This is a genomic window from Buchnera aphidicola (Mindarus keteleerifoliae), from assembly GCF_039392895.1.
Classification (GTDB): domain Bacteria; phylum Pseudomonadota; class Gammaproteobacteria; order Enterobacterales; family Enterobacteriaceae; genus Buchnera_A; species Buchnera_A aphidicola_A.
Genome location: NZ_CP135027.1, coordinates 346,030 through 403,700 on the forward strand (window position 1 = coordinate 346,030; position 57,671 = coordinate 403,700).

The 57,671-nt window shown below is 23.3% G+C and carries 49 protein-coding genes and 6 tRNA genes (1 of these 55 running past the window's edge); 31 read left to right on the forward strand and 24 right to left on the reverse strand.

Annotated elements, in window-relative coordinates; translation table 11 throughout:
• Positions 1 to 236, reverse strand: partial view of a transcription elongation factor GreA gene (greA, locus tag RJT62_RS01560; protein ID WP_343153337.1) — the 5' portion only. 244 nt of this gene lie to the left of the window's left edge; only the first 236 of its 480 coding nucleotides appear in the window; the start codon lies at positions 234 to 236; its stop codon lies beyond the left edge, outside the window.
• Positions 237 to 593: 357 nt separating this feature from the next.
• Between greA and RJT62_RS01565 the strand changes: the two genes are divergently transcribed.
• From RJT62_RS01565 to cgtA, 4 genes are all read left to right on the forward strand, one after another.
• Positions 594 to 845, forward strand: coding sequence for a BolA/IbaG family iron-sulfur metabolism protein (locus RJT62_RS01565; RefSeq protein ID WP_343153339.1), 252 nt, complete (start codon positions 594 to 596; stop codon positions 843 to 845).
• A gap of 1,476 nt (positions 846 to 2,321) precedes the next feature.
• Positions 2,322 to 2,660 carry a 50S ribosomal protein L21 gene (rplU, locus tag RJT62_RS01570; protein ID WP_343153341.1) on the forward strand — a complete coding sequence of 113 codons (339 nt, stop codon included), beginning with the start codon at positions 2,322 to 2,324 and terminating at the stop codon, positions 2,658 to 2,660.
• Positions 2,650 to 2,904: a 50S ribosomal protein L27 gene (rpmA, locus tag RJT62_RS01575; RefSeq protein WP_343153342.1), complete on the forward strand. Its 255-nt coding sequence runs from the start codon at positions 2,650 to 2,652 to the stop codon at positions 2,902 to 2,904. The genes rplU and rpmA overlap by 11 nt, the downstream gene beginning before the upstream one ends.
• 163 nt (positions 2,905 to 3,067) lie before the next feature.
• Complete coding sequence (gene cgtA, locus RJT62_RS01580) at positions 3,068 to 4,087, forward strand: Obg family GTPase CgtA (RefSeq protein ID WP_343153344.1); 1,020 nt, start codon at positions 3,068 to 3,070, stop codon at positions 4,085 to 4,087.
• 93 nt (positions 4,088 to 4,180) lie between these two features.
• Here the strand turns inward: cgtA and rpsI are convergent, their stop codons facing one another.
• Together rpsI and rplM are read right to left on the reverse strand one after the other, a co-directional pair.
• Complete coding sequence (gene rpsI, locus RJT62_RS01585; protein WP_343153345.1) at positions 4,181 to 4,576, reverse strand: 30S ribosomal protein S9; 396 nt, start codon at positions 4,574 to 4,576, stop codon at positions 4,181 to 4,183.
• 13 nt (positions 4,577 to 4,589) lie between these two features.
• Entirely contained in the window at positions 4,590 to 5,018 is a 429-nt protein-coding gene (rplM, locus tag RJT62_RS01590) for a 50S ribosomal protein L13 (protein WP_343153347.1), read from the reverse strand.
• A 298-nt stretch (positions 5,019 to 5,316) separates the two neighbouring features.
• Here rplM and RJT62_RS01595 point away from each other — a divergent pair, with 298 nt between their 5' ends.
• The 6 genes from RJT62_RS01595 to rplS all read left to right on the forward strand — a co-directional run bounded on the left by RJT62_RS01595 (position 5,317) and on the right by rplS (position 9,982).
• The gene (locus RJT62_RS01595; protein WP_343153349.1) at positions 5,317 to 6,450 is read left to right on the forward strand and encodes a prephenate dehydratase domain-containing protein; all 1,134 of its coding nucleotides are present in this window, start codon (positions 5,317 to 5,319) and stop codon (positions 6,448 to 6,450) included.
• A gap of 128 nt (positions 6,451 to 6,578) precedes the next feature.
• On the forward strand, positions 6,579 to 7,928 hold the full coding sequence (gene ffh / locus RJT62_RS01600) for a signal recognition particle protein (RefSeq protein ID WP_343153350.1): 1,350 nt from the start codon (positions 6,579 to 6,581) through the stop codon (positions 7,926 to 7,928).
• A 102-nt stretch (positions 7,929 to 8,030) separates the two neighbouring features.
• Positions 8,031 to 8,273 carry a 30S ribosomal protein S16 gene (gene rpsP / locus RJT62_RS01605; RefSeq protein ID WP_343153352.1) on the forward strand — a complete coding sequence of 81 codons (243 nt, stop codon included), beginning with the start codon at positions 8,031 to 8,033 and terminating at the stop codon, positions 8,271 to 8,273.
• 14 nt (positions 8,274 to 8,287) lie between these two features.
• The gene (rimM, locus tag RJT62_RS01610) at positions 8,288 to 8,815 is read left to right on the forward strand and encodes a ribosome maturation factor RimM (RefSeq protein ID WP_343153354.1); all 528 of its coding nucleotides are present in this window, start codon (positions 8,288 to 8,290) and stop codon (positions 8,813 to 8,815) included.
• A gap of 20 nt (positions 8,816 to 8,835) precedes the next feature.
• Positions 8,836 to 9,582, forward strand: coding sequence for a tRNA (guanosine(37)-N1)-methyltransferase TrmD (trmD, locus tag RJT62_RS01615; RefSeq protein WP_343153963.1), 747 nt, complete (start codon positions 8,836 to 8,838; stop codon positions 9,580 to 9,582).
• Between the two features lie 52 nt (positions 9,583 to 9,634).
• Positions 9,635 to 9,982, forward strand: a complete 348-nt coding sequence (gene rplS / locus RJT62_RS01620; RefSeq protein ID WP_343153356.1) for a 50S ribosomal protein L19 — start codon at positions 9,635 to 9,637, stop codon at positions 9,980 to 9,982.
• A 99-nt stretch (positions 9,983 to 10,081) separates the two neighbouring features.
• Here rplS and tldD read toward each other — a convergent pair whose 3' ends face one another.
• Positions 10,082 to 11,527 carry a metalloprotease TldD gene (tldD, locus tag RJT62_RS01625; RefSeq protein ID WP_343153358.1) on the reverse strand — a complete coding sequence of 482 codons (1,446 nt, stop codon included), beginning with the start codon at positions 11,525 to 11,527 and terminating at the stop codon, positions 10,082 to 10,084.
• A 271-nt stretch (positions 11,528 to 11,798) separates the two neighbouring features.
• Between tldD and aroQ the strand changes: the two genes are divergently transcribed.
• Positions 11,799 to 12,260 (forward strand): type II 3-dehydroquinate dehydratase, encoded by a 462-nt coding sequence (aroQ, locus tag RJT62_RS01630; RefSeq protein WP_343153360.1) that lies wholly within the window; start codon positions 11,799 to 11,801, stop codon positions 12,258 to 12,260.
• A 63-nt stretch (positions 12,261 to 12,323) separates the two neighbouring features.
• On the opposite strand, the gene rluD is transcribed toward aroQ, so the two are convergent.
• Positions 12,324 to 13,241, reverse strand: coding sequence for a 23S rRNA pseudouridine(1911/1915/1917) synthase RluD (gene rluD / locus RJT62_RS01635; protein WP_343153362.1), 918 nt, complete (start codon positions 13,239 to 13,241; stop codon positions 12,324 to 12,326).
• A 228-nt stretch (positions 13,242 to 13,469) separates the two neighbouring features.
• Between rluD and alaS the strand changes: the two genes are divergently transcribed.
• The 6 genes from alaS to RJT62_RS01665 all read left to right on the forward strand — a co-directional run bounded on the left by alaS (position 13,470) and on the right by RJT62_RS01665 (position 19,376).
• A complete protein-coding gene (gene alaS, locus RJT62_RS01640; RefSeq protein ID WP_343153364.1) occupies positions 13,470 to 16,100 on the forward strand; it encodes an alanine--tRNA ligase in 2,631 nt (876 codons plus the stop codon).
• 216 nt (positions 16,101 to 16,316) lie between these two features.
• Entirely contained in the window at positions 16,317 to 16,502 is a 186-nt protein-coding gene (gene csrA / locus RJT62_RS01645) for a carbon storage regulator CsrA (RefSeq protein WP_343153366.1), read from the forward strand.
• 163 nt (positions 16,503 to 16,665) lie between these two features.
• Positions 16,666 to 16,755: transfer RNA gene (locus tag RJT62_RS01650), tRNA-Ser, on the forward strand.
• 23 nt (positions 16,756 to 16,778) lie between these two features.
• Positions 16,779 to 16,852, forward strand: a tRNA-Arg gene (locus RJT62_RS01655).
• A 74-nt stretch (positions 16,853 to 16,926) separates the two neighbouring features.
• Positions 16,927 to 18,489 (forward strand): glutamate--cysteine ligase, encoded by a 1,563-nt coding sequence (gshA, locus tag RJT62_RS01660; protein WP_343153368.1) that lies wholly within the window; start codon positions 16,927 to 16,929, stop codon positions 18,487 to 18,489.
• 185 nt (positions 18,490 to 18,674) lie between these two features.
• Entirely contained in the window at positions 18,675 to 19,376 is a 702-nt protein-coding gene (locus RJT62_RS01665) for a 16S rRNA (uracil(1498)-N(3))-methyltransferase (RefSeq protein WP_343153964.1), read from the forward strand.
• Positions 19,377 to 19,385: 9 nt separating this feature from the next.
• Here RJT62_RS01665 and RJT62_RS01670 read toward each other — a convergent pair whose 3' ends face one another.
• The 7 genes from RJT62_RS01670 to RJT62_RS01700 all read right to left on the reverse strand — a co-directional run bounded on the left by RJT62_RS01670 (position 19,386) and on the right by RJT62_RS01700 (position 21,222).
• Positions 19,386 to 19,529, reverse strand: a complete 144-nt coding sequence (locus tag RJT62_RS01670; RefSeq protein ID WP_343153370.1) for a hypothetical protein — start codon at positions 19,527 to 19,529, stop codon at positions 19,386 to 19,388.
• Positions 19,502 to 19,972, reverse strand: a complete 471-nt coding sequence (locus tag RJT62_RS01675; protein WP_343153372.1) for a 5-formyltetrahydrofolate cyclo-ligase — start codon at positions 19,970 to 19,972, stop codon at positions 19,502 to 19,504. The genes RJT62_RS01670 and RJT62_RS01675 overlap by 28 nt, the downstream gene beginning before the upstream one ends.
• Before the next feature lie 109 nt (positions 19,973 to 20,081).
• The gene (gene rpiA / locus RJT62_RS01680; protein ID WP_343153374.1) at positions 20,082 to 20,750 is read right to left on the reverse strand and encodes a ribose-5-phosphate isomerase RpiA; all 669 of its coding nucleotides are present in this window, start codon (positions 20,748 to 20,750) and stop codon (positions 20,082 to 20,084) included.
• 57 nt (positions 20,751 to 20,807) lie between these two features.
• Positions 20,808 to 20,879 (reverse strand) — tRNA-Gln (locus tag RJT62_RS01685).
• Between the two features lie 50 nt (positions 20,880 to 20,929).
• A tRNA-Gln gene (locus RJT62_RS01690) sits at positions 20,930 to 21,001 on the reverse strand.
• 22 nt (positions 21,002 to 21,023) lie between these two features.
• A tRNA-Leu gene (locus RJT62_RS01695) sits at positions 21,024 to 21,105 on the reverse strand.
• Positions 21,106 to 21,147: 42 nt separating this feature from the next.
• Positions 21,148 to 21,222, reverse strand: a tRNA-Met gene (locus tag RJT62_RS01700).
• Between the two features lie 181 nt (positions 21,223 to 21,403).
• Here RJT62_RS01700 and RJT62_RS01705 point away from each other — a divergent pair.
• The 4 genes from RJT62_RS01705 (at position 21,404) to queE (ending at position 26,941) form a co-directional block, all read left to right on the forward strand.
• Positions 21,404 to 23,050 carry a glutamine--tRNA ligase/YqeY domain fusion protein gene (locus RJT62_RS01705; RefSeq protein WP_428994285.1) on the forward strand — a complete coding sequence of 549 codons (1,647 nt, stop codon included), beginning with the start codon at positions 21,404 to 21,406 and terminating at the stop codon, positions 23,048 to 23,050.
• Positions 23,051 to 23,202: 152 nt separating this feature from the next.
• Complete coding sequence (locus tag RJT62_RS01710) at positions 23,203 to 24,846, forward strand: CTP synthase (RefSeq protein ID WP_343153376.1); 1,644 nt, start codon at positions 23,203 to 23,205, stop codon at positions 24,844 to 24,846.
• 25 nt (positions 24,847 to 24,871) lie between these two features.
• Positions 24,872 to 26,137 (forward strand): phosphopyruvate hydratase, encoded by a 1,266-nt coding sequence (gene eno / locus RJT62_RS01715; RefSeq protein ID WP_343153377.1) that lies wholly within the window; start codon positions 24,872 to 24,874, stop codon positions 26,135 to 26,137.
• Between the two features lie 135 nt (positions 26,138 to 26,272).
• Positions 26,273 to 26,941: a 7-carboxy-7-deazaguanine synthase QueE gene (queE, locus tag RJT62_RS01720; RefSeq protein ID WP_343153379.1), complete on the forward strand. Its 669-nt coding sequence runs from the start codon at positions 26,273 to 26,275 to the stop codon at positions 26,939 to 26,941.
• A 6-nt stretch (positions 26,942 to 26,947) separates the two neighbouring features.
• On the opposite strand, the gene RJT62_RS01725 is transcribed toward queE, so the two are convergent.
• From RJT62_RS01725 to mutS, 9 genes are all read right to left on the reverse strand, one after another.
• Positions 26,948 to 27,307 (reverse strand): 6-pyruvoyl trahydropterin synthase family protein, encoded by a 360-nt coding sequence (locus RJT62_RS01725; RefSeq protein ID WP_343153380.1) that lies wholly within the window; start codon positions 27,305 to 27,307, stop codon positions 26,948 to 26,950.
• 438 nt (positions 27,308 to 27,745) lie between these two features.
• Positions 27,746 to 28,351, reverse strand: a complete 606-nt coding sequence (gene cysC, locus RJT62_RS01730; RefSeq protein WP_343153382.1) for an adenylyl-sulfate kinase — start codon at positions 28,349 to 28,351, stop codon at positions 27,746 to 27,748.
• Between the two features lie 27 nt (positions 28,352 to 28,378).
• Positions 28,379 to 29,806 (reverse strand): sulfate adenylyltransferase subunit CysN, encoded by a 1,428-nt coding sequence (cysN, locus tag RJT62_RS01735; protein WP_343153384.1) that lies wholly within the window; start codon positions 29,804 to 29,806, stop codon positions 28,379 to 28,381.
• A 12-nt stretch (positions 29,807 to 29,818) separates the two neighbouring features.
• Entirely contained in the window at positions 29,819 to 30,727 is a 909-nt protein-coding gene (cysD, locus tag RJT62_RS01740) for a sulfate adenylyltransferase subunit CysD (protein ID WP_343153387.1), read from the reverse strand.
• Between the two features lie 39 nt (positions 30,728 to 30,766).
• Entirely contained in the window at positions 30,767 to 32,167 is a 1,401-nt protein-coding gene (gene cysG / locus RJT62_RS01745) for a siroheme synthase CysG (protein ID WP_343153388.1), read from the reverse strand.
• A 95-nt stretch (positions 32,168 to 32,262) separates the two neighbouring features.
• On the reverse strand, positions 32,263 to 33,000 hold the full coding sequence (locus tag RJT62_RS01750) for a phosphoadenylyl-sulfate reductase (RefSeq protein WP_343153390.1): 738 nt from the start codon (positions 32,998 to 33,000) through the stop codon (positions 32,263 to 32,265).
• Between the two features lie 17 nt (positions 33,001 to 33,017).
• Positions 33,018 to 34,730, reverse strand: coding sequence for an assimilatory sulfite reductase (NADPH) hemoprotein subunit (cysI, locus tag RJT62_RS01755; RefSeq protein ID WP_343153393.1), 1,713 nt, complete (start codon positions 34,728 to 34,730; stop codon positions 33,018 to 33,020).
• Positions 34,730 to 36,538 carry an assimilatory sulfite reductase (NADPH) flavoprotein subunit gene (locus RJT62_RS01760; protein ID WP_343153395.1) on the reverse strand — a complete coding sequence of 603 codons (1,809 nt, stop codon included), beginning with the start codon at positions 36,536 to 36,538 and terminating at the stop codon, positions 34,730 to 34,732. Before RJT62_RS01760 ends, cysI begins: the two co-directional genes overlap by 1 nt.
• Positions 36,539 to 36,673: 135 nt before the next feature.
• Positions 36,674 to 39,187: a DNA mismatch repair protein MutS gene (mutS, locus tag RJT62_RS01765; RefSeq protein WP_428994290.1), complete on the reverse strand. Its 2,514-nt coding sequence runs from the start codon at positions 39,185 to 39,187 to the stop codon at positions 36,674 to 36,676.
• 397 nt (positions 39,188 to 39,584) lie between these two features.
• On the opposite strand from mutS, the gene polA reads away from it, so the two are divergent.
• Positions 39,585 to 42,296: a DNA polymerase I gene (gene polA, locus RJT62_RS01770; protein ID WP_343153400.1), complete on the forward strand. Its 2,712-nt coding sequence runs from the start codon at positions 39,585 to 39,587 to the stop codon at positions 42,294 to 42,296.
• Positions 42,297 to 42,348: 52 nt separating this feature from the next.
• Here polA and yihA read toward each other — a convergent pair whose 3' ends face one another.
• Positions 42,349 to 42,942 carry a ribosome biogenesis GTP-binding protein YihA/YsxC gene (gene yihA / locus RJT62_RS01775; RefSeq protein ID WP_343153402.1) on the reverse strand — a complete coding sequence of 198 codons (594 nt, stop codon included), beginning with the start codon at positions 42,940 to 42,942 and terminating at the stop codon, positions 42,349 to 42,351.
• 398 nt (positions 42,943 to 43,340) lie between these two features.
• On the opposite strand from yihA, the gene typA reads away from it, so the two are divergent.
• Positions 43,341 to 45,155 carry a translational GTPase TypA gene (gene typA, locus RJT62_RS01780; RefSeq protein WP_343153404.1) on the forward strand — a complete coding sequence of 605 codons (1,815 nt, stop codon included), beginning with the start codon at positions 43,341 to 43,343 and terminating at the stop codon, positions 45,153 to 45,155.
• An 8-nt stretch (positions 45,156 to 45,163) separates the two neighbouring features.
• On the opposite strand, the gene gmk is transcribed toward typA, so the two are convergent.
• Positions 45,164 to 45,787, reverse strand: coding sequence for a guanylate kinase (gene gmk, locus RJT62_RS01785; protein WP_343153406.1), 624 nt, complete (start codon positions 45,785 to 45,787; stop codon positions 45,164 to 45,166).
• A gap of 98 nt (positions 45,788 to 45,885) precedes the next feature.
• Positions 45,886 to 46,866 carry a tRNA-modifying protein YgfZ gene (gene ygfZ / locus RJT62_RS01790; RefSeq protein WP_343153408.1) on the reverse strand — a complete coding sequence of 327 codons (981 nt, stop codon included), beginning with the start codon at positions 46,864 to 46,866 and terminating at the stop codon, positions 45,886 to 45,888.
• Between the two features lie 139 nt (positions 46,867 to 47,005).
• Between ygfZ and prfB the strand changes: the two genes are divergently transcribed.
• From prfB to leuS, 8 genes are all read left to right on the forward strand, one after another.
• Positions 47,006 to 48,101 (forward strand): peptide chain release factor 2 gene (gene prfB / locus RJT62_RS01795; protein WP_343153410.1). Its coding sequence is split into 2 segments (ribosomal slippage): positions 47,006 to 47,062 and positions 47,064 to 48,101, totalling 1,095 coding nucleotides; the frame shifts between segments, so codons are not numbered across the junction.
• An 8-nt stretch (positions 48,102 to 48,109) separates the two neighbouring features.
• Complete coding sequence (gene lysS, locus RJT62_RS01800; RefSeq protein WP_343153412.1) at positions 48,110 to 49,636, forward strand: lysine--tRNA ligase; 1,527 nt, start codon at positions 48,110 to 48,112, stop codon at positions 49,634 to 49,636.
• A gap of 69 nt (positions 49,637 to 49,705) precedes the next feature.
• Positions 49,706 to 50,953, forward strand: a complete 1,248-nt coding sequence (gene lysA, locus RJT62_RS01805) for a diaminopimelate decarboxylase (protein ID WP_343153414.1) — start codon at positions 49,706 to 49,708, stop codon at positions 50,951 to 50,953.
• A 193-nt stretch (positions 50,954 to 51,146) separates the two neighbouring features.
• A complete protein-coding gene (thyA, locus tag RJT62_RS01810) occupies positions 51,147 to 51,941 on the forward strand; it encodes a thymidylate synthase (RefSeq protein ID WP_343153415.1) in 795 nt (264 codons plus the stop codon).
• 120 nt (positions 51,942 to 52,061) lie between these two features.
• Complete coding sequence (gene miaB, locus RJT62_RS01815) at positions 52,062 to 53,399, forward strand: tRNA (N6-isopentenyl adenosine(37)-C2)-methylthiotransferase MiaB (protein ID WP_343153417.1); 1,338 nt, start codon at positions 52,062 to 52,064, stop codon at positions 53,397 to 53,399.
• A gap of 216 nt (positions 53,400 to 53,615) precedes the next feature.
• A complete protein-coding gene (gene ybeY, locus RJT62_RS01820; RefSeq protein WP_343153966.1) occupies positions 53,616 to 53,912 on the forward strand; it encodes an rRNA maturation RNase YbeY in 297 nt (98 codons plus the stop codon).
• A gap of 48 nt (positions 53,913 to 53,960) precedes the next feature.
• A complete protein-coding gene (gene corC / locus RJT62_RS01825; RefSeq protein ID WP_343153419.1) occupies positions 53,961 to 54,836 on the forward strand; it encodes a CNNM family magnesium/cobalt transport protein CorC in 876 nt (291 codons plus the stop codon).
• Positions 54,837 to 54,952: 116 nt separating this feature from the next.
• Positions 54,953 to 57,499 carry a leucine--tRNA ligase gene (leuS, locus tag RJT62_RS01830; protein ID WP_343153421.1) on the forward strand — a complete coding sequence of 849 codons (2,547 nt, stop codon included), beginning with the start codon at positions 54,953 to 54,955 and terminating at the stop codon, positions 57,497 to 57,499.
• Positions 57,500 to 57,671: the final 172 nt, after the last annotated feature.

Below are 57,671 nucleotides of genomic sequence, written 5' to 3' on the forward strand. Positions count from 1 at the left end.
GTTACATCGATTATTTGAGCAATAGATAATTTAGTTTCAATATCTTGAATTCTTCCTTCACAAAATCCCTGTTCTTCTCTAGCTGCATGATATTCAGCATTTTCTTTTAAGTCACCATGTTCTCTAGCATTAGCTATAGAAGCAATGATTTGAGGACGTTTTACTTTTTTTAATTTTTCAAGTTCTTTTTTAAGTTTTTCAACACCTGTTAAAGTCATTGGAACATGCGTTATCATATAAATACCTCACAGTAATTTGTGATAGGACTGTATCTCCTATGTAACACTTTATGAATATAAAAATTATATATTTAATCAAATAAAAAAATTCTTTTTTTTAAAGAAATCTAAAAAATAAATAAATTTCAAAAAACCAGTTGTTTTAAATAATAATATACCAAAGATTTTATTTATAAAGATCTATTTATCTAATTTTTATTTATTATATTTATAATGTAAAACATACATTTTAATAATTTTTTTAAAAATTATTCTTAAAAAATCAAAATTAATTAAATAAAAAATTATTATTAAGCAAAGAAAATTGAACTTATTTATTGTATAATGAAGTAAATATTAAACAACCGAATTAACATGATGAAAAAAACAATAAAATCATTATTATTAAAAGAAAAATTTTTAGAAAAAGTTTATATAAAAGGAGATAATTATCACTTAAAAATAATAGCAATTAGTAAAAAATTTATTACAATGGAAGAAAAGAACAAACAACAAATTATCTATTCTCCTTTAACTAAATTGATTACAAGCAATAAAATACATGCTCTTACAATTGAAACATATACTCCAAAAGAATGGGAAATTTACAAAAAAAAAACAAATTAATTTAAAAAATATCTTTTAAAATAAAAAAACTTCGCATATTAAGACATGAAAAATTTAATGGAAAAGTTAAAATTTCTGGAGCTAAAAATTTTAAATTATCTGTAGTATTTTTATCTTTCAGTTAAACATCTAATAAAAATTAAAAATCTGCTAAAAATAAAAGATATAAAAATAGCAATTAGATTATTAATCAAATTAAGTTCTTAAATTGAATTTAAAAATTTTATATACTTTAATACTAGTTCTATAACCAATATAAAAATACCTTATAATTTAAGAATTTCTATTAGAAGATTCAATATAGACAAAAAAACTTTTATTAATTCATTTTAAAAATACTAAAATTTTTTTCCAGGAGGATATAAAATTAAAAAAAACTCATAGATTTTTATTCAATTACATTAAAAAAATGAAAGTTTTCATTACAATTAAAATATGAATATATTTTAGAAAAAATATCTAAAAAATTTATAGAAAATAAAATTACTTTAAAAAAAACAGTATCAAAACTACTGGTGTCATTGTTAGTATTACTGTTTTAGTAAAATAAATATCCGTAATTAATTGTGCTACTTAAGAACTTTAAATACAGCGTATTACTAATTTTCTAAATTATTGAAATGCAAAAATTATAGAAGTTGAAATGAAAAACATTCATTCAAAAGGTATGCTATCTAATGAGAAAAAATTAGAGAATATCTACTGATAAAATGAATGGAAACGGGAACTTTTTTAAATAACTAGTTCAATTTAAAGAGGATGTATTATATATCATAAAACTAATCCTTTTTTATTTTAAAAAACTTTAGAAATTTTAAATAAAACAGGAGATAAAATCAATATTAAAAAAGACTGAAATTACCTTAAACATGAAAGAAAAAAGACCAAATTTAGTCAGTATTAATATTGCCTCGCGCATTCTAAGTGAGTTTCCAACTGATCTATAAGTAAATTTCACTTTATTAAATATAACATCTTTAGGAAAAAGCAAGATAACTGAAACTATGTTTAAGAACAAATTTCTTTGTATATTTAAATTAATCAAAATGGGTTCAAACATCATCATTAAAAATAAAAAAATGATATTTTTAGAAATTAAAAACTATTTTATTCAAAATTAATAACAACAGATTTTAAATTATCGGCTAATTTAGTTTTAGTTAGTTATATTGCTAAATAAACTTCCTTAATTAATAAAGTTTTTATATCAAAAAAATGTGAAAACTTAACAAAAAATTTAATGTTCTTAGAACAAATATTATATTACTTAAAAACAATTAATTTAAATAAAATTATTTTTTGTACTCACTAAAAAATAAAAATATTCAAATATTTTAAATAGAATTAAATTTATTAAAACGAAAATCTGTATTTTAATTAAAAAAATTAATATATAATTAATTATCAAATAATTTTTTATATATATAAAAAAACAATTTATATATTTAAATATTTTTAATATAATTGGAGTAATATATGCATGCAGTTTTTAAAACCGGGGGGAAACAATATAAAGTAAATGTCGGACAGATAATTCGAATAGAAAAATTAAACATTTCTGCCGGAAATAATATCATTTTCAAAAACATTTTACTTATTACTGACACTTCAACAATTAAAATAGGTTCTCCTAATATTTTAGGAAGTACAATTGAAGCTAATATTTTGCGTCATGGGAAATCTAAAAAAATTAATATAATCAAATTTAATCGTAGAAAACATTACAAAAAAAAACAAGGACACCGACAATTTTTCACCGATATAAAAATTTTAAATATACATTATCCGGAAAGAGATATCAAAAATGGCACATAAAAAAGCAGGTGGTTCTACTAGAAATGGAAGAGATTCTCATTCCCAGAGACTGGGTATAAAACGTTTTGGAGGAGAATTTATATTAGCTGGAAGTATCATAGTACGTCAAAGAGGAACTAAATTTCATCCTGGGAAAAATGTTTCTTGCGGAAAAGATCATACTATTTTTGCTATCAAAAGTGGAATAGTGAAATTTGAAACTAAAGGTTTAAAAAAAAGAAAATTTGTAAGCATTTTAAATTAGTTTAAAAAAAACCTTTTTACCTAAATATTTAACTTATTAAAAATTAATTTTTAAAAATTAAATTTTTATTTAAGTTGAATTTACAATTTTAATAATTAATACATTTAAAACTAAAAATTATTGAAATAACGTTCACGTTTTTATAATAAAATTATTTAAAAAAATGAAATTCATTGATATAGCTACTATTCATGTTATTGCAGGTAATGGAGGAAATGGATGTATAAGTTTTAGAAGAGAAAAATACATTCCTAAAGGAGGCCCTAATGGCGGTGATGGAGGAAATGGAGGAAACATTTGGATTATTGCAGATAGAAATCTAAATACTCTTGTTGAATACAGATTTAAAAAAACTTTTTTAGCAAAAAATGGTGAAAATGGAAAAGGAAAAAACTGCTCTGGAAAAACAGCTCCTGATATATATCTTGATGTCCCTATAGGAACTAGAATCATCAACGATGAAACTAGTGAAATTATCACCGATCTTAAATTACATCAACAAAAAATATTAATTGCTAAAGGAGGATGGCGAGGTATTGGGAATTCTAGATTTAAATCATCTGTAAATAGAACACCTAGAAAAAGAACATTAGGTACATTAGGAGAAAACAGAAAAATTACTTTAGAACTTAGACTATTAGCTGATGTAGGAACACTAGGTTTACCTAATGCTGGAAAATCAACCTTTGTTAGCCAAGTTTCTAAAGCCAAAACAAAAATAGCAGATTATCCTTTCACCACTATTAAACCAATTTTAGGACAAGTAATGGTTGAAGAAAAAAAAACTTTTTCCATCGCAGATATTCCGGGTTTAATAAAAAATGCTTCTAATGGATCAGGATTAGGTTTCGAATTTCTAAAACATTTAGAAAAGTGCAAAATTTTATTACATATCGTTGATCTTTTTCCTACTGATAACTCTGATCCTATTAAAAACATCAAAGTCATTACAACTGAATTAAAAAAATATAGTTTAAAACTATATAATAAACCTAGATGGTTGATTTTAAATAAAACTGATTTATTAAATCAAAATAATTTATATTATATAAAAAAAAAGATTACTAAAAATTTTAAAAAAGAAAATAAAATTTATTTTATTTCTTGTTTTGATAAAAAAAACATTAAATCTCTTTGTTTCGATATTTATAGTTTTCTCGAAAAGAAAACTTTAAAACAATAAGTTTAATCGTGTATATTTTTGTATATTCATAAAATGCCTATAAGATAATTTAATAATCTAATCAAAGAAGATTAGATTATTAAACAATTTAGACTATCTTTTAGAAAATTGAGGACGTCTTCTAGACTTTCTAAAACCTACTTTCTTTCGTTCAACTTTTCGAGAATCTCTCGTTACAAACCCCGCTTTTCTCAACTCTATTCTAAATAAATTATCATAAACAATTAATGCTTTGGTAATGCCTTGTCGAATAGCCCCAGCTTGTCCTGAAATTCCTCCGCCTTTAACAGTAATATAAAGATCAAATTTATTTTCCATATTAATTAAATTTAAAGGTTGTAAAACTACCATACATGACGTTTTTCTACCAAAATATTTTTTTAAAGAAAAATTATTAATTGTTATATTTCCTGTTCCTTTTTTTAAAAAAACTCTCGCTGAAGAACTTTTTCTTCTACCTGTACTATAATAATTTTTTTCTCCACTCATCTTTTTTCCTTAATTAAATCATTAATTTTTTTGGATTTTGAGCTATATGTCTATGTTGACTTTCATTATAGACTTTTAATTTTTTTAACATACCCCTTCCTAAAACCCCTTTAGGTAACATTCCCTTAATTGCATTTTTTAATATTTTTGACGGATTAATAGACATTACCTGTTTAAAACTTTTTTTCTTTATTCCTCCAACATAACCTGTATGATTATAATAGATTTTATTTTCATATTTATTTCCTGTTATTTTTATTTTATTTGCATTCAATATAATTACATAATCACCAGTATCCACATTAGGAGTATAAATTTCTTTATGCTTTCCTCTAAGTAATTTGGAAATTTGACTAGCAAATCTTCCTAAAATTTTATTTGAAGCATCTACAACATACCAATCAGGAGAATAATTTTCTTTTTTAACTAAATAAGTTTTCATAAAATACCTAAGATTAATAAAAATTAATAAAAATTCAAAAAAAATACATTTTTATTATATAATAATAACTAATTTTTTATAAAAATTATAATAATTACTACTTTTAATAAATATATTTTTTTACTCAAATTTATATCTATATAAAAATGTAGATTTTGTTTATCTACAAAATTTAATTTTTAAAGAATATTTAAATAAAAAAATTAACCAAAATATTTTCATAAATTTTTTTTAATTTTAATATATAAAATATCGTAAAAAATTTTCTTTTTAACTAACATATTAAGAGTAATAGAATATGAATTCAAACGATCCATTATTAACGATACGAAATAAAATTAATTTAATAAATAAAAAATTAATAATTTTATTATCAAAAAGACAATCTTTAACAATAAAAATAGCTAAAATAAAATTAGCTATTAATCATTCGATAAAAGATAAAAATAGAGAAAAAAATATGATCAAACAATTGATCAACACAGGACAAAAATATGGAATTAAAGAAAAATATATTTCGGATATATTTAACATTATAATTAATCAATCAATATCAATACAAAAAAAACTTTTAGAAAAAACAAAAAAATCATCAAATAAAAATTTATCTGCATCTTTTCTAGGACCTAAAGGATCTTATTCTTATAATGCTACCCTCGAATACGAGACAAAAAAAAACAAAAAATTATTAAAAAAAAATTGTTCTAATTTCAAAAAAGTATTTCAAAATGTAGAGAACAATTATTCTGATATCGGTATTGTTCCTATAGAAAATAGTTGTACTGGACCTATTTCTGAAATTTATAATTTATTGAGTCAATATAACCTGTTGGTTATTGAAAAATTTTCGATTCCCATTGAACATTGTTTATTAGGTATATCTACTGCTTCTCTTAATAAAATTGAAACGATTTACAGTCATTCTCAACCGTTTAAACAATGTAAAAAATTTATTTCTCTATTCTCTAATTGGGCAAAAAAATATGTTGAAAGTACAGCAATAGCCATGAAGCAAGTTTCTTCTTTAAATCTAAACAACATAGCAGCTATAGGAAGTCCTATAGGAGCTAATATTTACAATTTAAAAATTATAAAAAAAAATATTTCTAACAAAATTAATAATTTTACCAAATTTGTTGTTCTTTCTAAAAAAAAACCTTTAAGTTTAAACATTTTTTTTGAGAAAATAATGATAACATTCATTATAAAGAATAAATCTTATTATTTTATATCTTTGTTTTCGTTATTAGAAGAACACAATATTATCGTTAACAAATTTGAATTATTTTGTTTTCAAAATTCTTCAAAAGAAAAAAAAATGTTTTTAGATATTAAATCTGATTTGAAAAATTTTCAAATAGAAAAATTTTTTCAAAAAATTAAAATTTTTGTAAAAGATTTTAAAATCGTAGGAACTTATAAATCAATATAAAGAATTATACTTTGTTCAAAAATATTTTTTATGATTAATCTATTTAAAACTTATTACATGCTAGTATTTAATTTGTCGAAAATTATAAATTTTAACATAAATTATTTTAAATAAAATTGGAGAAAGAAATGTTCGAAAATTTAAGTAAAAAATTGTCTTTTATTTTAAATAAGATTAGAAGCAAAGGAAGATTGACTAAAGAAAATATTACTGATGCTTTAAGAGAAATTAGAAAAACACTATTAGAAGCTGATGTTTCTTTATCAGTTATTAAAACTTTTATTAATTCAGTACTAAAAAAATCTATTGGTCAAAAAATTAATATCAATTTAACTCCTGGACAAGAATTTATAAAGATTATTAAAAATGAACTAATTGAAATAATGGGTAAAAAAAATGATGAATTAAATTTTTCTGTTCAACCTCCCGCAATATTTTTTTTAGTTGGTTTACAAGGGACAGGAAAAACTACTACTGTAGGAAAATTAGCAAAATTTATTAAAAAAAAATACAAAAAAAAAATACTTATAACTTCTTTAGATATATACCGACCTGCTGCTATTCAACAGTTACATACTTTATCAAAAGAAATAAATGTTGATTTTTTCTTTACTTCCATAGATGAAAAACCAATTGACATAGCTCGAAAATCTTTAGAATATGCAAAAAAAAATTTTTATGAAGTATTATTAATAGATACAGCAGGAAGACTTCATATAGATAAAGAAATGATGAATGAAATTATTCAAATTAAAGAAACTATATCTCCAATTGAAACATTATTGGTATTAGACGCTATGACAGGACAAGAAGGAATGAATATATCAAAAACATTTAATGATCTTCTATCAATATCAGGAATTATTATAACAAAAATTGACGGAGATTCTAGAGGAGGAATAGCTCTATCAGCTAGATTTTCAACTAAAAAACCAATTAAGTTTATAGGAACAGGAGAAAAACTAAATGATTTACAGCCTTTTTTACCCGAAAAAATAGCCGAAAGAATTTTAGGAATGAAAAATGTCATTTCATTTATTAAAAATGTTGAAAAAAAAATCATTCATTCCAAAAAACCATTGTTTAACGAAAATATAGCTAAAAACCCTAAATTTGATTTGAATGACTTTTATAATCAAATTGATAAAATTCAAAAAATAGATGGTGTAAAATCTTTTATTAAAAATTTTCCAAATAAAACAAATATTCCTAATGTTGGAAACATTCAAGAAATAAACGAAAACACATTATTAAAAATGAAAAATATTATTAACTCTATGACAAAAAAAGAAAAAAAAACACCTAATATCATTAAAGGATCTAGAAAAAAAAGAATTGCTAATGGTTCAGGAACAAGTGTACAGGATATAAACAAATTACTCAAACAATTTGAAATCATGAAAAGAATGATCAAAAAAATTAAAAAAAATGGAATTCATAATATTTGGAAAAATATAAAAAATTATTTAATTCATTAATTAAATATTAATAAACATATTTTTGTTAAAAAATGAATATTTTCTTCTAAAAAAAAGATATGATATAATTAAAATATTTACTAAAGATAGAGAATAAAAACTGTGGTTAAAATTAGATTAATTCGAAATGGGGCTAAAAAAAAGCCATTTTATCAAATAGTTATTACAGATAGTCGAAAATCAAGAAATGGGAAATTTATTGAAAAAATTGGTTTCTTTGATCCGATTCATAATAATAAAGAAAAAAATGCTAATATTAATTTAGAAAGGTTAACTTATTGGAAAAAACAAGGTGCTCAATTATCAGAAAGAGTAAAATATATAATTAACCAAAAAAATTCCTAAAAAAATAAAATTTTATGAATAAAAAAAATATAAATTCTTTTTTGATAGTAGGTCGAATTGGATCACCTTATGGAATAAAAGGATTTATTAAAATTTTTTCCTATACCGAAAAAAAGGAAAATATTTTTAAATATTTTCCTTGGTTTATAAAACCTAAATTTTTTGAAAAAATTTTGGTAATTTGTTTTAAAAAAATAAAAAATAATTTTTTAGTAAAATTTAAAAATTTTTCTGATCGAGAAAAGATAAAAATTTTGACTAATGAAAATATTTGGATAAATAAAAGTCAATTACCTGTTTTAAAAAAAAATGAATATTATTGGAATCAAATGATTGGAATATCTGTTTTTAACTTAAAAAAAGAAAAAATAGGTAAAATAATAAATTTAATTGATAATAATTTTTACGATATTTTGATAATTGAAGATATTTCAAGAAGTTTTAAACCTACTCTTTTTATTCCTTTTATTGAAGATAAAATCATTAAAGAAGTTAACATTATGAAAAATTATGTTTTAGTTGACTGGGACTATCATGTTTGAAAACAAAAAATAAAAAAAAAATTTGGTTTGGAATCATAACTATTTTCCCAGAAATGTTTTCATCGATTATCAAATTTGGAATTATAAATAAAGCTATTAAAAAAACTATATTACAAATAAATTTCTGGAATCCAAGAGATTATAGTAAGAAAAAAAATAGATCTGTAGACGATTATCCTTATGGAGGAGGAGTTGGAATGATTATGAACATAGAACCTATCTATTTAGCTATCCAAGCTGCTAAATGTTTTATTAAAAATAAAACTAAAATAATTTATTTGTCTCCTCAAGGAAAAAAAATGAATCAAAAGGACATTTTGAAATTGTCCTTAAATAGAAATTTAATTCTAGTATGTGGAAGGTACAAAGGAATAGATGAAAGATTAATCAAAAATTGTGTAGACGAAGAATGGTCAATAGGAGATTACATTCTTAGCGGAGGAGAATTACCAGCAATGGTACTAATAGACTGTCTAGTTAGAGTTATACCTGGTGTTTTAGGAAAAATTCAATCGGCTGAAGAAGATTCTTTTTCTAAAAATTTATTAGAACATTCTCAATATACTCGACCAAAAAAATTCTTAAATTACAATGTTCCCGATATTTTGTTGTCTGGAAATCACGCTAAAATAAAAAAATGGAAATTAAAGCATTCTCTTGGAAAGACATGGAAAAAAAGACCAGATTTATTAAAGAACATAACACTAACTAAGGAAGAAAAAAAACTTCTTCTGGAATACCAAAATAAATATAAAAAAAAAATCTAATTGAATAAAATTGTTGTAAACTATATCTATACTTACAAAAAAAAAAAATAAAATGCATAAAATTATTCAAAAAATAGAAGAATCTCAACTTAAAAAAAACATACCTAACTTTAGACCTGGAGATACTCTTAAAGTAGAAGTATGGGTAGTAGAAGGTTCTAAAAAAAGATTACAATCTTTTGAAGGAATAGTAATAGCTATTCGAAAAAGAAATTTGAATTCTAGTTTTACATTACGTAAAATATCTAATAATGAAGGGATTGAAAGAGTATTTCCTACTCATTCTCCTATAATTGAAAAAATTATTGTTCAAAGAAAGGGATTTGTGAAAAAATCTAAATTATATTATTTACGAAGTAGAATAGGAAAATCAGCTCGTATTAAAGAACGAATAAACTAACTTTTTATTTATAAAAAATAAAATTTTGAAAGCATACATAATATATACATCGTATGCTTTCAAAGATAAACATCAATTTTTTATATTTAATAAAAAAAATTAATTAATTCCTCCTATTGTTAATTTTTTTATTTTAATTGTCGGTAATCCAACTCCAACTGGAATATTTTGTCCATCTTTTGAACATGTTCCCGTTCCTGAGTCCATTTTTAAATCATTACCTACCATAGAAATACTTTGCATTACTTCAATACCTGATCCTATTATCATAGCACCTTTGATAGCTTCTTTTATTTTCCCTTTTTTAATTAAATATGCTTCAGAAGTAGAAAAAACAAATTTTCCAGACGTTATATCTACTTGACCTCCCGAAAAATTTTTTGCATAAACTCCATAATCAACACTATTAATAATATCGTCAGGTTCAGAAGTTCCTGGCAACATATAAGTGTTTGTCATTCTAGGCATCGGTAAATGCGAATATGATTCTCTTCTTCCATTACCTGTACTTTCTAAACCCATTAACTGAGCATTAAATTTATCTAACATATATTTTTTTAATACTCCATCTTTAATTAGGATATTGGATTGTCCAGGAACCCCTTCATCATCAACAGATAATGACCCTCTTAAATTAAGTAAAGTAGCATCATCTATAACAGTGCATAACTTAGACGCCACTTTCTTGCCGATTTTTTTTGAAAAAACTGAAGTTCCTTTTCGATTAAAATCTCCTTCTAATCCATGTCCAACAGCTTCATGTAATAAAACTCCTGGCCAACCTGATCCCAATACTACTGGTAATGATCCTGCCGGAGCTAATTTAGCAGAAAGATTGATCAGAGCTGAATTAACTGCTTCATGTATCCAATTAAATACTCTATTATTTCCTAATGTATCTTTCTCTAAAAAAAAATCATAATTTCCTCTACTTCCTCCACCACTGTATCCCTTTTCACGATTTCCATTTTCTTCTACTAATATAGTAATGGAAAGATGTATTAATGGACGTATATCTGAAACTAAAACTCCTGAAGAAGAAGAAATTAAAACTTCTTCATGAATTCCAGTTAAAACTGCATTAACTTTAGTTACTCGTCTATCGATTTTTCTAGCAATTTTGTCAATGTAATATAAAATTTCAATTTTTTCATTAGTGTTCTTTTGATCGATAGGATTTTCAGAGGGATATCTTTTTTTTATTTTTTCGGGAGAAAAATTATATATTTTTTTATATGAAGGGTTTTTCAAAGTATTAATAATAATATCTGCACTATTTTTTAATCCTTCTAAATTAATGGTGTCTACATAAGAAAAAAAAGTCGTATTTCTTTTAATTGTTCGTATTCCAATTCCTTGATCAAACAAATATATCCCATTTTTTATAATTCTATCTTCTAATATCCATGATTCCTTTAATTTAGACTGAAAATATAAATCAGTATAATCAACTTTTTTTTCGAAAATATCACTTAAAATATTAAATAAATCTTGATAATTAATATTGTTATTGAATAATAAATTTTTAGAAACAACATTTAACATTTTTCTCTCACTTATTGCGTTTATTTTAAATTAAAAAATTATATTTTTTATATTTAAGATATATAAAAAAAAATAATTTTTGTTATAATTAAATATAAATTTAAAAAAATTTGAATAGATATTAAATACCTTTTAAAAAAAAATTTTTCTATATTTTTTTAAAAAAAGATGTCATCTATATAATTAATTGGTAAAGTTGTCTACTTTCATCAAAAAAACTTTAATAATAAACATTAACTACTTTTTTAACTTTTAAAACAACATAAAAAATATGAAAAAAAAATTTAATCTTTTGATATTAAATGGACCTAATTTAAATTTATTAGGAACTAGAGAACCTAAAAAATATGGAAATACAACGTTAGAAGAACTAACACATTTACTAAATAAAAAAGCATTAGCATTAAATGCAAATTTATATCATTATCAATCTAATGCAGAACATTCTATTATTGAAAAAATACATAAATCAAAAAAAAAAATTAATTATATAATTATTAATCCAGCAGCATTCACACATACAAGTATAGCAATTCGAGATGCTTTATTAGCAGTAAATATTCCTTTTATTGAAGTTCACATTTCAAATATTCATGCTAGAGAAAATTTTAGATCTAACTCTTGGTTATCGGATATATCTCAAGGCGTAATTACCGGTTTTGGAACAGATGGATATTGTTGGGCATTAAAAACAGCTATAAAAAGATTATCAAATTTTTCTAATAAAAAATAATTTTTTTTTAAATTAAGGAATTAAAAAAATCTATTATTTTAAATACGTAAAAGATTTATATTTTTATTTATTAAAAAATTTTAAAAATTCAATTAAATTAGCTATATCTTTAGGCAAATTTGTTTTCCAACTCATAAATGTATTTTTGATTGGATGAAAAAAAGATAACTTTTTTGCATGTAATGCTTGTCTCGGAAAATTTTTTATTTTATTCAAAATAATGGAATCAATTCCTTTTTTTAAAAATTTTTTTCCTCCATAAATTTGATCTCCAACTAAAGGATGTCTAATATACGACATATGAACTCTGATTTGATGTGTTCTTCCAGAATTTAACTTAACTTTAACGTGAGTAAAATCATTAAAATTTTCAATTATTTTATAATAGGTAACAGCTGATTTTCCATTTTTATTTACTGCCATTTTCGTTCTTTTATAAATATTTCTTGAAATTGGAGCACTAATTACTCCTCCTGAAATTACGTTTCCTATAATAATAGCTTCATATTCTCGATGAATGTCTCTTGATTTAAATAAATTTTTTAATTTTTTATATACAATCAAACTTTTTGCTATTACCATCAAACCAGTAGTATCTTTATCCAATCGATGAACTATTCCAGATCGAGGTATATTTTTAAAAATTTTATTATTATGTAACAAAGCGTTAAATATTGTTCCATTTTTATTACCAGCGCCTGGATGAACTACCATATTTGTTTGTTTATTTAAAATAAGAAGATGCTCATCTTCATAAATAATATTTAATGGAATGTTTTTATCTAAAATTTCCACTTCATTTGATTTAAAAAAAAATACAGTAATCAAATCTCCATAATATATTTTCTTCTTAGGAATATTAACTTTTTTATTATTAATAAAAACTTGATTTGATAAAATGCATTTTTTTAAGTAAGTTCGAGAATATGATTTAAAAAATTTTGTTATCGCTTGATCTAATCGAGTGTTTAAAAAACACATAAAAGAAAATTTCTTTTCAAATTTTAAAAATTTATTCATAATTTTATTTATAAAAATTTAACTACTATAAGTAATAGTATATAACATATTTATAAATTTTTTTTAAATGTATATTAATTAACTAAAATTGACAAAATTTAACAAACTTAATATTTTATTATTATAAAATAAAAAGCAATTTTTTTTGTTTTTTACAATTAAAAATTAAATTTACTTAAAAAGGAAAATATGAAAAAAAGCATTAACGATATACGAGCAATGTTTTTAGAATTTTTTAAAAAAAAAGATCATACTATTATTTCTGGAAGTTCAATTATTCCGAAAAATGATTCCTCTTTACTATTTACTAATGCTGGAATGAACCAATTTAAAGATGTTTTTTTAGGAAAAGAAAAAATAACTCATAAAAAAATAGCTACTGTTCAAAATTGTTTACGTACAGGAGGAAAACACAATGATCTTAATAATGTAGGTTTTACTCCTTATCATAATACTTTTTTTGAAATGCTTGGAAATTTTAGTTTTGGAGAATATTTTAAAAAAGAAGCTATAAAATACGCTTGGGAACTTTTAACATCAAATAAATGGTTTAATTTACCTGCTGAAAAACTAATAGTAACTGTTCATGACTCCGATGAAGAAACATATGATGTTTGGAAAAACATCATCAAAATGCCTCTCTCACAAATTATCCGAATAGAAAAAAAAGAAAAAATATTTTTATCTGAAAATTTCTGGAAAATGGGATCTAGTGGACCATGCGGGCCCTGCACTGAAATTTTTTTTAATACTGAAAAAACTGCTTTAAATAAAAAAAATTTTTTTAATAACGACAAATATATAGAAATATGGAATATTGTATTTATTCAATTCAACCTTCTTTCAAATGGAACTATAATTGATTTACCTTACAAATCTGTTGACACTGGGATGGGATTAGAAAGAATCACTTCAATTTTACAAAAAAAAAATTCAAACTATAAAATTGACTTGTTTAAAAAATTAATTTTTTATTTATCAAATACTTATAATATTCAAGATTTGAACAACCAATCACTTTACATAATAGCTGACCATATAAGAACTAGTTTATATATCATTTCCAATGGAATTCAGCCTTCTAACGAGGGAAGAGGATATGTACTTAGAAGATTAATTAGAAGAGCTTTACGCCATGGATTAAAAATTGGAATAAAAAATGCATTTTTATATAAAATAATACCTTATTTAATTAAATTAATAGAAAATTCTGGTTGTAAATTTATAAAAGAAGAAAAAAAAATAAAAAAAATATTAAAATCAGAAGAAATTCAATTTTTAAAAATACTAAAAAAAGGAATTATCATACTAAATAAAAATATTCTTAAAATAAACAATAATGTTCTTCCCGGAGAAATTGTTTTTAAATTACATGACACGTACGGTTTTCCGGTGGATCTAATAGATGAAATTTGTAAAGAAAAAAAAATAATATTAGATTATCAGAATTTTAATAAATTAATGGAAAATCAAAAAAAGAAATCAAAAAAATCAAATAAATTTTCTTTTATTAAAAACTACCTAATGTCTAAAATAAAACCTACCATTTTTTTAGGTTATGAAAAAAAAGAAATTACAACAACTATATTAGGTATATTTTTAAATGAAATTAATGTTGAAAAAACTCAATCTAAAAGCGAAAAAATTGTTTTAGTTTTAAAAGAAACTCCTTTTTACGCTGAATCTGGGGGACAAATTGGAGACTCCGGAGAAATATATAACGAATGTTTTAATTTTTTGGTTGAAGACACCAAAAAAAATGGATCGGTAATCATTCACTTTGGAAAATTGATTAAAGGAACAATACAAAATAATTCTATTGTCAAAGCTAAAATTAATATTAAAAAAAGAAAGGCAATAGAAATAAATCATTCCGCTACTCATTTATTGCATAGTGCATTAAAAATTGCTTTAAATCAAAATATTATACAAAAAGGATCACTAATAACTCAAGAATATTTTCGTTTTGATTTCTTATATCCGGGATCTATTTCTGAAAAAAAAATAAGAAAAATTGAAAAAATAATAAATAATAAAATTTGGGAAAATTTAAAAGTTAAATTTAAAATAATTTATTTTGAAGAAGCGAAAAAAAGAAATATCATTTTTTTAGAGAATAAAAAATACGATACAAAAGTAAGAGTTTTGTCCATAGATAACTTTTCTCATGAATTATGTGCTGGAACTCATGTCAAAAAAACCAAAGAAATTGGAATATTAAAAATTACTTCCTGTAATAGTATTGCTTCTAACATTCATCGAATAGAAGCGGTTACAAAAAATAAAGCATTGCTATTAATTCAAAAAAAAGAATCTATTCTTAATCAAATAAAAACAATTTTAAAAGAAAAAGAAGAAGAAATAATTAAAAAAATTAATTTTTTATCAAATAAACATTTATATTTTAAATCAATAAATAAAAAATTTGAAAAATATGAAATTAAAGAAATAGCTAAAAAAATACTTAAAAAGGGTATACTAATTGATACTACTAGGTTAATTATTTATCAATTTCAAGAAAGAGAATTAAGTTTCATAAAAAATTTAATTAATTATTTTAAAAATCATTTAAGTTCATTTATAGTTATATTAACTAACAAGAAAAATAAAAAAATTTCTATTTTAGTCAATGTTACAAATGTGTCAAAAACATTAATTTCAGCGTTAAAAATAATAAATTTTATAACTAAAAAAATAAATGGAAAAGGAGGAGGAAATGAAAAAAGCGCACAAGGTGGAGGAACAAACCCCAAAAATAATAATCTTTTTATAAAAGAAGTTAAAAATTGGATTTTATCTGTTCTTAAGCAAAATAATTAAAGTTACAAATAAACATAATAAATTTTTATATACCAATATATTAATATATAATTGAATATTACCTTTATTTAAAAAATCTTTTCTTATTTAAGAAGAAACTTATATAAAAAACTGTGAAAATATTATTTTATAATTTTAATTTATAGCATATTTTTAAATGAGTCCATAAATAAGATTGGATTACTTACTTTATTTTATTTTTTTTAGGAGCATAGAATGTTAATTCTAACTCGTCGAGTTGGGGAATCATTAATTATTGGAGATGAAGTCACAGTTACTGTGTTAGGAGTTAAAGGAAATCAAGTTAGAATTGGTGTCAATGCTCCAAAAAAAGTTTCTGTTCACAGAGAAGAAATTTATCGAAGAATTCAATCAGAAAAAACACAAACATCTTCTTATTAAGAATAATTGCGCCTTGCTATACTTTAATTATACTGGGCGCAATTAAATTAAATTAAATTTATTCTATTTCTTAAAAAAACACTATAAATAAAAAATGTTTGACTTATAATTTAAAAAAAGTAAGATACAAGTTACAAAGGAAATTTTTTAATTAAAAAAATTTGGAGAGATGGCCGAGCGGCTGAAGGCGCTCCCCTGCTAAGGGAGTATGTATAATACTATTACATCGAGGGTTCGAATCCCTCTCTCTCCGCTGTCTTATAAATACATAAAAATGCATCCGTAGCTCAGTTGGACAGAGTACTCGGCTACGAACCGAGCGGTCGGAGGTTCGAATCCTTCCGGATGCAGGATGCTTTTATTTCTGAAAAACATTTCAAAAAAAGTATTTTTTTTAATCAAATATATTCTATATAAGGGTTGAATGTTGATCTCAAATATTTCTAAAAAATTAAATTGGTTAAAAAAAAATAGAATTCTATTAAATGGTATATCTAGAGGAATTGAAAGAGAAGCAATTAGAATTAAAAAAAATGGAAATTTTTCATTATCTCAACATCCAAAGAATCTAGGATACCCACTAACTCACTCCTCAATTACTACTGATTTTTCTGAAAATTTATTAGAACTTGTTACGCCAAAATGCAACGATATAAATCAATTACTTGATATACTAATTGATATACATAGTTATGTTTCCAAAAATATTAACGATGAATACCTTTGGCCACTAAGTATGCCTTGTTTTAAAGAAAAAAAAGATCGCGTTCTATTAGCTCAATATGGAAATTCAAATTTTGGGAAAATTAAAACTTTATATAGAAAGGGATTGCAAACTCGTTATGGTCTTGCAATGAATCTAGTATCTGGTATACATTATAATTTTTCAATGCCAATAAAATTTTGGAGACAATGGATAGGAAGAGAAAAAAAACAAAAAGAAAAAAAAATAATTTCTGATAAATACTTACATATAGTAAGAAATTTTTATCAATTTGGATGGATAATTCCTTATTTTTTTGGTGCTTCTCCAGCAATATACAAAAATTTTTTAATTCATAAAAAAGAAAGTATCTTTTCAAAAACTAAAACAAGTAAAGATATAGAATATTTACCCTGGGCCACCTCATTAAGATTAAGTGAACTAGGCCATTCAAATGAATCAATTCGAAGTTTGCCTTTAACATTTAATAATTTAAATGAATATTTAAGCGCAGTAAAATATGGAATTAAAACACCTTCAAAAAAGTTTAAAAAAATGAATCTGTTCGATAAAAAAGGAAATTTTCAACAAATTAACACCAATATTTTACAAATGGAAAACGAATTCTATGCTTATATAAGACCAAAATGTAAAATAAAAAATAAAATCCCTTTTGTTGATTCTCTTAAAGAAAACGGGATTGAATACTTAGAAATAAGAGCACTTGATATTAATCCATTTTCTTCAATTGGAATTAATAAAATACAAATATTTTTTTTGGATATATTTATATTATGGTGTTTATTTAATGAATCTCCTAATCTAACGAATTCCGAATTAATAAAATTAAATGAAAATTGGGAAAAAATTAATCTAGAGGGAAGAAAACCAAACAAAAAAATAAGATTATTAAATTCAGATAAAAAAACTTGTTTTAAAAAAATTGCTTTTTCTTTATTTAAAGAATTTAAAAAAATAGCAAAAATTTTTGATTTAAACACCTTAAACAATCCTTATCAGAAAACCTGTAAAATTTTGTTACAATATTTAAAAAATCCAAATTTAACTTATTCTTCTAAAATTTTAAATTTTATAGTTCAAAACGGATTTAAAAAGACCGGGATTATTCTATCCAAAAATTATAAATCTCAACTAAAACAAAAAAAATTTAAGATTCTTAACAAAAATTTTTTTTTGAAAGAAAAAATAAAATCAAAAAGAAATCAAAAAGAAATTAAAAATAATGATATTATCAATTTCAGAAAATATCTAAAAAATATTTAAATATAAACTTGAATTAAGTAAAAAAAATATAATAAATTTTAAAAATTAATATATTTTATATTAAAAAATAATTGTTATTTTCTATATAAATTTTTTTTAAACAAAAATTAAATTTTTTAACAAATTGGATTTTATAAAATCAAAAATATGAAAAAAAAAAACATAGAATTTTCTACGAAAGGAAAATTAAAGAAAAACAAAATGTACTTTTAACAAAAGAAAATATTCATTATTGTAAAAATGTTTTAAGAATGAAAATAAATGAAAAAATCAAAATTGTTAACAATACAAATTGTGTTTTTACAGGAAAAATAACTAAAATTGAAAATAATTCAATCCATGTATACATAGAAAAAAAAGAAAAAAAAAACTTAGAATCTTCTATTAAAATACACCTTGCTCCTATTATTTTAAATCAAAAAAAAATGAATTTTGTAATTCAAAAATCTACTGAACTAGGAGTCAATTCTATTACACCCTTATTGCCTACCAACTATCATAAAAAGAATGATAATAATGAATTATCAATTAAACAAAAACGATGGACTAAAATAGCTATATCTTCTTGTTTACAATGTAAAAGAAATATTGTTCCTAAAATAAATTTTCCTGAAAGAATAAACTTATGGTGCAAAAAAATAAATGTTAATGAATTAAATTTAATTTTTGACCCTTGTGCAAAAAAAAAAATAAGTTCTTTAAAATTGTTTCAAAAAAAAATAAATATTATAATTGGATCTGAATCGGGGTTTTCAAAAAAAGAAATTGAAAATTTAAAAAAAAAATATGGATTTATAAATGTATCTTTAGGAAAAAGGACATTACGTTCTGAAACCAGTTCTATAGCTGCTGTAGCTATTTTACTTTATAAATATGAAAAAGAATAAAATATTCATCTAATAATAATTTTTATTCCAATACCAAATTTTTTTAGGAGTAACGATATAAGGCAATGGAATATCTAAGGAATTAATTTGTATTTCTTTAACTAATTGAAAATTATAAGCTATACCTACAGGTATAATTTTTTTTTTTTCCAATTTCTTAATAAAAGATCATAAAAACCAAATCCCATCCCTAATCTGTTTCCATCTTTATCAAATGCTACTAATGGAACTAAAATCATCTCTAAATCATCAATAAAAAACTTTCTTTTACTTATTTTTTCAGGTTCAAAAATATTAAATTTATTTAATTTTAAATTGGTATTTCTTTTATATTTTAAAAAATAAATTGTTCTTTTAAAAAAAGAATTTATTTTAGGTAAAAAAACTTTTTTATTGTTTTTCCAAAGTAAATTAGCTAAAGGAAATGTATCTATCTCTCCGTCAAATGAATGAAACAAAGCCACATTTTGAATGTTTTTAACTTTTATGAAATTAAATACCAAATTAGCAACTTTTATAGCAGCATCTATTTTTATTTTTTGATTAAGATTTCTTCTTTTAATTCTAATATTTTTTCGAATTACATTATTTTTCATGAAAATATTTTAAATATAAATTTTTTTAAAAAACTCTATTTATAAAATAGAAACCATGTATAAGTTACAAAATGAATCATTTTATTCTAAAACACCAAATTATAAATTTTTATGACATTTGATTAAACACTGTTTTTACTCCTGATTTAGTTCCAATAATTACAATATTTGCTTTTATTTTAGAAAACAATCCTACTGTAACTACTCCTGGAAAAGAATTAATTTTATCTTCTAAAAAAATAGGATTTAATATTTTTAAACCATAAATGTCTAAAATAATATTACCGTTATCTGTAATTAAATTTTTTCTTAATTTTGGAACCCCTCCTAATTCAATTACCTTTTTTTTAATATAAGAATAAGACATAGGTATAATTTCTACAGGTAGTGGAAAATTTCCTAAAACTTTTACTTGTTTAGATTCATCAACTATGCAAATAAATTGACTGGAAGAGGCTGCTATTATCTTTTCTTTAGTTAAAGCAGCTCCACCGCCTTTAATCATTTGTAACTCAAAATTAATTTCATCTGCACCGTCTACATACGTAATAGGAGAATCAACTTTATTTAGATCTAAAATTTTTAGTCCGTATTTTTTAATTTTCTTAGAAGAAGAAGATGAACTTGAAATTACTCCGAATATTTTTTTTTTGATAGTACTTAATGCCTGAATAAAATAAGAAACAGTGGATCCAGTTCCAATTCCAACAACTGAATTAGTTCTAATATATTTTATTGCTTCTAAAGCAGCTTTTTTTTTTAATTGATTTGTTGTCATTATTTTTAAACCCTGCTTAAAAATAAAAAATCAGAAAATCATTTTTTAATACTTTTTCTGGGGTACCTGGATTCGAACCAGGGAATGCCGGTATCAAAAACCGGTGCCTTTCCACTTGGCTATACCCCATTAACTTTAATAAAAATAAAAAATCAGAAAATCATTTTTTAATACTTTTTCTGGGGTACCTGGATTCGAACCAGGGAATGCCGGTATCAAAAACCGGTGCCTTTCCACTTGGCTATACCCCAAAAATTTCAAAACTTATTTTTGTACGGAAGGCGAGACTTGAACTCGCAAACTTTTAAGTGCCAGAACCTAAATCTGGTGCGTCTACCTATTTCGCCACTTCCGCTAATTTTTTTTATATTAAATTTTTTCTTAACTAAAAAAATATTGGCTACGATGGGACTTGAACCCATGACCCCAGCGTTATGAGTGCTGTGCTCTAACCATTCTGAGCTACATAGCCTTCCTTCTTTTATATGTTATAAATACTGTATTATTCCCATTCAAAAAAATTATTTTAGATAAAAATATCTACATCATTACTAATATTATTAATATATCATGAAATATTACTAAAATAAACCTGTAAAAACTGTTATATATTTTATATTATAATATAATTACTCAAAAATAAAAAAATAAAAATGAAAAAAAATATTTCTAAAAAAAAATCCTATTTAAACTTTATTCAAAAAATAGTATCGAAAGATTTAAAAAGTAAAAAATTTACTCGAATACAAACTAGATTCCCTCCTGAACCTAATGGTTTTTTACATATTGGACATGCTAAATCTATTTACTTAAACTTTAGCATTGCTGCCGAATATAACGGAATTTGCAATTTAAGATTTGATGATACTAATCCTAAAAAAGAAAGTATCGAGTATATAAATACTATCAAATCCAATGTAAAATGGCTAGGTTTTAAATGGGAAAAAATATTCTTTACTTCTCAAAATTTCGAAAAAATTTATGAATGTGCAATTATTTTAATTAAAAAAAACCTGGCTTATGTAGATAGATTAAACAAAGAAGAAATAAAAAAATATAGAGGAACATTAACTACCCCAGGTAAAAATAGTCCTTTTAGAAATCAAACAATTGAAGAAAATATAGCACTTTTTAAAAAAATGAAATCTGGTTATTTCTCAGAAGGAGAAGCTTGTTTAAGAGCAAAAATTAATATGCAATCTCCTCTAATCATTATGAGAGATCCAGTTCTATATAGAATAATGTTTATAAAACATCATCAAACCAAAAAAAAATGGTGCATATATCCTCTATATGACTTCTCACATTGTATTTCTGATTCGTTAGAAGGAGTAACTCATTCTCTATGTACTCTTGAATTTCAAGAAAATAAAATGTTATATGAATGGATTTTAAAAAATATAAATCTTAAAAATACACCAATTCAATATGAATATTCTAGATTAAATTTAGAATATTCTATTTTATCTAAAAGAAAGTTATCTATATTAGTTCAAAAAAAAATTGTTTCAGGATGGGACGATCCTAGAATGCCAACTATTTCAGGTTTAAAAAACAGAGGATATACTCCTAATTCTATTAAAGAATTTTGTAAAAAAATAGGTTTTACCAAAAAAGAACATTATATAGAATTAGATTTATTAGAAAATTGCATCAGAAATGACTTAGAAAAAAATACACCTAGAACTATGGCAATTATCGATCCTATAAAATTAATTATAACCAACATATCTAAAAATTATGAAGAAAAAATTCTTGTTCCATACCATCCTAAAAATAGCTCTATGGGAATGAATAAAATTACTTTAAGTAAAGAGATATACATCGATAAATCAGATTTTTCCGAAACTTATATTCCTGGATATAAGCGATTAATACTTGGAAAAACAGTAAAATTAAGATACAGTTTAATAATAAAAGCAATAGCAATTAAAAAAGATAAAAATGAAAAAATTGATAGTATTTTTTGTACATATGAAAAAAAACCTAATATGAAAAAAAATAATGGTATCATTCACTGGATTTCAAAAAAAGATGCATTTCCAGCAAAATTTTTTTTATATAATCCTATATTTACCGTTAAATTTCCCGACCTTAAAAAAGATTTTTTAAATTACATTAACAAAAAATCATTAATTGTTAAAAATGGGTTTGTTAATAACAATATTACAAAAAATGAAAAATTTAATACCTATCAATTTGAAAGAGAAGGTTACTTTTATAACACTAACAAAACAACAAATAATAAGTTATTAATGTTTAATAGAATTGTTTCATTAAAAAACAAATGGAAACTTTAGTTTAAAAAAATGATTGATTTATACATTTTTTATATTATTTTCAATCATTTAAATAAAAGTTAATAATTGCTATTAAATATTTTCTAAGATATTATATTATTCCTATCTATGTTATTCCATTCATGCGATATATTTTATACTCCTGGTAAAAAATGAATAAGTATTATATATTTATAACTGGTGGAGTTGTTTCTTCATTAGGAAAAGGAATTACAGCAGGTTCGCTGGGATCAATTCTTGAGGAAAGAACTCTTAAAACGACAATTATAAAACTAGATCCTTATATTAATGTTGATCCAGGAACTATAAGTCCTATTCAACATGGAGAAGTATTTGTTACAAAAGACGGTGCTGAAACAGATTTAGATTTAGGTCATTATGAACGTTTTATAAAAAATAAAATGACTAGTTTAAATAACTTTACAACAGGAAGTGTATATGCTGAAGTACTAAAAAAAGAAAGAAGAGGAGATTATCTTGGTTCTACTATTCAAATTATTCCCCATATAACAGATATAATAAAAAAAAGAATTGTTCTTTTATCAAAAAAAAATGATATTACTATTGTAGAAATAGGTGGTACTGTTGGAGATATAGAATCACTTCCATTTTTAGAAGCAATTAGACAAATATCCATAGATGTAAAGAAAAAAAATGTTTTATACATACACTTAACTTTATTACCTTACATCTCTACTTCTAATGAAATAAAAACAAAACCTACTCAACATTCTGTAAAAGAATTATTATCTACAGGAATCCAACCTGATATATTGATCTGTCGATCAAAAAAGGGAATATCTAAAACTGAAAGAAAAAAAATAGCTTTGTTTTGCAATGTTCCAAAAGAAGCAGTTATTTCTTTAATAGATGTAGATTCTATTTATAAAATACCAAAAATTTTACAATTACAAGGACTGGATGAATATATATGCAGATATTTTAATCTTCATGTCCCTTCAGCTGACTTGTCATCTTGGGATATAGTTATTAAAGAAGAAAACCAATCTTCTGGAACAATTACCATTGGAATTATTGGAAAATATACTATATTACCAGATGCATATAAATCTGTAATAGAAGCCATTAAGCATGGAGGACTTAAAAATAAAGTAAAAATTATTATTAAATTAATTAATTCTGAAAAGATTGTTAAAAATAAAAAAAATGCTATTTTAAAAAAATTAGATGGAATTTTAATTCCCGGAGGATTTGGAAACCGGGGTATAGAAGGAATGCTGCTTTCAATTCGTTTTGCAAGAGAAAATAAAATTCCCTATTTTGGAATTTGTTTAGGCATGCAATTAGCTGTCATTGAATTCACAAGAAATATAATAGGTCTTCAATCCGCTAATTCAACAGAATTCCAACCTAATTGCAAATATCCAATAATAGCTTTAATTAAAGAATGGGAAAAAAAAGAAAAAAAAGGTTTTAAAAAAAATAATTTAGGTGGAACTATGAGATTAGGTTCTCATATATGTGTCATCAAAAAAAATAGTTTAACTTACAAAATGTATAAAAATAAAACAGTGTCTGAAAGACATAGACATAGATATGAAGTTAACAATTTACTTTTAAAAAAAATAGAAAAACTAGGATTGATTGTATCTGGAAGATCCAAAAATAAAAATTTAGTTGAAATAGTCGAATTATTAAATCATCCTTGGTTTATAGCTTGTCAATTTCATCCTGAATTTACTTCAAATCCAAGAAAGGGACACCCTCTATTCAAAGGTTTTATAAAAGCTGCTAAAATATATAAAAAGAATTTTTCTAAAAAAAATGAAAATTAATTTTAAATTTTATTAAAGGAAAAAAATGTACAAAATAAAAAAAACTATCTGTAGAGAAATAATAGATTCTAGAGGATTTCCAACAATTGAATCAGAAATACATTTAGAAGGAGGAGCAATTGGAATAGCTTCCGTTCCTTCTGGTGCTTCAACTGGTTCTAAGGAAGCTATGGAATTAAGAGATAATGATCAGAAATACTTTTTAGGTAAGGGGGTAAAAAAAGCAGTATTAATTGGTAACTCTTTAATTTCTAAAAAAATTTATGATAAAGATGCTAGAAACCAAGAAGAAATGGATGATTTATTAATTCAATTAGATGGAACAGAAAATAAATCTAAATTAGGTGCAAATACAATTCTATCTATTTCTCTAGCAATAGCTAAAGCTACAGCCATTGAAAGAAAAATTCCATTTTATCAATATATATCTGAGATTAATAACACTCCCAAAGAATATTTAATGCCTATGCCTATGATAAACATTATTAATGGAGGAAAACATGCCAATAATAATATTGATATTCAAGAATTTATGATACAACCTAAAAAAACTAAAAATATTAAGCATGCTATTCAAATAGGAGCAGAAATTTTTCATAATTTAGGAAAAATATTAAAATCACATTCGCTCAGTACATCCGTAGGAGATGAAGGAGGATATGCTCCAAATTTAAAATCTAATGAAGATGCTTTAAATATAATTCAAAAGGCAATAAGAAAATCCGGATATAAAGTTGGAACAGATGTAACAATAGCAATTGATTGTGCTGCTTCTGAATTATATAACCAAGATACAAAAAAGTATTATTTAAAAAAAGAAAAAAAAGAGTTTAATTCTTTTGAATTTACAAACTATTTAAAAAATTTAACTGATCTTTATTGCATTTCTTCTATTGAAGATGGACAAGATGAAAATGATTGGGAAGGATTTAAATATCAAACTAAAAAATTAGGGAACTCAATTCAACTTGTGGGTGATGATATATTCGTTACTAATCAAAAAATACTAAAAAAAGGAATTGAGAATAAAGTAGCTAATGCTATTTTAATTAAATTGAATCAAATTGGAACATTATCTGAAACGATAAAAACAATACAATTAGCTAAAAGCTCTAACTATAAAGCGATTATTTCACATCGTTCTGGAGAAACAGAAGATACGACTATTGCTGATTTATCTGTAGGAACCTCTTCAGGACAAATTAAAACGGGTTCAATATGTCGTTCTGAAAGAACTTGTAAGTACAATCGTCTTATTAGAATTGAAGAAGAAATAAAAAGTTTTTTTTAAAAAACATTTTTTATTTAAAATAGACATGCCGTTCTGCTATTTATTTAATATAAATAGCAGTTTTTTATAAAAATAAATTAATTTATTTTTATATTTTTTTTAACTTATTATTTATTTAGGATAAAAATTAGACTAATGAAATATCCAATTAATGAAATATACGAAACTATACAAGGAGAAGGATTCTATGCCGGACAACCTTCTATTTTTATCCGAATACAAGGTTGTCCTATTCATTGTAGTTGGTGCGATACTAAATATACATGGAATTTATTAAAACAAAATGAAACTGATACTGAAAATGTAATTAACAAAAAAAAATCAACGAAAAATTGGGCTTTTTTTAATGTCTTTGACATCATTAATATCATTCAAAAACGTCGATGGAAATCAAACCATATAGTTATAACAGGCGGCGAACCTTGTATTTTTAATCTTACTTTTCTTACTAAAAAACTAGAAAAAATGGGATATTCCTGTCAGATTGAAACTAGTGGAACGTATACTATTTATTGTTCTAAAAAAACCTGGGTAACAGTATCTCCTAAAATAAATTTTTCTAATAAAATAATCAAAAACTCTATTCTTAGAGCCAATGAAATTAAATATCCTGTGTTAAAAAATACTGACATATCCGAATTAGAAATTCTTTTAAAAAATTCAAAAAATGATCTTAAATCTAAATTAATTTTTTTACAACCTGTTGATCAAAATAAAAAAGCTACTGAACTTTGTATTAAATTATGCTTAATAAAAAACTGGAGATTATCAATACAAATACAAAAATATTTGATGATTCCTTAATGTTTTTTATTCTTTATAAATACATCCAGATTCAAAAGTTTCATTAATTTTAACTAAATATAATGCATTTAACCGAGGTTTTAATTTTTTCCAAATCCATCTAGATAATATTTCTACAGTAGGATTTTCTAAGCCCTTTATTACATTGAGATAAGAATGATTTAACTGCAATCTAATAGGTTTAAATGCATTATCTATTTCATCATAATCAATTACCATACCTGTCTCTTCATTAATTTTACCTTTTACATATATACGAACTAAAAAAGAATGACCATGCAAAAAATAGCATTTATGTTCTTTTTTAACATAAGGTAACTTATGTGCAGCTTCAAATCGAAAGTTTCTAAATAAAGTAGTACTCATTATTAGTTTTCTCTAAAAAATTATGATAATTTTTAATTGATTTATTTTTAAATTTCATTCATATGTTATGCTTATTTCTACATATATTTGATGAATATATTATATAAAAAATAAACTTTAAAATATTTTTTATTTGTACAAAATTGTTTTCTAAAAAATTTACGACGTATTTTTGTAAAAAATCTAATTAAATAAATGTTAAATATTTAGCCATTTTATTCAAAATAAACACTTAATTTATCAATACGATTTATGATATTTTTATTTCTTCAATTCAATTTAAAATTTTTTTATCATTAATTACATTTATTTACTTATATAAAAATAATTAATCAATCCATTTTTTCTAAACTAAATAGGAGTTTAAAACCAAAAAAAATTAATAATATTAAAAATAACTTAACTATTAAAAAAACCTTCTCATATATAAAAAGTTATTTAATTAACATTTTTAAGAAAAATTTTATTTTTAATAAAAAAAAATATTTTTTTTAATATGATTTCTAGAGACTCTTCTCCATTTATGTGTAAATCTGGAGATTTTGGAGGTTCGTAACTGGAATCAAATCCTGTAAAATTATCAATTTTTTTATAAACGTTTTGTTTATACAATCCTTTTGGATCTCTTAATTTACATATTTCAAAAGGTGTATCGACAAAAATCTCTATGTAATTTTTTACCCCTATAATATTTTTAATTGCAATTCTATCTTTTTCATATGGTGTTATAAGAGCACATAACACTACTAATCCTGCTTCAAGCATTAACTTGGAAACTTCAGCCACCCTACGAACATTTTCAGTTCTATCCTTATTACTAAAAGCAAGATCACTACACAAACCTAACCGCAAGTTATCTCCATCTAACAAATAAGTCTTGATCCTTTGTTTATATAAAATATTTTCTAAACTTCCAGCAATAGTAGATTTTCCTGAACCGGATAATCCTGTAAACCATAATACTTTTGAATTATGTTTGTTTGAAAGTTCTCTTTTTTTTCTACTAATAATATGTTTTTGAAAAAAAATATTTTTTTGATTCATATATTTTATACTACTTTTATAAATTAACTAAAAAATGTTTTTTATCCCCCAATGAGGAAAATGTTTAGATATTAAAGAACGTAATTCTAATTCAAAGTTATTGTTTAAAAAATTTTCTTTTATATTTTCTTTTTCTTTTTTTAAACCCTCAAATATACCTGCAGCAACAGTATTATTATTCAATAAATCAATAAAAATCATACTTCCCATAATTTTATTTTTTCTAAAACTATCAAAAAAAACAGGTTCTTCAACCATAATTTCTATTAATCCTATTTCATTTAGAATAAGTTGATCAGATTTATTTTTTTTTAGTGATTTTATATTTATTTTATAAACAATATTCTTAACGAAGGCTCTTACTTTTTTAGTTGCAGTTTTTACATTATAAATTTTTCCAGCAACTATTGGATCTTTAGACATTGATATAAGCTTAACAAAAATATTTTTTTTCGAAAATATTGAAGAAGATGAATCTACGAATAAGTCTCCTCTACTTATATCAATATTTTCTTTTAATAAAACAGTAACACTTTGACCGGCATTTGCTTGAACTAAGTTATCATCATATGTAACTATTTTTGAAACTGTGGCAAAAATATTAGAAGGGAAAATTTTAATTTTCTGTCCTACTGATATTGAGCCTTCAACTATTGTTCCCGAATAACCTCTAAAATTTGTATTAGATCTATTAACACATTGAACAGGAAATCTTAAATTTTTTTCTATGTTATTTATCTTAGTTCTTTTTATAGTTTCTAAAAAATCTAATAAAGAGGGACCTTTATACCAATCAATTAAAAATTTATTACTAACTATATTAATCCCTAATAATGCAGAAATTGGAATAAAAAATACATTTAATTCAATTGAGAGTTTTTTTATAAAAATCGAAAATTCTTCTTTTATTTTTTTAAAAATATTTTTTTCATAATTTACTAAATCCATTTTATTAATAGCAATAATTAAATATTTTATTCCGAAAATAGAATTAATAAAAAAATGCCTATATGTTTGCTCTGAAAGACCTTTTTTTGCATCTACAAGAATAATTGATAAATCACATTTTGATGCTCCTGTCACCATATTACACGTGTACTCTTTATGTCCTGGTGTATCAGCCATGATAAATTTTCTTTTTTCTGTAGAAAAATATCTATAAGCTACATCAATTGTTATCCCTTGTTCTCTTTCTGATTGTAATCCGTCCACTAACAATGCAAAATCTAATTTGTTTCCTTGAGTTCCATGCTTTTTACTATCTTTAGACAACAATTCTAATTGATCATCATAAACTTGATTTGTATCATACAACAATCGACCTATCAGAGTACTTTTTCCATCATCTACACTACCACATGTTAAAAATCTAAAAATATCTTTATCTTTATTACAAAAAAACCACTTTTTTTTACTAAAATCATTTTTATTATTAATATCTGTTTCTTTTTTCATTTCAATACCCAACTAAAAATAACCTTGTCGTTTTTTTAATTCCATAGAACTAGATCGATCATGATCTATTAATCTTCCAGTTCTTTCACTAGTTCTAGAAAATGTCATTTCTTTAATAATATCAAAAACATTTTTTGCATTAGATTTTATTGCTGAAGTAAAAGGCCAGCAGCCTAATGTCCGAAATCTAACATTTTTAATTTCTATTTTTTCATTAGACTTTATCTCTATTCGATCATCTTCAACTGAAATTAACTTTTCATTCCTATTTAAAATTGATCTTTTTTTAGAAAAATATAAAGGGACAACTTTTATATCTTCTAAAAAAATATACTCCCAAACATCTAACTCTGTCCAATTAGACAAAGGAAATATTCTCATACTTTCTGAAAAATTAATTTGTCCATTATAAATGTTCCATAATTCGGGTCTTTGCTTTTTTGGATCCCATTTATGAAAACTATCTCTAAAAGAATAAACTCGTTCTTTAGATCTTGATCTTTCTTCATCTCTTCTAGCACCACCAAAAGCAGCATCTATATTATATTTCTTTATAGCTTTTTTTAATGCTTCAGTCTTCATAATACTAGTAAATTTATCACTACCATGAACAAAAGGGTTAATATTTAATTTTATTCCTTCTGAATTTGTATAAATGATCAAATCTAAATTTAATTCTTTGACTATTTGATCTCTAAATTCATACATTTCTTTAAATTTCCATCCAGTATCTACATGTAATAAAGGAAATGGAATTTTTCCTGGAAAAAAAGCTTTTTTCGCTAAATGTAGCATAACTGAAGAATCTTTCCCTATAGAATATAACATAACAGGATTTTCAAACTCTGAAAATGCTTCTCGAATAATAAAAATGCTTTCAGCTTCTAATTCAGACAAATAAGAGAACAACTTTCTTTTCATTTCACCCCTTTTTTATATTTTAAAAAAAAATAAATATATTTAAAGCAAACTATTCTGATTAGTATCTGATTTAAACCATGATAAATTTTTAGATAAAGAAACTACTTTTCCAAGAATTAATAATGTTGGGCTTTTCATTAAAAATAATAAACTTTTAAGATTTTTAAAAATTCCAATAACAGTTTTTTGATTTAAAGTAGTTCCTTGTTCTATTAAAGCTATAGGCATATCTAAAGGATAATCATTAGCTTTTAATTCATCAAAAATATAAGTAGATTGTAATCTAGGCATATATATAACTATGGTATAATTTTTTAATCTTGATATAGATTTCCAATTTTGTTTGCCTTCTATTTCATTTTTTTTGCATCCATTTATAATAATTATACCACTAGAATAATTTCTATGCGTTAATGGTATTCCGGCATATGAAGAAACTCCTATAGCTGATGTTATACCTGGAATTACCTGGAAATTAATTTTAAACTTTTTAGCTACTTCTAATTCTTCTCCTCCTCTACCAAAAATAAACGGATCCCCTCCCTTTAAACGAACAACTTTTTTTCCTTTTTTAGCCATTTTAATTAATATTAGATTAATTTCTTCTTGTGAAATACATAATTTTTTTGCTTCTTTTCCTACATAAATTTTTTTAGCATCTTTTCGAATCAATGACAAAATTTCAGAACTCACTAAATTATCGTACAAAACTACATCGGCTTTTTGAATGACTTGTAACCCTTTTAAGGTTAATAAACCACCGTCCCCTGGACCTGCTCCTACCAAAGAAATTTCACCTTTAATTACTTTTTTTCGTTTAATTTCATTATTTAATACTTTAATAGCTTTTTTAAAATTTCCATTTAAAACGTGATTAACAAACATTCCTTCAAAAATTTTTTCCCAAAAATGGCGACGATAAATACTTTTTTTAAATTTTAATTTAACATGAGATCTCCATTTTTGAGCTAACAAAGCCGATTTTCCTAAATTCATCGGTAACGTAGATTCTATCTTTTCTTTGATCATTTTAGTTAATACAGGTGCTGTTCCTCCAGAAGAAACAGCTACTATTATTGGAAACCGTTCTACTATGGAAGGAAAAATAAAAGTGCACTTAGAACGATCATCAACAACATTAACTAATATTTTTTTTTGTTTTGTTTTTTCATATATATATTTATTTAAAGAATTATTATCTGTTGCAACAATAACCAAAAAAATTTTTTTTAATTGATTTTCAAAAAAATTAGTATCTATCCAATCAATTTTTTTTTCTCTATGTAATTTAATTAAATTATTAGAAATTTTTCTAGATACAACTATTATTTGAGCATTCATTTTAATTAAAAAAAAAATTTTTCTAACAGCAATTTTACCTGCTCCTACAAACAAAACTTTTTTATTATCTAAATTTATAAAACAAGGAAAATAATTCACAAGTACCTTAAGAAATCAAAAATATTTTTCTTAATTTTACTTCAATTAAAAATTATAAGTAAAACATTTTTTCAATATTTTTTATAATAAATAAATCATTTTATATGGTGTAAACCACATTCTCTTTTTAAACCAAAAAATCTAGTTTTTTCCTTAGATGTTCCTTTAACATATTTACTTGTCGTATGCACATCTCCAACAGAAATATACCCTTTATTTAGTAAAGGATGATTAGGTAAATTATGATCTTTAATATAATTAAAAATTTTAAAATCAGACCAATCTAAAATTGGAAAAAATTTAAAAAAATCTTTTTTTATTTCTAAATAATTTAAATTATTCCTACTCTTAGATTGTTTTCTTCTTAATCCAGCTATCCACGTTCTTACCGAAAGATCTTTTAAAGCATATTTCATTGGTTTCACTTTATTAATAGAATTATATTTCTCTATACCTTTTATTCCTTTCTTCCATAATTTTCCATACCTACTTTCTTGCCAAGCTGGCGAAATACTAGCGCTATAGATTTTTATGTTTAAATTAAATTTTTTTGTCAATAGATCAATAAATTTATAAGTTTCTAAAAAAAAGTATCCTGTATCTATTACTATAATGGGAATATCAGATTTTTGTTGAATAACTAAATGTAATAAAACTACCGATTGTATTCCAAAACTTGAAGATAAAACAAATTTATTAGATAAATTCTTGAATGCCCAAGCAATTCTGTTCTCTGCAGATAATTTATTTAAAAAAACATTATTTTTTTTTAAATATTGATTTTTTTGATCTGAACTCCAATTCTGAACTTCTAAAAAATCTAATATTGACATAATTAATAATTTTCCTTTTATTTCTTCCAAAAATTGCTAGGAAAGTTAGAAACATTCTTTATTATTTTAACACGAATTAAAAAATCTCCAAAACACTCATTAGATAGCCTCTCTAAAGACCATCGTTTAATCATAGGATTAATAACTTTTATAATTTTAGATAAACTATAATTCTCTCGATATAATCTAGGTATTCTAGTACCTATTTTATTACCTCCTATATACAAATCATATCGATCTAATGATTTTCCTATTAAACCTATTTCTGCTAACAAAGATCTAGCACATCCATTTGGACATCCGGTAATTCTAACTATAATAGTTTCTTCAACTAAATTATACTTTTCCATAATTTTATCTATTTTTTGAATAAAAGAGGTTAAAACACGTTCCGCTTCAGCCATAGCTAACGGACAAGTTGGAAAAGAAACACACGCCATCGACATTTTTTGTAATTTTGAAATATCGTTTATTTTCATATGTTCAAAAATAATCTTTTCTATATTGCTTTTATTTTTTTCTGAAATTCCATAAATAATTATGTTTTGATTAGCTGTAATCCTAAAATCCCCATCGTGTATAAGTGCTATTTTAAATAAACCTGACTTAATTTTTCTCTTATCTTCTATCAAACGTCCGTTTTCAATATATAAAGTATAATTCCATTTTTTATTAATGTTTTGATTCCAACCAAATGAATCTCCTCTATTACTAAAAATATATGGTTTTATAACTTTAAATTTTGTTTTTGATCTGAATTCAACTTCAGCTATAAATTTTTTTATTCCAAATTTATGTAATGTATAACGAGTTTTAGCGTTTTTTCTATTAACCCGATTTCCCCAATCTCGTTGAACTGTAACTATGCCTTCAAGTACTTTCAGTATGTCAGATAAATTTACAAAACCAAATTCCATGGCTAAAGAAGGCCATGTATTATGATTTTTATGTTCAATGGATAATCCCCCCCCTACTAATACGTTAAAACCTAATAATTCTTCATTTTTCGAAATTGCTATAAGTGCAATATCATTAGCATGAAAATCAACGTCGTTATTTGGAGGAATAGCTATTGCTATCTTAAACTTTCTGGGAAGGTAAGTTTTTCCTAAAATAGGTTCCTTTTCATCAATAACTATCTTTTTTTTATCTAGCCAAATTTCAGCATAAGCGTTTGTTTTCGGTAAAAAATGTCTAGAAATTTTTTTAGCCCATTTATATGTAAATTTATGTATTGAAGAAACTGTTAAATCAGAAGTACATATAACATTTCTATTAACATCATTAGCAGTAGCAAATGAATCTAATCCTATTTTAGAAAGCATTTGATGAACTTTTTTTAAATCTTTTTTAAAAATTCCATGAAATTGAAATGTTTGACGATTAGTTAGTCGTATAGTTTTATAAATGGTATTTTCATTAGAAAATTTATCAATTTCTAACCATTGATATGGTTTAACAATTCCCCCTGGAATTCTACATCGCAACATCATAGCGTGACGAGGTTCTAACTTTTGGTCCATTCTCTCTTTTCGTATGTCCCTATCATCTTGTTGATACATTCCATGAAATCGAATTAATGAATAATTGTCACCAGTAAAGCCATTGGTTATTGTATTTTTAAGATCTTTTAAGATAGTTCCTCTTAAATAATTACTATTATATTTTATTTTTTCTGCTTCACTAAATAAATTTTTAGTTAAATTATTTTTTTCTTTTTTTTGTTTCATTAGTATACATCTCGTTGATATCGCTTTTTTTCTTTCAAGTTAAATAAAAAACTTTCTGCTGAATTTTGATCCATATGTCCATATTTCTTAAAAATTGTTAAAAACGTTTGTTCTACTTTTTTTTCCATATTAATGCTTCCACAAACATATATATATGCTCCTAACGTAATCCATCTCCAAATTTCTAAACTATTTTCATAAATCTTATCTTGTACATATATTCTTTTTTTTTGATCTCTTGACCAAGCTAAATCGATCTTAGTTAATAATTTATTTCTAAAATATTGTTGCCATTCAACTTGATACAAAAAATCTTCCGTGAAATATTGATTTCCAAAAAATAACCAATTTTTACCTTTAGATTTATTATTTTCTCTTTCTTGCAAAAAAGCTCTAAATGGGGCAATCCCTGTTCCTACAGATATCATTATTATCTGAGAATCAATATTTTTTGGTAAACGAAAATTTTTATTTTTTTTAACAAAAATTGAAATTTTTTCTCCCTCTTTTAATTCATTAATTAAATAGTTAGAAGCTCCTCCTGTATATAATCGATTATTAATCCAATATTTTAATAATCCAACTGTAAGATGAACTTCATCATTAATTTCTTTCTGAGAAGAAGAAATAGAGTATAGTCTAGGAGTTAGTGGCCGTAATATACTAACTAATTGATCTGCGGTTATTTCGATAGGATTTTGATGTATCATCTCCAAAAAAGAAAAATTTTTGACATACTTTTTTATTTTAGAATTATCGGAAATAATTTCCTCTAACTCATTTGATTTTGCAAAAACATTATATGATTGCACAATTTTTTTCGTATTAACTGTTATTTCTAATTTTTTCTTAAGTAAATCAAAAATATTTTCTTTTTTACCTTTGTAAAAAACCATTGAATTCGAATCTATTTTTAATTTTCTTAATAAATTTTCAATCAAAATAGAATCATTTTTAAACCAGACGCCAATAACATCTCCAGGTTTATATTTTATTCCTGAATCACTTAAATCTATTTCAATATGATTAACAATCTTATTAGAATTTCTTCCTGTAATTTTTTTATTAAACAAAACTGTTCCAAAATATGGATTTTCTTTGTCATAAAATTTTACATTTTTATTATTTTTATACTTAAATTCTTCAAAATCTTTTTTATCTAATTGAATCTTCGAAAAAAAATTTTTTTTAATAATTATCGATAATTTTTCACCCCACTTATGCACTAATTCTGAATATTCAATATCCGCATCAACTCTATCTAATAACCTTTTCCCTCCTAATTCTGATATTCGGTTATCGAAATCTTTTCCTGCTTGACAAAAAAAATCATATGAACTGTCTCCTAATCCGAATACAGCATAGTGCACCTTACTCATATCAATCGATTTTCTAGAAAATAAAAATCTATGTAAAAATAACGCTTCTTCTGGAGGTTCTCCTTCCCCTTGAGTCGAAATAATAAGAACTAATATTTTTTCTTTACTAATATTTTTTACTTTATAATCACTAACATTAATTAATTTTGATGATAGTTCATAATTCTTAAACACTTTTTGCACAGATTTAGAAACAATTCTTGAATTTCCTGTTTGAGAAGCACATAAAATAGTAATTTGATAGCTATTTTTATTTTTAAGATTATTTAAATTTAAACTTTTATTTTTAGAATAACTTGATATTCCCCAAAAATAACCTGAAAGCCATATTCTCTTTTCATCAGATAAATCTTTAACTAGAGTATCCAAAATTTTTCTTTCCGATTTATTTAATGGATGAAAAAAATTTAAATTATTTTTAGTTTCCATATATTTAAATATCCAAATATTATTTTAGTTGTAAAAAAATATTTTTTTAAAAAACAAATATCAAAATATTATATCAATACTTAACTAAAAACTACATCTAAAAAAATAAACTCTTTTGAAAAAATAAAAATGAAATTATTTTTTTTTAAAAAAGAAATATTTTAATTTATTTAATTTTTTAATCATAAAAGAAAAGAAACTATTATTATATGAATAACCTATAACTGAATCATTCATCATTTTTTTTTTTAACTTTATCTCCTTTAATTTTTTTTTAGCTAAATTTATTACTTCAACTGGAAATCCAGAAAGAGAAGCTATTAATATTCCATAACTTTTGTTCATAGAACCTAATTTTAATTTGTATAAAAAAGAAATCTTTTTATTGTATTCAATCGTTGTAAAAAAAACATTTTTTATATTTTTAACCTCATTTTTTAATTTTGTTAATTCAAAATAATGAGTAGAAAATAAAGTTATAGATTGCACATACTTAACTAAATATAAAGAAACTGCCCAAGCTAAAGACAATCCATCATTAATCGATGTTCCTCGTCCAATTTCATCTATTAAAACTAAACTATTAGAAGTAGCATTATTTAATATATTTGCAGTTTCAGTCATTTCTACCATAAAGGAAGATTTTCCTCCTGATAAATCATCAGAAGACCCAATTCTTGTAAAAATTTGATCTATATTTCCAATAATAGCTTTTTCTGCTGGAACAAAACTTCCGATCCATGCCATAATTACAATTAGTCCTATTTGTCGCATATATGTACTTTTCCCACCCATATTAGGACCAGTAATAACTAACATTCTATTTTTTTTAGATAAATCAACGGAGTTAGGAATAAATGAATGAGTTAACAACGATTCTATAACTGGATGTCGACTATTCTCTAAATTAATTTTGATTTTATTTGTTAAATCTGGACAAACGTATTTTAATCGTACTGCTCTTTCTGAAAAATTTGTTAATACATCTAATTCAGAAACTGCTTTTGAACTATTTTTTAACGATGGTATATAAATTAAAATTTCTTCTAATAACTTAATATATAAATAATTTTCTAATTCCAAAACTTGAAATTTAGAAGACATAACTTTTTTTTCAAAATCTTTTAATTCTAAAGTTGTATAACGATTATACAATTTTAATGTTTGTATTTTAATATATCTTTTAGGCACTAAACTTTCATACTTTTTATTTATTTGAACATAATAGCCAATAATTTTATTAAAACCTATTTTTAAAGAATCTACTTCTATCTTTCTTTTTTCAGTAGTTTCAAATTTTCTAATAGCAGACAAAGAATTTTTTGAAATATTTTTTAAATCATCCAATTTTTTATTATAACCTTTCGAAATAACATTTCCACTCTTTAATGAAACTAATGGATCTTCATTAAGAAATGATTCTAATAATGAAATTAATTTTTTATTATTACCTAAATTATCAATGATTTTTTTTATATTTTTCTCTTGAATATGTTTTAAACAATTTTTAATTTTAATAAATTCTATTAAAGTTAATTTCATTTTAATTAAATCTAATGGGCTTGCTTTAAAAGTAGCTACTCGAGAACAAATTCTTTCTAAATCACTAACATTTTTTAATAGAAATTGAAGCTCTATGAATTTATTTTTTAATTCTTTTACACTATTTTGTCGATTCTTAATAATTTCAATGTCTCTTAATGGAGCATGTATCCAACGTTTCAACATTCTGATACCCATGGAAGTCATACATCTGTTCAAAATAAAAGAAAGAGTATTTTTATATCCCCCTAATACATTTTTCGTTAATTCTAAATGAATCCTAGAAATCTTATCTAGCAAAATGTACTTTTTAAAGGAATTTATTTTAATTGATTGTATATTTTGTAAAAGAATCGTTTGAACAGATTTAATATATTGTAATAAACATCCTGCCGAACCTATCCCTAAATGATCTTTTTTTAAACCAAAACCTTCTAAGTTTTGAGTGTTAAAATGCAAAATAAGTTGTCTATACGAACTTTCTAAATCAAATTCTAAAACAGATCTATATTCAATTGAAATTTTCATATTCATGTGACTATTAATATCTGTAAAGTTATCACTACATAGTAATTCTACCGGATTAGTTCTATATAATTCAGATAAAAAAGAATCTAAAGTATCGTGTTCAGAAACATAAAAATCCCCAGAAGAAACATTGATATATGCATATCCAAACTTATCTTTTTTTTTCCAAACAGAACCTAAAATATTATCAGAATCGTTATTTAAAAAAAAATCTTCTATGACTGTGCCAGGAGTTATTACTTGTACCACCTCTCGATTAATTAATTTTTTTTTGTTAAAATTATCTTTTTTATTTTGTTCACATATAGCTATTGATTTTCCAACATTCAATAATTTTTTCCAATATCTTTCTGAAACATGTACTGGAATTCCTGCCATGGGAACTTTTTTACCTGCAGAATATCCTCTATTAGTCAACACTATTTTAAGTATATCTGAAACTAATATAGCATCATCATAAAACAATTCATAAAAATCTCCCATTCTAAAAAAAAGAATAGTATTAGGATACTTTTTTTTTATTAATAGATACTGTTTAATTACCGGAGTATGCGAAATTAAATTATTTTTATTTTTCATAATATTGAATAAAATATTTTTTTTAATTTTATTATTCATTCTTAATTTGCAAAAAAATAGAAAATCTAAAGATTTTTATTAAAAATATTTAAAATGAACAATTCAAAAAATTAATGGGTATTTCACTTATAACAACATTTTTTTATGTTTATCAAAAATTTTTAAATAATTCCACAAAAAATTGTGGAACAATCAAAATTTAAAATATTAATAATTTTTTTTAAGAAATAAAATATTAACTGTTCTTTTTATAAGAATTTTAATTTATTTTGAAAATTTCAATAAATATATTTAAATTAAATATTTTAACTATGTTAAATTAATGATTAAAAACTATTTAAATTTGACTTATTAAAATTAAACAAATTTAACTAAAAACTTTAAAAATTGAAATTTCATGAATATAAAAAAAGAAAAAAAGCAATTAAATCCAATCATTTTAATTGATGGAAATATATATATATACCGATTTTATCATGCTCTTCCTAAATTAAAAAATTCTTTTGAAGAACCATCCAATGCAATATACGGAATGGTAAATATGTTACTTAATCTACTAAAAAAATATAAACCTAAAAAAATAATAGTTATATTCGATTCCCATAAAAAAAATTTTAGACATTCTATTTTTAGAAACTACAAAAATAATAGAACATCTATGCCAGAAAACTTAAAAGTTCAAATTTCTCCGCTAAAATCAGTTATTAATATGTTGGGAATACCCACAATTTCTATACCTACAATAGAAGCAGATGATATTATAGGAACTATTGCTAAAAAAGAATCTAGAAAAGGAAATACCGTTTTAATTCAAAGCTATGACAAAGATATGATTCAACTAGTAAAAAAAGAGATTAAAATTATTTATTCAACTAATAGTGAAATTATCGATTCAAATAAAATAAAAGAAAAATACGGTTTTTCTCCCAAAAAAATTGTAGATTTTTTATGCTTAATAGGAGATAAATCAGATTCTATACCGGGAATTTCTGGAATAGGAAAGAAAACAGCCTCAATACTTATTAGTAAATATGGATCAATTGAATCTATTTACAAAAATTTAAAAAAAATAACACCCTCTGTTGTAAGAAATTCAAAAAAAATTATTTCTTCTTTAATAAAATATAAAAAATCAGTATTTTTATTTAAAAAAATTATAACTATAAAATCAGACATTTATTTAAATATAGAAGAAAAATTGAAATTTTCTAATCCAAAAATTTTAAATTTATACCTTTTTTTTAAATATTACAATTTTAATACATGGATAAAAAAAATTAAAAACTTTAATTTTTTTTATCAAAAAAAATCAATAATAAAAAAGAAACCTTCCAACTTTATAATTTTTTCAAAAAAATTAAAAAAAAATTTTCATGAAATAATCAATACAATAGAAAAATCTTTTTCCATATCTTTTTTTTTACATTTTGATAACTATAAAAAAAAGAAAAAAAGTCTAAAAGGTATAGCTTTTTCAACAAACGAAAAAAAAACTATTTATTTTCCTTTTAAAGAAAACATTTCAATCAATGACTTTCAAAAAATTTTTGAAAATAAAAAAATTAAAAAAATTAGTAAAAATTTGAAAGAAGATAGAAAAGTTTTAAAAGAAAATAAAATAACTTTAAAAGGTGATCAATACGATATTTTTGTTGAATCATATATATTAAATAGTAAATTCGGTGAAAAATGTAATTTATATGAATTAAAAGAAAAATGGATAAAAAATAAAATAATAAATAAAAACGAAAAAAAAGAAAAAACTTTCGATAATACTAAAAATAACAAAAAATATACTTTAAGAAAAAATGATGTAATGATTCAAACTGAGATAATTTTTAAATTACATCAAAAACTATCAAACTTTTTTAAAAAAGATAAATATAATTTATTTATTTTAAATAATATTGATCTACCTTTGATCAAAGTAATAGAAAAAATAGAAAATAATGGAGTTTTAATTGATCAACATTTACTAAAAGAACAGTCTCAGAAAAATGCGCTGAAATTAATTGATCTCAAAAAATTAGCTCATAAATTATCTAATTCATCTTTTAATTTATTATCGAATAAACAACTACAACCTATTCTTTTTAAAAATGAAAAATCTAAAAAAATTAAAAAGAACAAAAATGGGAATTTTTCAACCTCAAAAACTGTGCTAAAAGCATTATCCTTTGAAAATCCTTTAGCAAAAATTATTCTAAATTACCGAAAATTAAAAAAATTACAATCAAATTATTTAGACACATTACCTAATATGATCAATCCAAAAGACAATAGAATTCATACATCTTATCATCAAACTTTAACATCAACAGGGAGACTTTCCTCAAAAAATCCAAATTTACAAAACATTCCAATTCGAACAAAAGAAGGTAACCTTCTTAGAAAATCTTTTGTTGTTCCTCCTAAAAGTATTATTACAGCTATAGATTATTCTCAAATAGAATTAAGAATTCTAGCTCATCTATCAAACGATCCATATTTAATTAATGCCTTTAAAAAAAATAAAGACATTCATGTTTTAACTGCTTCAGAAATTTTTAATGTTCCAATCTTTAATGTTACAAACGAACAAAGACAAAAAGCTAAAGTAGTTAACTTCAGTCTAATTTATGGAATGACCACCTTCGGATTATCAAAAAAAATTAATGTTACTTTAAAAGAAGCTGAAAAATATATTCAAGTCTTTTTTGAAAAATATCAAAAAGTAAAAGAATATATTAAAAAAAATCAAGAATTTGCTTTTAAAACAGGTTTTGTTTATACTGTACTAGGTAGAAAATTATATCTACCTAATATTAATTCAAAAAATATATTTTTAAAAAAATCAGCAGAAAGATCCTGTATTAATGCTCCTATGCAAGGAACTGCTGCAGATATTATTAAAAAATCAATGATAGAAATAGATAAATATCTATCTAAAAAAAAACTCTTTAGTAAAATAATTATGCAAATACATGACGAATTAATATTCGAAATAAAAGAAAAGGAATATGAAAAATTATATCCTAAACTAATTTATATTATGGAGAATGTAATTACTTTAAAAGTTCCATTAAAAGTATCTATTAAATCCGGTCAAAACTGGGGAGAAATATATTAGAACTGAAAAACAATTATGATTCCTTCATTTCATTACATTTAATTTAATGAAATTACTTGTTCCATTTTTCCAGTTCTTTTTTTAAATTATCAATTCCATTTTTTTTTAAGGAAGAAAAAATATAAATTTTAATAAATTTTGAAATAGAAAAAATATAATTCTTAATAATTAAACACTGTTTTTTTTGAAAAGATATTGAAACTTTATCAGATTTATTTAATAAGATTAAAATCTTAATATTTTTTTTAATTGCAAACAAAATCATTTTTAAATCTGATGATTTTAAAGGATTTCTTATATCCATTATAAGTACCAAACCTATTAAACATTTTCTACTGTTTAAATAATTAAATATCAATATTTCTATTTTTCTTTTAATTAATTTTGATACTTTTGAAAATCCATATCCTGGAAGATCTACTAAACGAAAATTATTAGTAACCTCGAAAAAATTTATTAATTGTGTTCGACCTGGAATTTTACTTGTACGAGAAATTTTTCTTTTATTTGCTATACAGTTAATAGTTGTAGATTTTCCAGAGTTAGTAGCTCCAACAAAAGCTACTTCAATTCCATTAAAAATGTCTAATTGGGAAATATCTGAAACACTTTTTAAAAAAAATGTTGAATCAAATTTAATTTTCAAAATTCCTCCTTTTAATAATAAAATTTAACTTTTTGAAAAACATTTAAAATTTACAAAAAAATTTTTATCAATTGAATTGATATATTTAAAACCTTATAATAAATGACTTCAATTATCTATTCTTTAAAATTATTTTTAATTTTTTAATATCAGGAAGCATATTATCATCGATCTTAATTAATAGATAAAGATCACTAATTAATTTATCTATGTGTAGATGTATAATGATGAAATTAATATTTTTATTATTATTTTTTTTTTAAATTCTCTTAATTGAAAATTATTAATCTCTATTTATTAATATCTTACTATTTATAGCTTAAAAAAATAAAAAATTCGGATGTCTATTTAAACAAAAATTTAATAATTTTAATTTTTAAAACTAAAAGGAAAAAATAATGCAAAAAAAAATAAGAAATATAGCTATTATTGCTCATGTTGATCATGGAAAAACTACTTTAATAGACAAATTACTACAACAATCTGGAACTTTTCAAAATCATGAAGAAACTACAGATAGAATTTTAGATTCTAATGATTTAGAAAAAGAAAGAGGAATTACCATCTTAGCTAAAAATATATCTATTAATTGGAAAGGATATAAAATAAATATTATTGATACTCCCGGACATGCAGATTTTGGAGGAGAAGTAGAAAGAGTTATATCTATGGTAGATTCTGTACTACTTGTAGTAGATGCTTTAGATGGACCTATGCCTCAAACCAGATTTGTAACACAAAAAGCTTTTGAAAATAGAATTAAACCTATAGTAGTCATAAACAAAATTGATAGAAAAAATGCTAGACCTGATTGGGTTGTTGATCAAATTTTCGATTTATTTGTAGAATTAAATGCTACAGATGAACAACTAGATTTTCCAATTATTTATACTTCTGCATTGTTTGGTACATCCGGGGTTAATTATAAAAAAATGGACAAAAATATGAACCCGCTTTATGAAGCTATTGTTAAATATGCACCAGCTCCTAAAAATAATTCTAATGATTTTTTTCAAATGCAAATTTCACAATTAGAATATAACAATTATTTAGGGGTTATTGGAATAGGAAGAATTCTAAAAGGTACTATTAGACCTAATCAAACAGTTTCTGTCATAAAGAAAAACACCGTAAAAACTGGAAAAATTAATAAGGTGCTTAGTTATATAGGATTAAAAAAAATAGAAACTATGTCTGCAAGTTCTGGAGATATTGTAGCATTAACTGGACTAAATGATATTAGCATTTCTGATACAATATGTGATCCAAACCACCTAAAACCATTACCTCGTATAAAGATAGAAAATCCTACAGTAAAAATGATGTTTTGTGTTAATACTTCTCCATTTTCTGGAAAAGAAGGAAAATTTATTACTGCTCGTCAAATTTTTCAAAGATTAAAAAAAGAAGCAATTAATAATGTTGCTCTAAAAGTAAAAGAAACAGATGATGCTAATGTATTTTTTGTTTCTGGAAGAGGAGAATTGCATTTATCTATATTAATAGAAAATATGAGAAGAGAAGGATTTGAACTAGAAGTTTCAAGACCTAAAGTAATTTTTAAAAAGATTAAAGAAAAAATTTATGAACCATTAGAACAAGTAATTGTAGAAATCGATAAAAAACATCAAGGATCTGTTATGTCTATGATAGGAGAAAGAAAAGGCGAATTAAAAAATATGATGACTGAAAAAAATGAAAGAATTCGTTTAGAATATATTATTTCTAGTAGAGCATTAATTGGTTTTCGTTCAAATTTTATGAATATTACTTCAGGAAGAGGAATCTTTTATTCTTCTTTTAGTCATTATGACATTACTCATGGAACTAATATCGGAGAACGAAGAAATGGAGTAATGATATCGAACAAAACTGGAACTGCTGTTGGATTTTCGATCTTTAATTTACAAGATAGAGGGAACTTGTTCATATCTCATGGAGAGAAAATTTATGAAGGACAAGTTATTGGTATTCATAATAGAACTAATGACTTAACAGTAAATTGCTTAACAGGGAAAAAATTAACCAATATGAGAGCGTCTGGAACAGATGAAGCTATTACTTTAATTCCGCCATTAAACATAACCTTAGAATATGCAATAGGATTCATAAATGAAGATGAATTAGTAGAAATTACTCCTAAATCTATCAGGATTAGAAAAAAACATTTAACAGAAAGTTCTAGAAAAACTGCTTTTAGAAACACTCGATAAAAACTTTTTTAGCAATTTAACAACTTTTTAATTAAATTATTTTTCTTTTGTTTTTGATAAGATGTTCGTAATCTATTTGCTAATATAATATTACTTAAATCAAATAAAGCAGTTTTTAATTTATTATTAACAACAATATAATCATATTCATGATAATGACTAATTTCAGAAACTGCTTTTTTCATTCTTTTTTTGATTACAAGATCACTATCTTGACCTCTATTTTGTAATCTTCTATGCAATTCTTTTTTAGAAGGAGGAAGCAAAAAAATACTTTTCGAATTTGAAATTCTTTTTCGAATATTTTGAGCTCCTTCCCAATTAATAATCAAAAAAATATCAAATCCTAACGATAAAAATTTTTTTACTATTAATTTTGAGGTGCCATAATAATTATTAAAAATTTTTGCATACTCTAAAAAATATTTCTTTTTAATCATATTTTTAAACTCTTTTTTTGAAACAAAATAGTAATGCTCTCCATCTTTTTCTCCCTTTCGCATTGATCTTGTAGTATGAGAAACAGAAACGGCTATTTTATTCAAAATTTTTTTTTTAAAAATTTGCTGCATCAAAGTAGATTTTCCTGTTCCACTAGGTGCTGAAATAATAAATAAGGTACCTGTATACATTAAATTTGGTTATATTTCTTTATGTTTTAACACAAGTTATATATAAGTTATTATGCCAGAAAATGCATGAGTTATACATATTTTTTTTAATATACTTATTAAATATAAAAAACTTTTTTTAAAAATAATTCTTCATACTTTTTAAAAAAAACTCGAAATTTATAGTTTTTATCTATTTTTTTGTTCAAAATAGCCTGAATCCAAAAAAAATTGTTGTCGATTGAAGTGAAATAAATAATTTTTCCAATAGAAATCCATTTATTTTTAACTTTTACTTCTATTTTTAAATTTTTTTTCAAAATGTTTTTTTTAAATGAAATCATCCAACATAAAAAATTATTCTTTATTTTTTTAAAATAAGCTCTAGAAATAACCTCTTGTCCCTGATAACAACCTTTAAAAAAATTAATTGCAAAAACTCTTTGTAATCCTAATTCTTGCGGAAGAAATTTTTCTTGAACATTTTTTTCTATTATAGGAAACCCTAATTCTATATCTAAAAAATTCCAATATTCAAAACCTTTGATGATTATATCTTTGACTAATATTTGATATAAAAAATTTCTTTTTTTATGAGGAAAAATTAACAAATACCTTTTTTTAGTATTATTTATTAAAAATAATATAATATCGTTTTCAATAACTAATGGGTTTTCTTCATTTGGAATATTAAGAAAAAAATTCTTTAAAAAATCATCTGAACTTTCACCTATTAAACCAATAATTTTTAAATTTCTTTTTACATCAATCGATACTTTTGAGAAAATAGAATATTTTACCAATTCTTTAACCTGAGAATTAATCGCTTTTTTCTTAATTAAATATCCATATTTTCCATTAAATTGAAACAATCTTAACAACGCTATAACCCTACCATTAATCGAGCAATGAGCAGCAATATAATGCTTATTTAACTTTAATTGATCCATATCTATAGTCAATTTACTTTGTAAATATTTTTTAGAATCCTTTCCTTTTACCACCACTACTTTCCAATCATTTAAGATTACTAAATTAGGTTTTAAAGTCTGATAATAAAAAAAATCTGTTTTTTTTGTAATAGCAATGTCAAATTTCATCTAAAGTATGACCAATTTTTTATAAAAAATATTTTTAAAAGTTAATCAATGATTATATAATAATCTTTTTGTTACATAAATAAAAATTATTTTTTCCAAAATTTTACAAAAACTGAAAATATTTTTAAATAGGATCTTTATGTTCGAAATAACTATGATTAAAAATCAAATTAAAAACTGCGAAAAAAAAATAAATAATTTTAGGAGGATTCTTTGATTATGATAAAAAAAGAAATTTAATGAAACAAATAGATTTACAATTAAACGATCCTACAATCTGGAATAATCCAAAAAAAATTAACAAAATAAACAAAGAAAAAGCTATCTTAAAAAAGGATCTATTTAAAATTGATAAAATTGTTACTACAATGGAAATCATTAAAAAAAAATTTAGACTAAATCTAAAGAAAAAAAATAGAAATTTTGAAAAATTATTATCTATATTAAATGAATTAAAAATTATGATAAAAAAAATGGAAATTTATTTTTATTTTTCAAAGCTAGAAGATAGTTATAATTGTTATATTGACATACAAGCTGGTTCTGGAGGAATAGATGCTCAAAATTGGGCGAAAAAAATGCTTAGAATGTATCTAAAATGGTTAGATCAGAAAAAATTTAAAGTTGAAATTATTCACGAATCTATAAGTGAAATTTCAGGAATAAAATCAGTCACTGCTCGTGTTATAGGATCTTATGCTTTTGGATGGCTAAGAACAGAAACTGGGATTCACAGATTAGTGAGAAAAAGTCCTTTTAATTCTGGAAGTAAGAGACATACTTCTTTTGTTTCAGTTTTTGTATATCCTGAAGTTAAAGAATCAACAAATATTGAAATAAAAAATTCTGACTTAAGAATAGATGTATATAGATCTTCAGGAGCAGGAGGTCAACATGTTAACAGAACTGAATCTGCTGTAAGAATTACTCATATTCCTACGGGAGTTACAACTCAATGTCAAAATAACAGATCACAACATAAAAATAAAGAAATTGCTCTTAAACAAATTAAAAGCAAACTCTATCAATTAGAATTAAAAAGAAAAAACAAAAATAAAAAAAATATTGAAAAAAATAAATCAAATATTGCGTGGGGAAATCAAATACGATCTTATATATTAGATGATTCTAGAATTAAAGATCTAAGAACAAAAGTAGAAACAAGAAATATTCAGAACGTACTAAATGGAGAATTAGATCAATTCATCGAAAGTAGCTTAAAACTTGGTATATAGAGGAAAAAATGAATTATCAAGAAAAGAAAAATATTTCTGAAACTAAAACAAAAATTGACCAAAAAAAAATTAGAAGAAAAAAGCTAGATTTTATATGTTCTAAAGGGTTTAATTTTCCTAATAAATTTAAACCAACTATTTCAGTTAAAAAAATAATTGAAAATTATAATAATATAGAAAGCGTAAAGTTAAAAGAAAATAATGTAGCTGTTAAAGTTGCTGGAAGAATTATCAGACAAAGATTTATGGGCAAGGCAGCATTTATTGTACTTAAACAAGGTTATATGGAAATTCAAATATATATAACACAACAAATAATTTTATCTAATAAATACATTGATAAATTTAAAGATTTAGATCTAGGTGATATCATAGGAGTAAAGGGAATATTATTTAGAACTAAAACTAAAGAATTGTCTATTTATTGCAAAGATATTGAATTATTAACTAAATCATTACGTCCTTTTCCTAATAAATACCATGGGTTACTAGATCAAGAAACACGTTATAGAAAAAGATATTTAGATTTAATTAGTAATAAAAAAATTTTTACTATTTTTGAAACTCGTTCAAACATTATAAGTAAAATTCGTAGTTTTATGAAAAAAAACAAATTCTTAGAAGTAGAGACCCCTATGATACAAACTATTCCTGGAGGAGCAGATGCCCGTCCTTTTATAACTCATCACAACACTTTAAACATGAATATGTACTTAAGAATTTCTCCAGAACTATATTTAAAAAGACTAATTGTAGGGGGGTTTAACAGAATTTTCGAAATAAATAAAAATTTTCGGAACGAAGGAATTTCTAATAGACACAGTCCAGAATTTACTATGATGGAATTATATTCTTGTTTTGATACTTATAAAGAGATGATGATCATCATTGAACAACTAATAAAAGAATTAGTTTGTAAAATATCCAAAAAAAAAATTATTACTTATGGAAAAAATGAAATAAATTTCAAAACACCATATAAAAAAATTAGTATTAAAAATGCAATTCTTAAATATAATCCTAATATTAATTCTTCAGATTTAGAATCACTTTCTTCAATAAAAAAAATTTCAAAAAAGTTAAATATAGAAATGAAAGAAGACTGGATGATTGGGAAATTTATCATTGAAATTTTTGAAAAAACTGTAGAAAAAAAAATAATTCAACCTACTTTTATAACAGAATATCCTATTGAAGTTTCATTATTAGCAAGAAAAAAAAATTCTAATAAAAACATTGCTGAAAGATTCGAATTTTTTATTGCAGGCTATGAAATAGCTAACGGTTTTTCTGAACTTAATGATGCTATAGATCAAAAAAAAAGATTTAAACAACAAATAAACAAAAAAAATATAGATAAATCAAACATTTTTTTTTATGATGAAGATTATATTAAAGCTTTAGAATATGGTTTACCTCCAACAGCTGGACTAGGACTTGGAATAGACCGCTTAATAATGTTATTAACCAATCAAAAAAATATTCGAGATGTAATTTTATTTCCTATATTAAAAAATATATCAGAAAAAAAATAATTTTGTAAAAAAATATTTTTAATTTCTTAATTAAAATTTTGTTCACAATTAAATTAACTGAGGAAAAATATGTCTCAATTTAAAAATAATCTCTTTATAAATATTGAAAAAGAAAAAATAAAAAAAATTATAAATTTATATAATACCCCCTTATGGGTGTATAATTCTGAAATTATTGAATCTAAAATTAGAAAACTAAAAAAGTTCGATACTATTCGTTTCGCTCAAAAAGCTTGTTCTAATATCCACATTCTTAAATTAATGCGAAAAAACAAAGTCAAAGTTGATGCAGTATCTGAAGGGGAAATACATAGAGCTCTATTTGCTGGATTTAAACCAAAAAATAATGAAATTATTTATACTGCTGATATTTTTGAAAAAACAACATTAACTACTGTTAAAAAATTAAACATTCCTGTTAATATTGGATCAATTGATATGTTGATTCAGCTTGGAAAAATTTCTCCTAATCACCCTGTTTGGTTAAGAATTAATCCTAAATTTGGACATGGACACAGCAAAAAAACAAATACTGGAGGAGAAAACAGTAAACACGGTATTTGGGATCCAAATACAGCAATTAAAATAATAAAAAAATATAATTTAAAATTAGTTGGGTTACATATGCATATAGGATCTGGAGTTGATTACAGTCATTTAAAAAATGTTTGTAATGCCATGGTTGAATATGCTATTAGCTTAAATCAAAAAATAAGTAGCATTTCAGCTGGAGGAGGATTATCAATTCCTTATCGAAATAAAGAAAAACCAATAAATGTAGAACATTATTATTTCTTGTGGAATAAAGCAAGAAATACTATATCTAAATTTTTAAACCTTAATATTGAATTAGAAATTGAACCTGGAAGATTTTTAGTTGGAGAATCAGGCATTCTAATCACTGAAGTAAGAGCTGTTAAAAAAATGGGACATAATAATTTTGTATTAGTTAATGCTGGTTTTAATGATTTAGTCCGTCCTGCTATGTATGGAAGTTATCATAGTATATCAGTACTTAGCGGATCCAAAAAACCCATTAACTATCAAAAAAAAATTCAAACAATAGTTGCTGGACCTCTATGTGAATCTGGTGATATATTTACTCAATTTGAAAATGGAAATATTGAAAAAAGATTATTACCTGTAGTTTCACCAGGTGATTTTTTAATTTTTCATAATACGGGAGCATACGGTGCTTCTATGTCTTCAAATTATAACAGTCGTCCTTTAATACCTGAAATTCTATTCAAAAAAAACATTTTTCATTTAATTAGAAGACGACAAACTATACAAGATTTAATTGCATTAGAAATTTAAAAGATGATAATTTTCATTATATTACATTTATAAATTTTAAAGAAAGTTTTTTATAAAAACTAAAAAACTTACCTTTACATTTCAAAAAGATTAAAATTTAAAAAAATAATTAAAAATTAAGAACAGTAATTTTTACTAATATAAACTTTTATAAAAAATATCAATATTTTTAAAAACATTGTAAACAAAAAAAATGAAACTTTACTTAAATTTAATAAAATATATTTTAAAATTTGGAAAAAGCAAAAATGATCGAACAGGAATAGGAACATTATCCATATTTGGATATAACATAAAGATTAATTTAAAAAACGGATTTCCATTAATTACAACAAAATGTTGTCATACAAGATCAATAATTTATGAATTGCTATGGTTTCTTAAAGGTAAAACTAACATTAAGTATTTAAATCAAAAAAAAGTATCAATTTGGGACAAATGGGCTAATAAAAAAGGGGATTTAGGTCCTATATATGGAAAACAATGGAGATCTTGGGAAGATAAAAAAGGGAAAAAAATAGACCAAATAAAAAATTTAATAAACGAAATTAAAAATAACCCAAATTCTCGTAGAATGATTGTTTCTGCATGGAATGTAGGAGATATTAACAAAATGGCATTACCTCCATGTCATACCTTATTTCAATTTTATGTTTTGAAAAATACTTTAAGTTGTCAGATTTATCAGCGTTCTTGTGATGTTTTTATAGGGTTACCTTTTAATATTGCTAGTTATTCTATACTTTTACATATGATTTCACAACAATGTAACCTATATCCAGGAAATTTACTTTGGACAGGAGGAGATGTTCATTTATACAAAAATCATGTTTCTTTAGCTAAACAACAAATTCTTAGAAAACCTAGAAAATTACCCAAATTGATCCTAAAAAATAAGCCAAAATCCATTTTTCTTTATAAATTTAACAATTTTAAAATTATAGGATATCAGCCTTATCCTTCAATCAAAGCAACAATAGCAGTATAAAAAAAACATTTTTTTTAAAATATAGAAAATATCTAATCTAAATTAGACAAATAACTAATAATGAAATATCATTTCTGTAAATATTTTTAAAGTGCATAATACTTTTAATGTATAATCAAAATGAAAAAAATACATATTAAAACTTGGGGATGTCAGATGAATGAATATGATTCATCTATAATTTCCAATCTTTTTTTATTAAATAAAAAAAAATATTGCTTAACAGATACTCCTTTTAAAGCAGATGTATTGATTCTCAATACGTGTTCTATTAGAGAAAAAGCAAAAGAAAAATTATTTCATCAACTTGGAAGATGGAAAAAAATAAAGGAAAAAAATCCAAAAATAATCATTGCCGTAGGTGGTTGTGTTGCAACACAAGAAGGTAAAGAAATTTATAATAGAGCCAATTATGTTGATATTATTTTTGGAACTCAGACTATACATCGATTGCCTAATATGATAAATGAAATTCAAAAAAATAAAACTTTTCTTATCGATATTAGTTTTCCTACAGAAGAAAAATTTGATTCGTTACTAGAACCTAGAGTGTCAAAATTATCTTCTTATGTCTCTATAATGGAAGGATGTAATAAATATTGTTCTTTTTGTATTGTACCTTACACTAGAGGGGTGGAAGTTAGTAGAAAATGTGATGATGTATTATTTGAAATCGTTTCTTTAGCAAAAAAAGGAATCAAAGAAATTCATTTATTAGGGCAAAATGTAAATGCTTACAAAGGGGAAACGGCGTATGGAGGTATTTGTTCTTTTTCAGAATTAATTGAACTGATAGCTGAAATTAAAGAAATAAAAAGAATTAGATTTACAACTAGCCATCCTGTAGAATTTACAAGAAAAATTATTAACGTTTATGAAAAAGTACCTAAATTGGTTAATTTTCTTCACTTACCAGTACAAAGCGGCTCAAATCGAATTTTGAAATTAATGAAAAGAGGACATACTATATCGGATTATAAAAAAATAATTTCAGAATTACTTTTAATTAGACCTAAAATGCAAATTAGTTCTGATTTTATAGTAGGATTTCCTGGAGAAACTAAAAAAGACTTCTATAAAACAATTAAATTAATTGAAGAAATTAATTTCGATATGAGTTTTAGTTTTATATATTCTCCAAGACCAGGAACACCAGCCTCTATTATGAAAGACAATGAAACAAGTTATTCTGAGAAAAAAATCAGACTTGATCTACTGCAAAAAAGAATAAGAAAACAAGCATTAAATTGGACGAAAAAAATGATGAACAGCATTCAAATTATTTTAGTTGAAGGAGTTTCTAAAAAAAACATTTCTGAATTATATGGAAAAACAGAAAATAACAGAACTGCTTATTTTCAAGGATTATCTACAATGATTGGAAAATTCGTTAAAATAAAAATCACAAATACATTTATTAATTCTGTTAGAGGTATATTTATAAATTATGTTAATTAATCTAGTTTACTAAAAAATACTAAAAAATTTAATACGAGATAAAAAACTATTTTATAAAAAATATGATTATTATTAATTTGCAAAATATAACTAAAAAAAAACAATTTTGTCCTAAAAAAATAGAATTTATAAATTGGGCAAGACAGTTTCCTTCTAAAAAAAAAAATCGTAACAATTAGAATTGTTAATACATTAGAAATAAAAAAATTAAATTTTATTTATAGAAAAATAAAAAAACCAACAAATATACTCTCATTTCCTTATAATGTTACTTTAAATAATAGTAAAATCCTTTTAGGAGATTTAATAATTTGCAGCGAAATAATGACAATAGAAGCAAAAAAACAAAAAAGAAACATCAAGGAACATTGGGCACATATATTTATACACGGAATATTACATCTACTAGGACACGATCATACTAATAGACAAGAAACAAAAAAAATGGAATCATTAGAATGTAAAATAATGCATAAATTAGGATTTAAGAATCCATATATAAGCAATATGTAACTTACATTACAATTTTTTGTAAAAAAGCAAGAGATATACTAAAATTTTATGAACGATTCCTTCTTAAAAAATATTAATAAAGATAATAAAAAAGGATTTTTTTCGATTTTATTACATCAAATCTTTAATGATGAACCAAAAAATAGAGAAGAATTACTAAAGTTAATACAAGAATCGAAAGAAAAAGAATTAATTGATCAAACTACTAAAAATATGCTAGAAGGAGCAATACTTATAACAAAAAAAACAGTTAAAGAAATAATGATTCCTAGAACTCAAATGATTACTTTAAATTTAAACTATAATTTGAACAAATGTTTAGAAATTATTATCAAATCTGCTCATTCTAGATTTCCTGTTATGAGTAAAGATAAAAATTATATTGAAGGTTTTTTAATAGCCAAAGATTTATTATCCTTTATATACAAAGAAAAAAAATTATTTTTCATAAAAAAATTTCTTAGACCTCCTATTGTTGTACCTGAAAGTAAACACCTTGATAAAATGTTAAAAGAATTTCAATTAAAAAGAAATCATATGGCTATAGTTATAGATGAATTTGGAATTGTGTCAGGATTAATTACAATCGAAGATATACTAGAATTAATTGTAGGAAAAATTGAAGATGAGTTTGATAATGTTAAAGAAATGAATATTAGACAAATAAACCAATTTACCTTCTTAATCAAAGGATTAACTCAAATTAAAGAATTTAATGAAAAATTTAATACAAATTTTTTCGATAAAGAAGTTGATACTATTGGAGGTCTAATTATAAAAAAAGTAGGATATGTACCTAAAATAAACAAAATAATTTGTATCGATAATTATCAATTTAAAATATCTACAATAGATAATAGAAAAATTTTAACAATTCATGTAAAAATTCCTAAAAATTTACTTTTACCTTCTTTAAAAAAATAAATATTATATTAAACATTCTTAATAGCAGTACTTTTATCAATTTTAAATTTTTCAAAAATAGATGTTTTTTACCAATAAAATTTTTATTAAAAACTTATAGAAAGATATAAAACTAAATGAATATAACATATCAAGCAAAAAAAATAGAAAAATATGTCCAGAAATATTGGAAAGAAAAAAAAACTTTTAAAGTTTATGAAAATCCTGAAAAAATAAAATATTATTGCTTAGTAATGCTTCCATATCCTTCCGGAAGTTTACATATGGGACATATAAGAAATTACACTATTGGTGATGTGATATCTAGATATCAAAGAATGCTAGGTAAAAATGTATTACACCCGATAGGATGGGACGCTTTTGGACTACCGGCTGAAATTGCAGCTATAAAAAATAATACTCATCCTATGGAATGGACATATAAAAATATAAAATCAATGAAAAAACAACTAAAAAAAATGGGGTTTAGTTATGATTGGGATAGAGAATTAACTACTTGCAAACCAGATTATTATAAATGGGAACAATGGTTTTTTACAGAAATTGTTAAAAAAAAATTGGCTTACAAAAAAATTGATCTCGTTAACTGGTGTCCTACTGATAAAACAGTTCTTGCTAACGAACAAGTAATTGATGGACTATGTTGGAGATGTCAAACAAGAGTTATTAAAAAAAATATTCCTCAATGGTTTATTAAAATTACTAAATATGCTGAAGAATTGCTAAAAGATTTAAAAAATTTAAAATTTTGGCCTGAAAAAGTAAAAAATATGCAAAAAAACTGGATAGGAAAAACTATAAATATAGAAATTAAATTAAAGGTTAAAAACTTAAATACTATTTTCACTGCTTATATCAAAAACTTAGAATGTATTATGGGCGCAACTTTCATTATCATGTCTACAGAACACAAATTAACTAAATTTTTATCTAAAGTAGACAGCTCAATCAAAAACTTTATCAATGATAATAAAAATTTTTTTGATAAAGAAAATTTTTTTTTTATGAAAGGAAAGAAAACAAACCTAACTGCAATTCATCCTATTAATAAAAAAAAAATTCCAATATGGATAAGTAATTATGTTAAAAATAAAAATAATAAAAAAAGTTTTTATATTGGAATACCTGCTCATAATAAGAAAGACTGGACATTTTCTAAGTTTAATCAAATTAAACCTAAATTTGTATTATTAAATCTAAATGGATGTAAACCAAATTTTGGCAATGTTTCTATATTAAAAAAGGGATACTTATTTAATTCAAATAAATTTACTGGATTAAGTATTAAAAAAGGATTTAACATCATTTTTAACTTTTTAAAAAATCAAAAAATAGCTAAAAAGCTAATATCTTATAAATTAAAAGATTGGGGAATTTCGAGACAAAGATATTGGGGAACTCCTATACCGATAGCCATTACAAAAGAAAATAAAAATATTTGCATACCTAAAGAATTACTTCCTTTAATTTTACCAAAAAAAAACTCTATATCTTCCAGATCTATTATCATTAATAAAAAAAAGAACGTTTGCGAAACGGACACTTTTGACACATTTATTGAATCTTCTTGGTATTATGCAAGGTATACTTGTCCTAAATTCAAACAAGAAATGATTAATTTTGATGCCGCTAAATATTGGTTACCAGTAGACCAATATGTAGGCGGGATTGAACATGCTACTATGCATTTACTATATTTTCGATTCTACCACAAAATGCTTAGAGATTTTAAATTAGTTCCTTATAATGAACCAGTTATAAGACTTTTGTGTCAAGGAATGGTTTTATCTGATGCTTTCTATTTTTTTAACGAAAAAAAAGAAAAAATTTGGATATCTCCCAATGAAATTAATATTTCACGAGATAAAAAGGGAAAAATTATTCAAGCGTATACAAAAAATAAAATTAAAGCATTCCATGCTGGCATGATAAAAATGTCAAAGTCCAAAAATAATGGAATAGATCCTGAATCAGTTATAAAAAACTATGGTGTTGATACTTTAAGATTATTTATTATGTTTTCAGCTCCCCCAGAAATTTCAATTGAATGGAATCCATCTTCTATAAAAGGAATGAGTCGATTTATTCACAAACTTTGGAAGTTTTGTCTTAAAAATATTAAAAATAAAGACTCGATTAAAAAAATAAAAGTACAAAATCTCAATTTTTGTCAACAATCATTTTATATTAGCTTAAATCAAACTATCAAAAAAGTTACTGAAAATATAGATGAAAGACAAACCTTCAACAATGCCATAGCAGCTATTATTAAATTTACGAAAAAAATAATTAATTTTCCTATTAAAGAACCCGAAGATAAATACTTAGTAAGATTTGCATTAATTAATATCATAAAAATGCTATATCCGTTTATTCCTCATTTTAGTTTTGTTATTCTTGAAAGAATAACTTCCAGAAAAAAAATAGATTTCGTTAAATGGCCTACGTTCGATAAAAATTTTTTAGAAAAAACAATTTTTCAAATTGTAATTCAAATAAATGGAAAAAAAAAGAAAACATTAAATTTTTTAAAAAATGAAAGTAAAAAAAATGTTATTTCTAAAATTTTAAAAAAAAATATTATTGAAAATTTTTTAAAAGAAAAAAAAATAAAAAAAATATTTTTTATTCCTAACAAAATAATTAATTTTGTTGTAAAGTAATACTATTCATATATAAAATGAAATAACTAAATAAATTATTTTTCAATTAATTTTTCTTAAATTACTTAATTTCTTTTAAAAATATAAAAAATAATCTAATGTTATTTTTTATAAAAATATAAAATATTAACTATTATGTTTAACATAAAAAAAATTTATCTAAATCAAATCC

Coding starts and splice junctions, on each gene's coding strand:
- rpsI (WP_343153345.1), bottom strand. CDS start 4,576: ATGAGTGGAGAAAAAAATTATTATAGTACAGGTAGAAGAAAAAGTTCT.
- rplS (WP_343153356.1), top strand. CDS start 9,635: ATGCATAAAATTATTCAAAAAATAGAAGAATCTCAACTTAAAAAAAAC.
- lysS (WP_343153412.1), top strand. CDS start 48,110: ATGAATTATCAAGAAAAGAAAAATATTTCTGAAACTAAAACAAAAATT.
- RJT62_RS01565 (WP_343153339.1), top strand. CDS start 594: ATGATGAAAAAAACAATAAAATCATTATTATTAAAAGAAAAATTTTTA.
- mutS (WP_428994290.1), bottom strand. CDS start 39,187: ATGAAAAATAAAAATAATTTAATTTCGCATACTCCGGTAATTAAACAG.
- RJT62_RS01725 (WP_343153380.1), bottom strand. CDS start 27,307: ATGAGTACTACTTTATTTAGAAACTTTCGATTTGAAGCTGCACATAAG.
- RJT62_RS01710 (WP_343153376.1), top strand. CDS start 23,203: ATGAATAAGTATTATATATTTATAACTGGTGGAGTTGTTTCTTCATTA.
- RJT62_RS01675 (WP_343153372.1), bottom strand. CDS start 19,972: ATGAAAAATAATGTAATTCGAAAAAATATTAGAATTAAAAGAAGAAAT.
- thyA (WP_343153415.1), top strand. CDS start 51,147: ATGAAACTTTACTTAAATTTAATAAAATATATTTTAAAATTTGGAAAA.
- RJT62_RS01595 (WP_343153349.1), top strand. CDS start 5,317: ATGAATTCAAACGATCCATTATTAACGATACGAAATAAAATTAATTTA.
- miaB (WP_343153417.1), top strand. CDS start 52,062: ATGAAAAAAATACATATTAAAACTTGGGGATGTCAGATGAATGAATAT.
- RJT62_RS01760 (WP_343153395.1), bottom strand. CDS start 36,538: ATGGAAACTAAAAATAATTTAAATTTTTTTCATCCATTAAATAAATCG.
- typA (WP_343153404.1), top strand. CDS start 43,341: ATGCAAAAAAAAATAAGAAATATAGCTATTATTGCTCATGTTGATCAT.
- queE (WP_343153379.1), top strand. CDS start 26,273: ATGAAATATCCAATTAATGAAATATACGAAACTATACAAGGAGAAGGA.
- cgtA (WP_343153344.1), top strand. CDS start 3,068: ATGAAATTCATTGATATAGCTACTATTCATGTTATTGCAGGTAATGGA.
- eno (WP_343153377.1), top strand. CDS start 24,872: ATGTACAAAATAAAAAAAACTATCTGTAGAGAAATAATAGATTCTAGA.
- tldD (WP_343153358.1), bottom strand. CDS start 11,527: ATGTTAAATGTTGTTTCTAAAAATTTATTATTCAATAACAATATTAAT.
- csrA (WP_343153366.1), top strand. CDS start 16,317: ATGTTAATTCTAACTCGTCGAGTTGGGGAATCATTAATTATTGGAGAT.
- rluD (WP_343153362.1), bottom strand. CDS start 13,241: ATGTGTTTTTTAAACACTCGATTAGATCAAGCGATAACAAAATTTTTT.
- rpiA (WP_343153374.1), bottom strand. CDS start 20,750: ATGACAACAAATCAATTAAAAAAAAAAGCTGCTTTAGAAGCAATAAAA.
- RJT62_RS01705 (WP_428994285.1), top strand. CDS start 21,404: ATGAAAAAAAATATTTCTAAAAAAAAATCCTATTTAAACTTTATTCAA.
- alaS (WP_343153364.1), top strand. CDS start 13,470: ATGAAAAAAAGCATTAACGATATACGAGCAATGTTTTTAGAATTTTTT.
- gmk (WP_343153406.1), bottom strand. CDS start 45,787: ATGTATACAGGTACCTTATTTATTATTTCAGCACCTAGTGGAACAGGA.
- aroQ (WP_343153360.1), top strand. CDS start 11,799: ATGAAAAAAAAATTTAATCTTTTGATATTAAATGGACCTAATTTAAAT.
- ffh (WP_343153350.1), top strand. CDS start 6,579: ATGTTCGAAAATTTAAGTAAAAAATTGTCTTTTATTTTAAATAAGATT.
- cysI (WP_343153393.1), bottom strand. CDS start 34,730: ATGAAACAAAAAAAAGAAAAAAATAATTTAACTAAAAATTTATTTAGT.
- rplU (WP_343153341.1), top strand. CDS start 2,322: ATGCATGCAGTTTTTAAAACCGGGGGGAAACAATATAAAGTAAATGTC.
- rpmA (WP_343153342.1), top strand. CDS start 2,650: ATGGCACATAAAAAAGCAGGTGGTTCTACTAGAAATGGAAGAGATTCT.
- cysD (WP_343153387.1), bottom strand. CDS start 30,727: ATGAAAAGAAAGTTGTTCTCTTATTTGTCTGAATTAGAAGCTGAAAGC.
- leuS (WP_343153421.1), top strand. CDS start 54,953: ATGAATATAACATATCAAGCAAAAAAAATAGAAAAATATGTCCAGAAA.
- cysN (WP_343153384.1), bottom strand. CDS start 29,806: ATGAAAAAAGAAACAGATATTAATAATAAAAATGATTTTAGTAAAAAA.
- lysA (WP_343153414.1), top strand. CDS start 49,706: ATGTCTCAATTTAAAAATAATCTCTTTATAAATATTGAAAAAGAAAAA.
- rplM (WP_343153347.1), bottom strand. CDS start 5,018: ATGAAAACTTATTTAGTTAAAAAAGAAAATTATTCTCCTGATTGGTAT.
- gshA (WP_343153368.1), top strand. CDS start 16,927: ATGTTGATCTCAAATATTTCTAAAAAATTAAATTGGTTAAAAAAAAAT.
- ygfZ (WP_343153408.1), bottom strand. CDS start 46,866: ATGAAATTTGACATTGCTATTACAAAAAAAACAGATTTTTTTTATTAT.
- polA (WP_343153400.1), top strand. CDS start 39,585: ATGAATATAAAAAAAGAAAAAAAGCAATTAAATCCAATCATTTTAATT.
- rimM (WP_343153354.1), top strand. CDS start 8,288: ATGAATAAAAAAAATATAAATTCTTTTTTGATAGTAGGTCGAATTGGA.
- cysC (WP_343153382.1), bottom strand. CDS start 28,351: ATGAATCAAAAAAATATTTTTTTTCAAAAACATATTATTAGTAGAAAA.
- RJT62_RS01750 (WP_343153390.1), bottom strand. CDS start 33,000: ATGTCAATATTAGATTTTTTAGAAGTTCAGAATTGGAGTTCAGATCAA.
- corC (WP_343153419.1), top strand. CDS start 53,961: ATGAACGATTCCTTCTTAAAAAATATTAATAAAGATAATAAAAAAGGA.